The sequence below is a fragment of the Hymenobacter setariae genome (assembly GCF_007713685.1).
GTDB classification, from domain to species: Bacteria; Bacteroidota; Bacteroidia; order Cytophagales; family Hymenobacteraceae; genus Hymenobacter; species Hymenobacter setariae.
On record NZ_VMRJ01000001.1, the window covers coordinates 1,282,525 to 1,339,188 of the forward strand.

Below are 56,664 nucleotides of genomic sequence, written 5' to 3' on the forward strand. Positions count from 1 at the left end.
GCCTACCGTAGAAGAAGGCATCGACCGTATTTTTCTGCACTCTATCGAGCGCGACCTCACGGATAAAGAATAGCTTTTTTAAGCTGTTAGCTATTGGCTGTTAGCTGTTGGCCCTCACCTAGAGGGCTGGCGCCTGGCAGTCAGTAGCTTTTTTTATTTTACTTACTTTGGCTGTTGGTACTCCTGAAAAAGCTAATAGCCAACAGCTAACAGCCTGAGGATGCAGTTTGAGCTTCAAATTCTGGGGAGTGCCTCCGCCACCCCCATGACCGGGCGCCACCCCACGGCCCAACTGCTGGCCGTGGGCGAGGGTCGCTACCTCATTGACTGCGGCGAGGGCACCCAGTGGCGGCTGCTAGAGCACCGGCGGCGCTTGAGCTCGCTGCGCGTCATTTTTATCTCGCACCTGCACGGCGACCACTACTTTGGGCTGTTTGGCCTGCTGGGCACGCTTCACCTACAAGGCCGCCAAGAGCCGCTGCTGATAGTGGGCCCGCCCGGCCTCGATTTGGTGCTGACCACGCAGGCCATGCATTCAGGCGTTCAGTACGGGTTCAATCTCACGTTTGTGCCCGTCGATACCGAGGCACATGCCTTGGTGTATGAAGATGCGCTAGTGCGCGTATCGACGCTGCCCATGCGCCACCGCGTGCCATGCTGCGGCTACTTGTTTGAAGAGCAGCCGCGCCGCGACCGGCTAGTGAAGGAGAGCCTGCCGCCGGGCCTTAGCCCCGCCGAACTGGCCCAACTGGCCCAGGGCCACGACCTACCCGCCAACCCTGCCACAGGCCGCCCGGCGCTGGCCCATGCGGCCGTGTCGACGCCCGCCGCGCCACCTAGGCGCTATGCCTTCTGCTCCGACACGCTCTACACCCCCGCGTTGGCCGAGCTGGTGCGTGGTGCTGACTTACTCTACCACGAGGCCACCTTCTTGGAAGAGCTGCGCGAGCGCGCCGCCCAAACGCACCACAGCACTGCGGCCCAGGCCGCCGAGCTGGCTTGCGCCGCCGGGGTAGGCTTACTGCTCATCGGCCATTTTTCGTCGCGATACAAGCAGTTGACGGCGCATTTGGCCGAGGCGCAGGCCATTTTCCCAAATACAGAACTGGCTACCGAGGGCTTGGTAGTAGCTGTTTAAGAGTCCTAGGGTGCTTCGCCCCGCTGGAAAAGTATCAATGCCTACCTCCACCTACGCCCACAAAAAACAGCAACTCTACCTGGTGCTCAGCGGCATCTTCTTAGTGAATGCGTTGCTGGCCGAGATTATCGGCGTCAAAATCTTCTCGGTCGAGAAAACTTTTGGCCTCACGGGCAGCCTGTCGGCAGGCGTGCTGGTGTGGCCAGTGGTGTTCATTGGCACCGATGTTATCAACGAGTACTTTGGGCGCAAGGGCGTGCTGCGCATTACCTTCCTCACGGTAGGCCTCATTCTATACGCCTTCCTGGTTATCCTGGGTACTACTAAGCTGGTGCCCGCCGACTTTTGGCTCGACCTCAACAAGACCGACGGCCAGGGCCGGCCCTTCAATATCGAGTTTGCCTATCAGAGCATCTTTCGGCAGGGTCTAGGTATCATCGTGGGGTCGCTCACGGCTTTTGTCATTGGGCAGGTGCTCGATGCCAGTGTATTTCAGGCGTTTCGGCGCATCACGGGTAGCCGCTTTATCTGGCTGCGGGCTACGGGCTCTACGCTCATTTCGCAGCTAGTCGACAGCTTTGTGGTGCTGTACGTGGCGTTTTATCTGTTCGGCAACTGGCCGCTGGCCCAAGTGCTCAGCGTGGCCACCTTCAACTACTGGTACAAAGTGGCTGCTGCCGTGCTGCTGACGCCACTGCTGTACCTAGCACATTACCTCATTGACCGCTACCTAGGCCCCGCCGAAACAACCGAGCTGCAAGAAGAGGCACTGGTCGATAAGAGCGTGTAATTACTACTTTCTATTAAGCAAGAAGCTTGTGCGTTTATTTTTACTTACAGGGTTATTATGCTGCGCATTATCAGCTCAGGCACAGTATAATACTGGGCTATTTGGCTCTACTGCAGAGGAAGGCTCTTATATTTTAGTCGATAATATAAGGGTGCGCTACACGGGTAAATTAAAAATTTTCACGAAGGAGCTAGTAGTTAAAGAGAAAGGGAAAACTATCCATTGGCATCCTGATGAAGTGCATAGTATTCGCATTGGCGAGCGTCGCTATACTACAGCGCGAGGCTTTCGAACCAAAAGCGGTTTCGGGAGCCGAGTAGAGGAGAACAATGTATTTGTTGAACTGCTTGATAGCGGCAAGATTTCACTGATGCGCTATGACTACAGCGTTGGGGCGCCTGGGTCATCTAGTCAGCTTACTGCCTACTTGCTAAAGGAAGCTGACCAGGATACCGCTGTCACTATTCCAGTGAGCGTGTATACCGGGAAAGGCAAGCGTTTCCGAGACGCACTTGCTCCCTATGTTATGAAGCGTCCCGATTTGGTTAAGCTACTCGAAGACGGCAGCATTAGCATCGAGTCATTGCCCGCTCTCATTCATGCCCTGAATACTAATTCTCCTTTTATCCGACCAACGAGACCTGGCTCTACGCTTTCGGAGTAGACCATTGCAAGGATTGCTACAAGTAGGCTGGCAGCCCCTTGCGTATCTACAACCAAGGCACGCGCCTCAAGCTTTATGCGCGCTTCTCTTTTTTTCGCTTTTTTCTTCAGTGCTAGGTTAGCTGCCCAGGCGCAGGTGAGCCTGAACCTGCGTGGCCCCGAAGGCGCAGAGGGCAGCTATGTGCTGTTTAACGACCCGCAGGTGCGCCACCCAGGTCTGCTCAAAGTATCGGCTAGGCAACTATTGGTGAAAGACCCCAACGGGCAGAAATTCACGTTGCGCCCTGGCGAGGTAACCAGCCTGCGCATAGGGCAGCAGCGCTACACCACGGCCCAGGGCTTTGAGGTGCGCAATGGCTTATTTAACCACCTAGAGGAGGACAAAGTATTTGTGGAGCTGCTCGACAGTGGGCGGGTATCGCTGCTGCGCTACACCTCACGCATCCGTACCGGGCAGCTTGGCACGGCCAGCGACTTCACCGCCTACCTAGTGCGCGAGGGCGCCCAGCCTACCGCCACTACGCTTTACACCGACAAAGGCAGCTACCTCAAAAACTACCAGGAGCTCAATGCAGCGCTGCGCCCCTACGCCGCCGACCGGCCCGATTTATTGAAGCTGCTCGATGCCAACCGCGTGGGCCCAACCCAGCTCACCCGCTTTTTTCACGCACTCAATACCCACGCTGCTTTCTAACTTCGTGGCTTACTCGCAGCGGCCGGAGCGCGCGAGCCGGGGCTAGGCCCGCGGCGCAGCCACCCGGCCGGTTGCCCATACCAGGTTCCATGTCCCGCATTCTTACCGGCATCCAGAGCACCGGCCGCCCCCACCTAGGCAACTTGCTCGGTGCGATTTTGCCCGCTATCGAGCTGTCGAAAAACTCGGCCAACGACTCGCTGTACTTCATCGCTGACCTGCACTCGCTCACCACGGTGCGCGACCCTGCGCTGCTGCGCCAAAACACTTACGCCGTGGCAGCCGCCTGGCTGGCCTGCGGCTTCGACACGGAAAACAACTTGTTTTACCGGCAGTCCGACGTGCCGCAGGTAACGGAGCTGACGTGGTATCTGTCGTGCTTCACGCCCTACCCCATGCTGGCCAATGCACACAGCTTCAAGGATAAGTCGGACCGGCTGTCGGACGTAAATGCGGGCCTCTTCACTTACCCCGTGCTGATGGCGGCCGACATCCTGCTCTACGATGCCGAAGTGGTGCCCGTAGGCAAAGACCAGGTGCAACACATCGAAATAGCCCGCGACATTGCCGCCGCCTTCAACAACCGCTACGGCGAAACGCTGGTGCTACCACAGGCGAAGGTCGATGAGCAGATAATGACCATTCCGGGCATCGACGGGCAGAAGATGAGCAAGAGCTACGGCAACATCATCGACATTTTTGCCCCCGAGAAGGAGCTGCTCAAGACCGTTAAAAGCATCATTTCGGACAGCACGCCTCTAGAAGAACCTAAGGACCACACCAAGGACATCACCTTCAAGCTGTACGCGCTGCTAGCCTCGCCCGAGCAAACGGCCGCTATGCGCGCCAACTACGAGGCTGGCGGCTACGGCTACGGCCACGCCAAAAAAGAACTGTACGAGCTTATTCTGAACCGCTTCGGCGAGGAACGGCGGCTATTTAATTACTATATGGAAAACCTGCCCGAGCTTGATGCCCGCCTAGCCGAAGGTGCTCGCAAGGCCCAGGCCTACGGCGCTGGCGTGCTAGCCAAGGTGCGCGAGAAAGTTGGGTACGGTGCATAGCTAATAGTGCTTAGTGCATAGTTATTAGTACTTAGGTAAATGGAAGACCTAGGAACTAACAACTATGCACTAACAACTAAGCACTACCCTAATACCGCTGCTCGTGCGAGAAGCTGAAGCCGACTTTGCTAGCGCGACTCACTTGCTGGTTTTCGAGCTTTTGCTTGACGGTAATCTTCTGAATATCATCCATGGGCGGCGCGATGAGGTCGTTGTTGACGGCCGCAATCATGGCGCTCTCCACGAAGAGGCGCATGGCATCGGCCGTCACGGGGTTCGAGCTCATGTCGTGGTCAGGCAGTTCGAGCTCCTGCACACCCTCCAGAAAATAATGGCTGTCGATGTTGACCAGCAGGCGGCCCACCAGGTAGCCGGGGTCGTTCATGCGCTGGTATTTGATACTATCGGCCATGAAGTTGTAGGCCATAATGTGTCCAAAAAAGCGCCGCCGAAAATCGGCCTCCACGTAGGGCGTAGTCATGGGCCCGAAGTTGTCGGGAAAAGTGACAATGTTGGAGTGCATCACGAACACCAGTAAATCGCCGGAAAAGCGGATGTGAAACTCCATGCCATTGACCGGATAGTACTCGATGCGAACGCTAGGGTCGAGAGTGGTCGTGATTTTGTGAGTCAGCTCCAGACACAGCTCTTGTGAGGCTTGACGCAGCACATCAAAGGCTGCCTGCGTGGCCCGGAAAATGGCCTGCTTGGCGCTGGATTTGCCGCTTAGGCCCTGGGCGATGAGGTCGAGGCGGTCGGCGGGCGGCGTGTCGTCTTCGGTAGGAGCCGGCGCGGGAGCGGCTTTTTTGCGCGGCTTGCGGCTGGCCTTAGCGGCAGCCGGCGAGGCAGGGGTAGCGGATGAGGCGGTAGTAGCCATAAGCAAACGGTATAAAGAATAACTGGATAGTAATGGTAGCGCAACTTACGCACCAGAACGGTTTTATCCTATTTCTCTTTATCGCATTTTCACTCCTAGGCAAGCCACCTAGGGCACCTACCCCCTTCCGCTAGCGCGGGAAATACACAAAAAACGTAGAACCACGACCCAGCTGGCTCTCTACTTCGATGCGGCCGCCGGCGTTCTCAACTATCTTCTTTACCATATAGAGGCCGATGCCCGAGCCCTCGACGTGGGTGTGGTAGCGCTGAAACATGGTGAACAACTCGTGGTCGCGCGCGAGGTCGAGACCTAGGCCATTGTCCTGCACCTCTAGCACCAGGTGGTGCCCCTGGGTTCGACTGAGTAGGCGCACCTGCGGCACGCGGTCGGGGTGGCGGTACTTAAGGGCGTTGCTGAGCAGGTTGTACACCACCGAGCGCAGATTTTTTTCGGAGAATGTGAGCGTTATAAAGGCAGGTACCTCAATCATCAGCTGCGCATTCGTTTCCTTGATGAGGGGCGCTAAGTCAAGCCGCACGTTTTGAATAACCTCGGCCAAGCGCACCGAGGCAGCACCTTGGCCATGTTCCTTTTGCAGCTTCGACACCTCGGTAAGGTGCTCGATGGTACGCTTAAAGCGGTCTACCGAATCTTGCATCAACCCCAGGATGTAGGCTACTTCGCTGGTTTGGCCGGCTGGCAACTCACTTTGCAGGGCTTGCAGCAGCCCCTCAATATTCGTAATAGGCGCTTTAAGGTCGTGCGAAGCTGTATAGATAAAATTGTCTAGGTCGACGTTGGTGCGCGTGAGTTGGAGGTTGGTAGCGCCCAGCTCTTCATTGGCCGATTGCAGCTCCTCGTTCATTACGGCTAGCTCCTCGTTGAACTCCTGCTCGCGCTGGCGCGCACGCAGCTGGGCGCTGACATTGGTCAACACCAGAATGAGTCCCGCTACTTCACTCTGCTCGTTGCGCAGGGGGTAGATGCTAAGGTTGACGTAGCTGGTTTCGAGTTGGCCAAAGCGCCAAAGACGAGTTTCTACTTCTTGGGCTACGTAGGGCTGCCCACTGCGGCGCACTTCGGCCAGCAAGCCCTCGAAGCCTTGTTGGCGCAGCTCGGGCAGAACTTCAAAGAAAGGCTTATGAAGCAAGTCTTCGGCGGACCGCCCCCACATGTCGATAATGAACGGGTTGGCAACTTGTATCTGGTAATCTGGCCCTTGCAAAATACTAATCGCTACGGGCGCCTGCTCAAACACGGCGCGCAGCTGCTGGTAGGCCACGCGCTGCCGCCGCGTGAGCACCCGCTCGGTTACCTCAAACGCAAACAGAAAAACACCCTCGGGCACAGTGGTGCCGTAGGCCTCGTAAGTAAAATCGAGATACGCCAGCCGCTCGCCGCCCTCCTCGGTGGACAAGAGTAGCGGCCGCTCGCTACCCACGGAGGTTTTGCCGGTGGTGTACACCTGATGCAGCAAGCTACCTAGGCCCTGGTCATAGGCATTTGGCAGGGCCGCTGCAAAGGCGCGGCCGAGCAGCGGCACGCCACCAAAAAACTGCTGGAACGCCGGGTTGGCGTAAGTAATAATGTGCTGCGGACCGTGCAGCAACGCGATAAGGGCGGGAGTCTTGGCAAACACTTGGGCCAAGCGCTCGCGCTCGGTAGCCAGCTGCCGCTCGGCTTCGGTCAGCTCGGTGTTGGTTTGCAGCAGTTCTTCATTGGCCGCGTGCAGCTCTTCGTTGGTGGCACTGAGTTCTTCGTTGAGTGCCTGCACCCGCTCGCGGTCTAGCACCTGCGCCGTTACGTCGGTAGCAATATCGAGTACCCCGAGCAGGTTGCCCGCCGCGTCGTAAAGGGGCTGATATACGAAGTTGAAGAAGCGCGTGGTGAGTTGCCCGTGCCGGCGCAGCTGCGCTGGTACTGTATCGCCCACAAACGGCTCGCCCGTGCGGGCCACATCGGCAATGAGCTCGACAAAACCCTGGCCCCGCAGCTCGGGCACGGCTTCTAGCAAGGGGCGCTGCAGCATCTGCTCGGCCGGGTACCCCCACATGGCGCACAGCTGCTCGTTGGCCATAGCCACTATCTGGTCGGGTCCCTGAAACAAGCCAATGGCCACCGGCGCCTGAGCCAGTAGAGCTTGCAGCAGATTGCGCTCGCGCTCGGCGGCTAGGCGGGCCTGCTGCTCGCGGGCCTGGCTTAGGCGCAGGGCATCTTCTACTGCGGGGCGTGCTTCGTCGGTGGCCGTCGCAGTGAAGTTGACCAGTAGTTCCTCACCTACCCGCTGGGCCGCCACCTGGCACTGGCGGTCGTAGCCGCCCGTGTGGTAGACTACTTCAAAATGTGTTATCTGCCCGGTGCTAAATGCAGCTTGGTGAAACGCTAACCCACCGTTTTCGAGGCTGCGTGGAAAGTGCTGCCGATAGGTGGTGCCCGCCGGACGGGCCGGTAGCTGCAACAGCAACTGCGCCGCCGGATTGAGATATATAAACTCAAAGTCTACCAACTCCCCATTAGCTGCCTGCACCGGTTTATAAAGCACTACGCTTACCGGTGATAGCTCCAATACGGCTTGGAGTAAATCGGCAGGAGCGGCAAAATCAACAGCTGGTGGGGCCGGAGTGGCAGACATAGCAGAAGTGGGTAGAGCGTTGCTAAGTTAGGGCTTTAGCCTGACCGCACTAGTAACATTTCATTAAGGCCTGTAGCCTATGGCTTACTACGCAAGTATTTACAGCATTCGAGCCAGCCTACCATACTCGGCTATCCTCGCCTTCTAGCGCCTGCTTGAGGCCATTGACAGCGCAGATAAAAGAGGAGTGCACGAAAGTCTGCGGGAAGTTGCCCAGCATCTGCTCACCGTCGTCGAGGCCAGCTTCTTCTGCAAAGAACCCTAGGTCGTTTTGGTAGCGCAATACGGCCTCGATAATGCTGCGCGCCCGGCCCAGGTCGCCAGCCACGGTGTAGTAATGGGCCATCCAGCAGGTGCCGGCCAAAAAGGCGCCCTCCTTGTGCGAGTCAAACTCTTCGAGCCGGCGCCAGTACAGGTTTTCGCGGCACCAGTGCTGCTCCAACTCCCTGATGGTAGCCAGCATCTCGGGGCTATCGGGCGCGCAGTAGGTCCAGAGCGAGAATTGCGCGGCCGTAATGTCCACCTCCTGCGAACCTGCATATACTGCAAATGCCCCAGTGCGCGTGAGGCAGTGCTCGGCCACAAACTGCCGGATGGCAGCCCCAGCCGCTTGCCAGCGCTGCGCCTGCTCGGGCGTGTCGGCGTAGGCCGCCATAAACTCGAGGCCGCGGGCGGCGAGCACTTTCGATGAAGTATAAGCCTTGGTAGTGCCTTCCTCCCAGATGCCGTTATCGTCGTGCTGCCAGTTTTCGGCTAGGAAGTCGGCCACCTTTACCACGGTTTCCCACTGCTCTTTGCGGCCAAAGCGGTCGTAAAGCAGCTTGGCCGTTAGCAGCACGTTGGCGTCGGCATCGAGCTGGAGCTGGTCGTAGGCAGTGTTGCCAATCTGCACCGGCTGGCTGCCCTGGTAGCCGGCCAGGGCCAGTTTGCGAGCGCCGGTAATCAGCGTTTTATCGACGGCATAAAATGGCGATAGGCACGTTTGGTGATTTTCGCGCAAAGCGCTAGCCACGAAGCCTAGGAAGCTCTCTTCTGGCTTGCCGACCTCATCGAGCTGCAGTAAGGCGCTGACGATGAGCCCCACGTCGCGCATCCACACGTAGCGGTAGTCGTAGTTGCGAGCGCCGCCCAGCACCTCGGGCAGCGAGGTAGTAGCAGCCGCCACAATGCCGCCCGTGGCTGCATAGGTGAGTTGCTGCACGGCTCGCATCGAATCCTGCACCTGCCGCTCGTAGGGGCCTTCGTAGTGCAGCAGGCTGGCCACCTTGCGCCAGGCTGCTAGCGTGTGGTCGAGCGCCTGGTCTAGGCGCTCGGCGCTGAGGTTGGGCACGGCGTCTGCCGTATCGGTAAGTACGGCCCAGCCTGCTTCCCCGGCCGGCACGGTTATTTGCCAGGTATCGGCTACGGCGCGGGCGGGGTGCGAGGTACGTAGCCACAGCCCTAGGTCAGGAAAATGCACCGTGGTGCCCTCGGCCGACACCTCGCCTAGAGTAGCTTGCAGCCCATAGTCGGGCCGCAGGCGCAACGTGTGCGTGAGGGCCTCGCTGGCGGGCGAAAAGGTGCGGCACAGGCCCGTGAAGTCATCTTCTAGCGGTAGCCAGTCGGTGAGGGTAAAGGGCTGGCCGGCCACCGTGTACTCGCTCACCAGCACGCTGCTGCGCTCTAGGTAGGCGCGGCGCACAAACTGCTTGCTGGGTGCCTCTACGGCCCAGTAGCCGCCCTGCTCGGCATCGAGCAGCAGCGCCAACACAGCCGCGCTGTCAAAACGCTCGGGGCAATACCAGCACAGCGTGCCCTGCTGGTCGAGCAAAGCACACGTGCGGCGGTCGCTGACCACGGCCAACTCCTGGATGCGGGGCTGGCGCGGCATTAGGCTCCCTGCGCTACCATGCGCATAAAGCCGCCATCCATGACATAGGTCGAGCCCGTGACGTAGTCCGAGTCGGCCGAGGCCAAGAACAGGGCCAGCTTGGCAATTTCGGCGGGCTGGCCAGCGCGCTTCATCGGGATTTTCTCTTCGCCCTGCTTGCGGTATGCCGGGTCGTCGAGGGCTTTTTGGTTCATAGGTGTGAGTATCATGCCCGGCGCCAAGTTATTGACGTTAATGCCGTCTTCGGCCAGTTCCAGGGCCAGCGTGCGCGTGAGGTTGCGCAGGCCACCCTTAGCGGCGCAATAGTCGGCAGTGCCCGGCGACACTACCTCTTCGTGAATCGAGGTCACGTTGATAATCTTGCCTTTGCCACCCTGCTGCTTGCGATGCTGGGCAAACAGCCGCGCCAGATAAAACGGCCCAAACAAGTCGGTGCGGATGGTGTGCTCAAACTCGGCGGGCGTCATCTCGACTACGGGCTTGTGGGCACCACTCACGCCGGCATTATTAACCAAGATATCGACTGTCCCAAATTCAAGCACTGCCCGCTTGAAAAGCTGTTCGGCTTGCTGGGCATCGCTCACGTCGGCCTGCACTACTAGGGCACGCTGGCCAGCGGCCTCTACGGCCTGCCGAGTGGTTTCGGCCCCCTGCTGGTCGGTGTGATACACGATAACCACATTAGCCCCTTCTTGGGCAAACTGGATGGCGGTGGCTTGCCCGATACCCGAATCGGACCCCGTTACGAGGGCTGTTTTAGCTGTCAGCTTCGACATAGGATGTTGCATGAATACCATAGCTGCGCCCACCTAGGCGCAACCCACTGGGGGCTGGCCAGGCTAGGCGACTTGCTGGGTGCTCCAGCAGCTAGGTGTTGGCAAACGCTACGGCGCGCAGAAAGTTGGCCCTAGGGCCCGGCACTCGGCCTTAGTCGGCCACGGGCGGCGACACTGCTCGGGCCTGCTGAATGGCCGCCTCTAGCGTATCGTGCCGCGTGAGGCCGAGCGCCGAATCGGTGGCCAGCTGCACTAGGGCCGCTAGCAGTTGCCCGGCAATAGATTCTTCATTGGCATCGGCCTCGACGAAGCGCAGGTGGCGTAGCCCAGCCGCGTGCGCCCGCGGGTGCCAGTCGTGGGCCATCCAGTGATGGGCGCCGGGGTGCAGGGTGCTCAGCTGGCGCAAGTCTACTATCCAGTGGGCCACGGCCTCGGGGTGGCGGTGGCCAGTGTACATCTGCAGGCCATGGTTGAGCAGCAGTTGGTATTGGTCGAGGCTAACATTGCCTTGTAGGCGCATCATGAGGCCAGGAATTTCGGGCGCCCACAGCGCCGAACCAGCAGTAGTCGTGAAAAGACGAGATTGCAGCATAACAAAAAGTAATGAATGAATTGCGCGCGCTTGGCAGCTACTGCCTAGGTCTTGCCTGGTGAGGCCAGGGCAGCCAAGCGCCTACGCAGAGCACCTAGGGCTGGCCAGCCGCTCGCAAAAGCCAGCAAAGAGTGCTCCAAAGGCCACTTCACGCCTCGGCCACTCGCCAAGTACGCGGTGCGCATCTTCATAACACGTGCTGTTACAAGTTGTTCGAGGGCGGCCGGGCGCCCCACTGGGCGCGGAAGCTGGCTACCGGTACCAGGGCAGCCGCTAGCCAGCGGCACTTAGGGCCCGCCTCACCAACCCTTTCACTCGCAACGCGCCCAAGCCTGCTAGGGCTGGGCTTTTGTGAGTATACCGTTGGCTAAATGCCCAGCTTTACCTAGTTCTCAGCCGTTCTGCTTACTTTCGTTATTTACTCATGTAATTATTGGCTTACTAGCAAGATAACTCTACTTATTGCCTAGTTTATTCTTGTTATTATTTTATTATTTACCCTTTACTTGCTAGATGCCACTGCCAGCTGCCGCTGCCTGCGCTAAGCCAGCCGACACTTTTTGTTTTGTAATCATCAGTACGTGTCCGCACGCCTGGGGCGGCAGCGAAGAGCTGTGGCGCGGCGCAGCCTTGCACCTGGTGCAAGCAGGCCATGCAGTGCATCTTTTTAAAACCCACGTGCAAGCGGAGCACCCGCGCATAGCGGAGCTGCGAGCAGCTGGCTGCACCATCACTGACCTGCTAGCCCCACCGCCTGTGCGCCTGCGGCTTCACCATCGGGCCCTGCCGGCCCGGTGGCGGCCCCAACCCCTAGAGGCCGAGCAGCTGCTGGGCCAGGCCCTGTACCAATTGCAGCCGCACCTCACTCTTATTTCGCAGGGCAGCAACCTCGATGGCATTGCCCTGGCGCAGCTGTGTGCGCGGCTACACCACCCCTACGCGCTGGTGGCGCAAAAGGCGGCCGAGATATTCTTGGTATATGACGAAGGGCGGCAAGCGGCGCAGCAGGCCTATCAGGCAGCCCAGCACTGCTTTTTTGTGTCGCGCCACAACCTCGCGCTTACGCAGTGCCAGCTTGCGCTAGCGCTACCTAGGGCCAGTGTGGTGTTCAACCCGGTCAACGTACCCTATGGGGGCGAGTTGCCCGCGCCGCCTGTAGCAGGCGTGTGGCAGCTGGCCTGTGTGGCCCGGCTCGATGTGCTAGACAAGGGCCAAGACCTACTCTTGCACGTGTTGGCGCGGCCACACTGGCGGGAGCAGCCGCTACACCTCACTTTTTTTGGGGCGGGGCCTCAGCGGCAGGCCTTGGTAGAGCTGGCCGACTTCCTAGGCATCGGTGCCCAAGTAAGCTTTGCCGGGCAGGTGGCCGACGTGCCTGGCATCTGGCGCACGCACCACGCGCTAGTGCTACCCTCACGCTACGAAGGGCTGCCACTGGCCCTAGTCGAGGCCATGCTGTGCGGCCGCCCGGCTATTGCCACGCCAGCTGGCGGCATAGCCGAGCTATTAGTCGATAATGTGACTGGCTTTTTGGCCACCGCACCTACCATCGACGCGCTCGACGAAGCCCTGACGCGCGCCTGGGCCCGCCGCGCCGACTGGCCGCAGTTGGGCGCGCAAGCGGCCCGCCATGCCTGGGCCACCGTGCCGCCCGACCCCGCCGCCGACTTCAGCCAGCAACTACTACAGCTGGCTTACTCACTTGCTACGCCTTCCCAGAACCACGCTCTATGAATCAAGAAGTTGTATCTATCATCATGCCCACCTACAACCGGGCGCACTTGCTGGTGAAGGCCATTAGCAGCGTGCTGGCCCAAACCTACGAGCAGTGGCAGCTGATTATTATTGATGATGGCTCGGCCGATGACACGCGGGCGCAGGTGCGGCCTTTTTGCGAAGCCTACCCCACCAAGATAGAGTACTACTACCAGCCCAACCGGGGGCAGGCCGCGGCCCGCAATGCTGGCCTGCGCCATTGCCGCGGCACCTACATTGCCTCGCTCGACTCGGATGATGAGTGGCACGCCGACTTCTTGGCAGCCAGCGTGGGGCAGCTCGCCGCTCGCAACCTCGACCTGGTTTTTCTCAACTGGGTGGGCACTTATGACACCCAAGGCTTTGCTCATTTCTACGACCGACCCGCGCAGCGCCGGGCCTACTGCACCACCCTAGCCGACGACTGGTGGCTGCTGACGCCCGCCCAGGTGCGCCAGCTAGCCATCGAAACGTGCCCCTCCCCCTCGTCGGCGCTCGTGATACGGCGCTCGGCCCTGGCCGGAACCTGGAACGAGCAAATGCGCATTGCCGACGACTGGTGTCTGCTGCTCGATACAGTGCTAAGTCGGCCGTGCCAAGCTGCCTTTACCCTCAAGCCGCACTGGCTCAAGCACGTGCACGACACCAATATCTACGACGGCCGGTTTGACACCGCCCTCATCCGGGATATTGGGCTGCACGACGAGCCCCTCATGCTAGAGCGCTTTCAGCATCAGCTGCGACCCGCCGAAAAGCGCGTGTTTCGGGCGCGCATCGCCGAGCATCATTTCAACTTTCTCTGCCTCAACTGGGCCAACCGGCCGGGCTTGGTGAACACGCTGCAGCATGCTGCCACAGCTATGCGCCTGGCGCCCTGGAACACCACGAAGGCAATCGTTGAACGAGGCATGCTGCAGCTGCAGAAATATCTGCACAAGCCTAGCCCTGGCTTGCCAGCGACCTCATAACCGACCAGCCGACAGCTTACGCCCCAGCACCAGCAGATATACCCGGCCTTCTTGCGCAAACTGCCAAGCGTAGCTGCTAAACAAAAGCAGGTGCAGCCCCAGCACTACCCCATCGGTGGGGTAGCGCCCGCACTGGGAAGCCAGCAAGGCCAGTGGATAGAAGAACTGATAATAATCGCTCAGCACAATGCGGCGGTGCGAGTGCAGTACGGTGGGCCGGTGCCCATACACGTGCAGCCGGCACCACTCGAGCCCCGCATACACGAGCAGCAGCCCAAGCGCCCACGCATTGTAATTGATTGCCAACACCAACCCGAATGCTATTACCTCTACCGGAAACACTACCAGATGGCCTAGGCGCTGGGCAAAGCGCACCCCGCGCCGGCACACAAACGTGTCGAGCTGCGCCTGCGCATCGGCCTCCGCATCGCTCAATTGGTGCCACAAAATGTTGTGTATGCCGCACGCCAGCGCCCAAGCACCTATGGCTAGCCACCAAAGCGTCGGCACGGCTTGCCCCGTCCATTGGCCCACTGCCGCCACGGTAAGCAACTGCGGAAAGACGTGCGCCCCGCTGGCATCGGCCAGCACGCCCGCAAAGCCGCGCTCCTTGAGCCGCGCGGGGGGCAGCGAGTAGAGCGAGTACACCACCCAGGCCCCTAGGTACAGCAGCCCACTCGTGGGGCTGAGCTGCCAGAAATAACGCCCAAATCCTATGCCCCCCAGCACGCAGCTCCCCAGCACCAAGCCAATAAACCCAGGCGACCGCCCCGCCAGCCGGTTGGCTTTGCCTGCTGCCGCATCGGCGCGCAGGTCCGTCCAGTCATTGAGTACACTTACGTAAATGGCGCCCACCAACAGCGCCAGCAGCAACAGCCCTAGGTGCCCCAGCAACGGCAGCAGCGGGCGCTGCCCCAGGCTAGCAGTAGCATAAAACGTGGCTAGCACGGGCGCAAATTTTCCAACCCACCACTCATTTGTGCGGGCCACGGCCAGCAGCCCAGGCGGACGCTCGGGCTCTACCGCTGCCCTTTCCACAATTAATTGACTCATACCTTTTGGTGCAAACTAGTGTACTGCTTACCTAAAGGTATTGGCTACTTTCCAAATGAAAGAAACTATTTACACGCCGTACTCACCGCTGCAGGCGCCTCGCGCCTTTGGCCGAGAGATTTTGCACGACCTGCGGCTGGTGCACCATATTGGCTGGCAGCTGTTTCGGCGCAACCTGCGGGTGCAGATACGCCAAAACCTACTGGGCTATTTCTGGATGCTCTTGCCGCCTATCCTCACGGGCCTCACCTGGACATACCTAGGCAAGAATCACATCATTCAGGGCTACGACGCTACGGCGGGCCCCTACCCGGCCTACGTACTGGCCGGCTTATTTATCTGGCAGGGCTTTGTGGAAGCCCTCAACTGCCCGCTGCAGCAGTTGCAGAGTGCCCGCGGCACTATTGCCAAGGTCAAAGTACCGCACGAGGCATTCATCGTGGCGGGTATGGGCATGGTGCTGTTCAACCAAGCCATTCGCATGCTCATTTTGGCGGCGGTGCTGGTATGGTTTCATATTCCGTGGCACGCCAGCCTGCTGCTGGTGCCGGTGGGCTTGGGCCTACTGCTAGTGCTGGGCTTGGCCCTAGGGTGGCTGCTGACGCCCGTGAGTTTGCTATACGCCGATATTTCTAGCGCGGTGTCGATGGCGTTAGGCTTTTGGTTTTTGATTACGCCCATCGTGTACACACCTCCTAAGGCGGCGGCTTGGCTTACGGTGCTCAACCCCGTGACGCCGTTGCTCACCACTACCCGCAACTGGGTGCTGACCGGAGAAATGGCCCCCGCGGCGGGCTTTGGGCTGGTGGCCGTGATGGCCGTGGGGCTGCTGGGCGCTAGCTGGCTGGTGTACCGCCTGGCGCGGCCGCACCTCATTGCTCGCCTCTAGTCGGCCCCGTCTGCCTTTTTGATTTAAGCTTTCTTATTGCCTTATGCCCGCTACCGCTACGTCCGAACCAGTAGTTCAAGTTCGCAACCTATCCAAGAAGTTTTGCGGCCACCTGCGCACCTCACTGTGGTATGGCTTGCGCGACATTGCGGCCGAAACTTGGCCCCGCCGCCATCGGCCTGCTGCGGGCCTGCGCCGGGCCGAGTTTTGGAGCTTGCAAGACGTGTCGTTTGAGCTGCACCGCGGCGAGGCGCTGGCCATCATCGGCGCCAACGGGGCCGGCAAAAGCACCTTGCTCAAGCTGCTCAACGGCCTCATCAAACCCGATACAGGCTCTATCCGCCTGCTGGGGCAAGTGGGGGCGCTCATCGAGCTAGGCGTGGGGCTCGACCCAGTGCTCACGGGCCGCGAAAATGTGTTTGTGCGGGCCGCGCTCATGGGCTTTTCGCGGGCGGGCATCGCGCCGCTGCTACCCGCCATCATCGAGTTTACGGGCCTAGGTGAGGCCATCGACATGCCGGTGCAGTTCTACAGCTCGGGCATGGTGTCGCGCCTAGCCTACGCGGTAGCGGCGCACCTGCACCCCGATATTTTGCTCGTGGATGAGGTGCTGGCGGTGGGCGACTTTGACTTTCAGCGAAAGTGCATCAACCACATGATGAGCTACCTAGCTGCGGGTGGCTCGCTCATTCTGGTGTCGCACCAGCCGCACCACATCCAGTCGATATGCCGGCGGGGCGTGGTGCTCGACAAAGGCCGCATCACGTTTTCGGGTACCGCTACGGAAGCACTCGACTACTATTTTTCGCAGCAGCTGGCGGCCCTGGCAGCAGCCGACTCGGCCACGGGCGCCGGAGCGACGCTGAGCGAGGCCCGGCCAGTGGCCATTGAGGGCGTGGCGCTAGCTGGCCAAGTTGCGGGCACCGCAGTGCAGGTTGGCGATGAGGTAGAGCTCACGCTCACTTACCAGTCGTTTCGGGCGCGCGAAAATGCAGGCTGGGCCTTCTTTATCCATACCAGTGATGGGCACGTGTGCATTACGGGAGCCTACTCCCCGCAGCCTACGATGCTGCTTGCGGGCCAGCATACCCTCAGCTGCCGCCTACCAAACCTACCCCTCACGGCGGGCGACTACTTGGTTAAAACCGTAATTTTTGAGTTTGAGTCCTTGCAGCCGCTGGCGTTGTGGGGCTGGGAAAACTCGCCTACTCGGCTGCAAATAGTTGATACCGCCAGCCTAGCCACCAATGCGCAAAAGATGGTGCAGCAACTTATCACGGTACCCGTAACATGGCCTTAGTAAGCCCAGCTGCCCTCGACGACGCCCTAGAGCGGGGCGTAGCCTACCTGCACCAGCACCAGTATCCCAACGGTGAGTTTTGCGCATACTGCGCCCCCGATGCGCCCATGCAGGAGTGGTGCCTGCCCGATAGCTCTATTTTTCCGACGGCACTGATTGGGCATTGCCTGCTCTTCTTAGCTGAGCATCCGGCTATAGACGAGGCCTTAGGCAAGGCCGCCGCTTTCTTGCAGTACCAAGTGAGCCGAGGTGGTCTCTGGAGCCACTTTACCGTACTGCACCGCCTACGCTACTTGTGCCTACCCGACGCTGATGACACGGCCTGCGTATCGGATTTTTTGCGCGCGCGCGGCTTCGACTGGCCCTACCCTGCCAACGTGCCACTGCTGCTGGCTAACCGTGACCGGCGCGGCCTGTTTTACAGCTGGTTTTCGCTGCGGCTGCGCTGGCAAACCAATCGCACGTATTGGCGCATTACCCTCTCCGAGCTACGCCGACCTGTGCAGAGTATCGCGTTCTGGCGAGGGGTCGAGGCCAGTCGCAACGATGTGGATGGAGTAGTAAATGCTAACGTCTTATACTACCTAGGCGACATTCCCGAAACGCAGCCTATCATCGCTTGGCTGCTGCGCATTATTGCCGAAGGCCGCGAGGCCGACTGCGACCTGTGGTACCGCGACGCGCATTTTGTATACTATTTCATTTCGCGCAATTACTTCCGCGGCATCACCCAGTTAGCGCCAGCTCGCCAGCCCGTTATCGACCGCATTGTGGCCACGGCCAAGCCCGATGGCCGCTTAGGCGAGACTATAGTTGACACTGCCTGGGCCGTGTGCACGCTCCTAAACTGGCGCGCCACGCCGCCCGAGCTAGGGCCAGCCGTCGATTTTTTATTGCGCGCGCAGGAGGCCCCCGGCCACTGGCCGCGCTGGCTGGTGTACTACGGCGGCCCCAAGCGAGTACTGGGCTGGGGCTCGGAAGAAATTACTACTGCTTTTTGCCTAGAGGCGCTGGCGCGCTACCGGGCCCTACAAGCCTAGCTGGCGCCAGTGCCACAGCACCTTGGCGTAAAACTTCAGCACGTGGTAATAGGTAGCGGGGTGCTGGCTGAGGCGTAGCGCTTGCGCCAGCACCCCGTGGGCCGCAGGCCAGCTTTTGGTGTGGGCGAGTGCCTGGTAGGCCTCGCCTATGCCTAGCTGCGCGCTACGCCTGCGGGCGCGCTGCCCTATTTTTTGGCGCTGGCCTGCGGGCAAATGCTGCTCGATGCGGGCAATGACGTGTGCCCAGTCGGACAGTAGCTGGCCCTGTTGGGCTTTTTTCCAGGACACGGAGCCCGAGTGGCCCCGGTATTCAGCCAGCATTTCGGGGCTGTAGGCCACGGGATAGTGGCGGGCTATGCGCACCCACATTTCCCAGTCTTCGCCGCACGTGGTACCATAGAAACTTCCTAGGTGCTCGTAGACCTCGCGCCGCACGGCCATCCCTGCATACTGAATGTACTGGGCCTCGGCAATACGTGGCAGCCAATCGGGCAAAATACCGGCTACTGGCTGCACGGGCCCAAACTCCTGCACCTTGCGGCCATGCTCATCAATGGAAGCATAATGCGTGAATGCGGCACCAGCTGCCGGGTGCTGCGCAAAGAGCTGGCCTAGGTGCTCGTAAAAGCCCGGCCGCACGCGGTCGTCGCCATGCAACAGGTGCACCAGACGGCCGCGGGCCCGATTGAGGCAGGTTTCAAAATTGCGCAGGCTGCCCACATTGGTAGGCTGCCGGTAGTACTGCACCCGGCCTGCACCAAGGGAGGCCACTACGGCGGCTACGTCTTCATCGGTGCTGGCATCGTCAACCACTTCAATTTGCATGTGGGCGGCGCCTAGGTCCTGCGCCAGCACGCTCCGCAACGTCTCCCGCAGAAAAGGGGTGCAGTTGTAGGTTGGTATCATCACCGACCATTGCGGGCGCTCGGCCGCGGGGGGCAGGGCCGCAATGACGGGGGCAGTTTGCGGAATGCGAAGAGTGGCGGACGAAGAAAGCGCCATAAGGCTTTTACCGGAGCAAGCCAGCTTAGTCAGCAAGCCTTAACCGCCAGTGTTTGGGGGGTAAACTTACGAATAATAAGGCCACTGCTAGCTAGAGGCAAATGCCGCCGCAGCCCTAGGCAGGGCATAATCACGCGGGGCACTCATGAACGATATAACTTTTAAATAACGCGACTTCTCGCAACGCAGGGAGTCTTGGAGTTTATGCGCTACCATGCACCAGCCGCTCGCCCGTGTATGCTAGTCACTACTCAGAACGTGTTTACACCTTGCAAGAAGGCGTTTAATTCTTTTTACCAAGTACTGCCGACTGTGGCATGGCCGGGCCGCGTACTTTGTTGCTCTGTCTTTTCGTTTTCATTTGTTCATGGCATCCACCCGGCTGCGGCACGCCTTCCTAGTACTTCTCTTAGCCTTATTCGGAGGTGGAGTGGCCCCGCGCCCTGCCGCTGCCCAGTGCAAGCTTCGGCTCGATTTTTCGAACCCAAGCTCGGGGTGGACAATAGTGGCGCGCGATGAGTTTGACGACTCGGCGGGCACGGGGCGGCCCAACCCTAAGTTCTGGCAGGTGCGCCCTGGCGGCACGGACCAGTACGCCGGCTGGGGCAGTGAGTGGTACGATACCAGCGACTCGTCGCTGGTGACGGTGTCGGGCGGGGCGGCCCACCTGCGGGCCACTCGCTGGCGCGATGCGCAGGGCAACCCACTGAGTGTACAGAAAGGCACCTACAGCAACGGCGCACCACGCTACGTGCGCTACCGCTCGGGGATGCTGCGCTCAGTAGGACCTTTTGTGCTGCCCTCCTACGGCGCCTACGAAGCCCGCCTCAAGCTACCCGCCAATGGGGAAGATGCCTGGCCCACGTTCTGGCTCTGGGCCCACCAGGGCACCGAAATAGACATGCTCGACGGCGCCCGCATCGATAACTGGCCCTACGCCTACCCTAGCAACCCTGGCCTACTCACCAATGTGATTGACTGGCACCACCCCAGCAGCACGCAGCAGTATCCTAACTGCGGGCGCCTTTCCAAGCTATGGTCGGACCCCTGGTGGAGCCAAGCCACCCTACTCAGCCGGCAGTACAATACCTACACCATGGTGTGGACGCCCGCCAAAATCACGTTTTTCTTCAACGGCCGCGAAATCCAAACCGTGCCGCGCTCAGCTATCCAAAGCGTGCAGCAATGGAGCGAGCTATTCATCAACCTGCAAACCACTTCGTGGACTAACGCTACGGCTGATTTTCAGCTGGATGTAGACTACGTGCGCCTACTGCGCCCGACCTGCATGGTCAACGGCACCTGCCCCGACGACTATGTCATGGACGCGAGCAGCTACAAGTCTTCGTACGAAGCCTTGAACCACGACATCTCGCAGCCGGTACCCAATTGGGAACCTAGCTCGGACCGCGACCCAGAAGCCACCACTACCTGGGCTAAAGTGAGCGCCGAGCCCGGTTCTATTGCCGTAGGCAAGACCCTACCCGGACAAGCCAGCACCCAAGTTTTTTACCGCGGCACTAACGACCGGCTTTATTTGGCCCACAATGCCCGCGGCAATGACTGGACCGTGACGGCGCTACCTTATACCAGCGGCTACGACGTGGCGGGCGACGTAGCCTATATCCCCTGCCTTCAGCTGGCCATGTACAAGGGGGCCGATGGGCGCCTACAAGGCTACTACCTCGATGCCCTAGGTGGCTGGCAGCACACGTGGCTCACGGGGGCGGCCGGGCAGGGCAATGAGCTAGTCGATGGCCAGGCGGGGGCAGTCACCATCTTAGCCGATGAGGGCATTGTCGCATACCGCAGCCAGCACGCAACAATTCTAGTTTTTACAATAGACCCAAGCTGCTACTCTAGCAGCGCGACCGCTGCATACGCCCCCACCACCCCCCTCCGCATTCCCAATGGTAGCGCTACCGACGTAGCCGGCGACCTTGTATACGACCAGCGCACGCGCAGCATTTTTTACCGCGGCCAAGACAACCAGCTACAAGCGTACTGGTGGGACGGCCAGGCCTATACTCATGCCCGAGTCGACAGTGCCCAGCCGATGGCTGCCAAGCCCACCGCGCTCGTTGCTACGGCAACCGGTATTTTTTATGTAAGCCAGGATGATAACATCTGCTGCGTAACTCGCAACAAGCGCACGGGGCACTTTGCCACTGCGGTGCTACCGATGGCCCCTTACACCTATGGCGACACGGGCTACCCCATGGCTTACAAGGTAAAAGGCTCGCTGGCCAGCACCCCCGACGGCACTCACCTTCTGTACCAGGGCTACGATGGCCGCCTGCAAATGCTGTACCTCGACGGTATCCAATGGCAACACGCCTGGCTAGACGACTACTGGAACACAAACGAGTTTTGCTCGTTCAGCACCAAACAGGGCAGCGGACTTGCTTCGGTGACAACTGATAGCCGCCGCACCTTCTACTGCGACGCCTACAACCACTTGCGCTACTTTGGCTGGGAGCCTTGCGAAGTAACCGAGTGCGGCAACATGCACGCCAATCTACACTAGCCCAGCATACTAGCCACAACCGTCTAGGTCAGCGGCCACCGCCACAAAAGCGAGGGCCTAGCTTAACACTGCCATTTTAGTACCAGCGAAGCTGGCGCTCCAAGACAGCTGGGCAAACACCTTGTGAGGTAGCAGCAAAGCTCCATAAAGCAGGCTAGGAGACTGAGACACGTTTGCGCGCCAATACGCTTTGATTTCTTCTATCTCTTCCGGCGTGAAATCAGGCATGGATAAGTGTGCCGTCAAGAGCTTGTCCCAGCCCCATCGTGATAGCATATAGCCCGCCTGCAGCAGAAAAGCCTGCAGCTCTGTAGGCATTCGGGGGCCGGTATAGTACTCAATGGCAAGGTAAAGCCCCGATGGGTGCACAAGAACCCGCCCAACAGCGTTTTCGAAATGCAAGTGTGAGCCAGGTGCAGAAGTATAATTATTCACAGAAGCAGCTAAAATCAAATATATAGTTAAGAGCAAGACAACAAATATATTTAACTACTGCCTATAGTTGTGCTAACTGCATAGCGATTAATTTATTTATTGCATTCTACTTATTCTACTGGTTGGCAAACTGTGCATTGTTATACCTCTCCATTGCCTGCGGCTGCCGAGCCTACCTAGGGTTATCATCCATACAACACTCGCCGCTGGTCACCTAGCCTTTCCGATAATTTATCTAGACAAGCCATCACGTACTCTGAGTATTTGGCAGCGCACCAATGTGGAATAATAGATAGATGAAGGGCCACAAAAAAGGCCCCGTGCTGAGCGGGGCCTTTTACCTATACTGCTTGCCAGTGGTATTACACTTGCTCGATATCCATTTGCTTGATTAAGCCGGCATCGATGGTGTAGAGGTGTTTCACCGGGCCGTCAAACACTACTTTTCCCTGCAAGTCTTTGACTACTTGCTGCACGGCTACCTCTAGTTGGCCGTTTTCGCGTTGTGCAAAGCCAGTGGGCTCTACGTGGGGGTCTAGCTCCTGCCACTGCCGCAGCCAGTAGTCTCGCACTTGCTCGTGGCCTACGGCATAATCGCCCTCCCACGCGCGCGACCACCGCACCTGCGGGTCAAACGTAGCGAGGATGGTAGGAATATCGCGGGCATTGAAAGCGGCGTATATTTTCCGAATCAGGTCTTGCTGTTGGTCCATAAGAAAGGAAAGACTGCGTGAACGTACTGTAGCCTACTAGGCTTGTGCGGTGAAGTTATGCGGCGCCTACCTATTCGCTCATGAGGCAGGCCTGCCCCTAGAGCACCTAGGGGACTTACCGCCAACCGATTGCTTAGGCGCATAGGCGCGCAGCAAAAACAAAGAGCCGCAACAGCGCACGAAGCGCTTGCTTCCTTAACCGCGCTTGTAGGTTATTGGCCCTTCACGAAGACCAGCGTAGTCCGCACATCACTTGCTGCTGCCTCTGCGCTGAAGGTACTCTGCAGGCGATAGCCTTGCTGGTACAACGTCGCAAAGATTTTTTGATAGCCTTGCCCCGACTTGTCTAAGCGCTCGCCAAATGCTCCGTTTTCGAAACCGAGCTGCTCGCTTTTCCCATCAGGCCGGGTAATACTCACATTAACACGCCGAACCCCTTCCGTAATTCGCACTACTAGCACCTCTGGCCCTCCTGTCTGCGCCTCAGCTGGCCTAGAAGCCAATGCCAGCAGGCACGCCCCTAGAAATAAGAGTTTTTTCATGACCGAAGATAACCTTACCTTTTCCGACCAAGTGGCCCTAGGTCATTCAGCGGCTTCTTCACTACTTACGAGGTATTCGAGGCTTGCGCAGGTAATAAAAAGTACTGCGGAGAATAGAACTTCGCTTCTGCTAGTGAGCCATTGAGCCTTGCTTTTCTAATAGTTAGCAAAGGCATACAGTTTCTTCGCGCGCCAGAGGTAAATGCTGACTTGATAAGCAAGGGCTACTCTAATCTATAACAAGCTCTGCTGTTTTCCACACATAGCTTGCATCAGGCAAGCGTTTACAATTTTTCTGAAATGCCTGAATGACAGGCCCCCTCGTTTTATCTTCCTTAGAGCAGCCAATGATGCCACGACCTAGGAGAGCAATGACGACGGTATTAGGCTCCTTGTATTCTAAATACCGCCCGATGACTTGCAGTTCAGCAATGCTGGTCGTGATACGCGCACCATCACTATCGATATTTAGAGGCTTAATAAAGCGAATGACTTTGTCTTGATAGGTGATGTCGTGAAACAGGTAGCGCATCCTTGGTAAAATTTGTATGCAGCCACAAATTACAACAGAATCCCCACAGATTTATACTAGAAAATCTACTATGCACTATTTTGCCACGACTAACACGCTCTATTTGTCTCACTTACCGCTAAGTTTCGCATGCCGTCTTCTGGCAGCAGCATTCACCTAGTTCAATGTTAAGAACTGTATATGATGGCGCTCTACTATCTTCCTAATGACCGTGAGCTTACCATAGAACTGGCCACTTAGCACCCCACATCAGCTATAAAAACCTCATCTAAAGCAGATGAGCCGTTCCAAACTATAAAAACAACCTTAGCCCGAAGACTACACAAGCATAGGGATAAACTCAACAGCAAGCCCCGACCTCACCAGCCGGGGCTCTTTACTTATTAGGCTACCTGCAACTCTTCTTCGCGGTAGCAGTCCCAGTAGCCATCAGCTAGCCGATATACAGGCACGCGGCGCAGTAGTCCCGTCACTGGGTGAGGTTCTTTTAAATACCCACGCCAAACCACAGTGTGCGGCAGCGCCTGCGTGAGGGGCAGCACGGCCCGACCTACTTCAAAGGCAAATAAGGTTGAGGCAGCCTGCATTACCACTGGCTCGGGCTCAATTAGCGCGGGCACCTGAGGCACTTCTTCATAGTCAGGGTCGGCCAGCTCCGCCTCGTCGCTTCCTTGCGCGATGTCATCGTAGTCAGGGTCGGCTGGTGTCTCGTATTCTATATCAGCTACTTCATGGTAGTAAGTCGGCAATGCATCGTCATATTCTACATCGGCCGTGTCGTAGTCCGGCTCAAAGTCGGGGTCAGGTTTTCGGTCGGGCTTTGGCATAAGCTTACAGGCTAAATCTTCTACTAAGCTAACTAGTACTAGCGCCACTGGCAAAATCTGGTGTCGCATTACGCCCGCTACGCAACGTCGTCATCCACTACTTTTTGCGCTCTATGCCTTTTAATACAATGCCGCTAACTCGTTAGTACCTGCTGGCCCTTCCTTTTACTCCTGCTGCATTATTTCTCGTCCAAGCCCTCAGCCAACCATTCACCAACTTCTCTACTCTTGGTAGTTCTGCACCTAGTATTACTACTCTATTACAGCTTGTTAGAACTATACCGCTACCTACTCAGAACCTGGCGCACCCAATAGCAAGAAGCGTCCGTTGGCAAGTTATTTCGGCAGCAGGTGGCTTAATGCAACCCTTCTAAGGAGTACTGCCTCATCAGACTACTTATTCCTTTTCTCTCTGATGAAACGACTATTCTTCTTACTCAGCAGTTACTGGCTGCTGGCCAGCACTGCGCAGGCGCAGGTAGGCCTACGTACTGGGGGTGGACTAACTAGCATCGCCAAGAGTTCTGACGACGGTAGAAACGTCACTACTACACAGCGAAAGCTAGGCTACCAAGCAGGCATCTTCTACCAAATATCCCTTAGCCAGTATTTGTCGCTCGTGCCCGAAATAGCGTTTAGCCGCGAGCACTTTGCTGTGGATAACAACTACTATTTCGGAGAAGGCGACGTTTTCAGTTCTTACATCCAATCGCTGTCTTACCTAAATCTACCCATCTTGCTCCGGGCGAGTCTCGGGGCATTCTATCTCGAAGTCGGGCCACAAGCCAGTTTATTGGTTGGGGGACGTGCTACTGGCACTCAAACCATCAGCGGAGGCTTTGTAGCGGGTTCCTATTCGACGCCTATTGATGCTGCGGCAACTACCAGTTACCATCGCTTCGATGCAGGTCCCTGCGTAGGTGTGGGGATAAAACTACCCGCCGGCCTGGGCCTAGGAGTACGGGCTTATTGGGGGCTTACGAAGCTAACAAAGGAGCAAACGTCCGTACCGTTTGGTCAGTCATACATTGCATTTCAACATCGACAAACGCTGCAAGCCTCGCTGACTTATCAATTGCCGACCCGCCAGTAGTGTCGGACGTGCGGTCAGCGCCGCAGGGGCGTATTCGGGGCAGCGCGGCGACGCCTATCGACTATAACCAATTAGCTCGCTTGTTTACTGAGGTCAGCATTTATACCAAGATACAAGAAACTATGGCCTCCATTGACCGCCCAAAATACACTCAGCAGCTAGGTAACAGCTAGATAGCTCTTTATCCGCTATCATATTACCACCGTCAGTATAGGGGGTTAGTACAGTAGGTGGTCAACTGATATTCTGGATTAATGCTTTTTCTAAAGGAAACTCGCTTTTCGACGACTGGCAAACTAGGGAGGTTTACTTAGAAGATGGCGGCGAAGCCTACTTCAATATGTATATCAATCTTGATGCACAGCAGTGCTTTGACTTCTTCCACAATTTAATTGGTGGCTAAAAGTTGAAGCGAATTATCTCTTAGGAACTGTGCAACGTCTTTTAGTAGCTTGGTGATATGAAACACTTGCTACTGCTAAGCGGGCTATTACTGACAAGATTTACTAGCTGCTCCTCTACTGAGACCGCTTCACATACAGCGGACCCGAGCCAGTCAGTAGCCGGACATACATCAATACCGCCAGCGTCAGTTGTCCCTCATCTCCCAGCTACTAAGCAAGACACGGCCGCATTGCTAAGTCAAGCGCTGTGGCCAGATTCGCGTGGATACCAATTAGAGTCCTTCAAAAAGGGCGATATCAATCAAGACCAGCGCCCTGATTTTATTGCAGTATTTCGAACGCTGACCCCAACCGACACCCTAGACGGAGAGGCGAGTTATTCCCGCCGGGTCGCGCTGATTCTAAATCGGGGGTGGCCGTCCGTGGCCTTAGCGGCTTACAATGATACTGTTGTAGAATGCACCGCCTGTGGGGGCGCTGGTGTAGGAGACCCGCATCAAGGAATTACTATCAAGGGTGGATACTTTTCGCTGGAGGGCCTGTATGGTGCCTGCCGAAAGACCTATGTTGTCACCACCTTTCGCTACTCGAAAGCGGAGCACAACTGGTTTTTGCACAAGATTGGCCAGGACGATGATGACTGCAATAATACGGAGGCTCCCCCGCGCCATCAAGAGCAGACGACACGCGATTTTGGACATGTCAGTTTTGAGGCATTTGAGGGTGGTGCACCTCCTCAAACACTATAGACAACAACAAGCAAGCCCCGACTAACCTAGGCCGAGGGCTTTTCGAGGACTGATTTTTTGTGCACTTAGTCTCAAAATGGGTCGCATTGCACCCATCACAGTCCAACTCACTTAGTCACGACTCGCCTCTACTACTTATTTTAGTAGTATGGCAACCCAAAAACTCCGCTACTCGCGCACCGATGCCGAGCAAACGCAAGCCTGGGACGCAGGCGAAGAATATCCCGACCTACCAGCTGAGCTGAATTATGCTGATGAAGCTGCCGACGTGTGCCAGCACTGCGGCGAGCCGCTAGGCTGGCATGAGCAAGCGTGCGAAGAGCCGATTGCTAAGCCTACGTCAGAGCCTACAATACCCTCCCCGCAAGCCTCAGGTGGCTTCACCTTTGCCCTAGGTAGTTTAGCCCTGCCTATTACGCAGGAAAGCCCGCATCCAGTAGTATGGCGTGGCCACCTGAAAGAGCGCCATCCCGCTACGGGCCTAGTTCAGCGAGTGCCGGTGTACCGGCTCGATGATGGGTATTGGGACTGCTACCGCGAAGAGGAACTACGGGTGGCGTAGAAAAGCAAAAGAGCCCCGACCGGTTGGTCGGGGCTCTTTTGCAGTACTTGTTGGTTGGTCCGCTACTCAACCAGCAGGCGTAAGGCTTGGCCGCTGGTGCGCACGACATATACGCCTGGCACCAGTGCGCTCAAGTCGAGCCGTACCGGTTGCGTCGGCAACGCGGTCGTTGTGAGCGTACGGCCGGGTGCGTCTATCACCCGTACAGTTTTGGGGGCTGACCGGCAAAATCTCTTCGTCACCGTATACATAGGCAGCGTTAACGCTTTTACCCTTTGCTTTCTATTTCTATGCAGCGCTCCATTTCCCTTTTACCCCTAGCGACTCTGCTGCTAGGTGGCCTAGTACTCAGCAGCTGCGGCGGCAGTGAATCTAGCACGAGCAACGTGCAAGGCAGCGAATCGGCTACTAGCCAGACCAGCAGCATGGATGACTCATCTAGCGCAGGTGGCGCGGGCGCGACAAGCACGCCCGCCGGGGGTACGAGTAGTCCTAATTCGAGCGGCACTGAGACTGGCACTAGCATGAACGGCGGCGGTAGCGGCAGTAGTGGCACATCTAACACTGGCGCCACGATTGGCAACAGTCACTAGGGCATTGCGGAGCCGCCCGTACTGAGTGGCTCCAAGCCATCGTACTACGATAGCAATCCCAATAGCCGAGCGTGTGATAATGGCACTAACCCGCACCCTGGCGGAGCGCCACCTATTCTGTAGGTGTATACGTACTGCGCCTGCGAGCGGGCGATAAGACCCTAACGAAGCGCGTAGTACAGTAACTCACCTTCATTTCTTGCTCATCTGACAAAAAGCCCCGACCTAGTCGGGGCTTTTGTGTAAGCTATATCCAATTCAAGCCACTCACAGGCGCACACCATCGGCCTGGCTGAGGCGGGAGTCGTGCAATCTTCGTTGCTCCCCGGCGGAAGTAGAATCACTTTCGGGGGATGGTAGTAGGTTCAGCTGGTGAAAAAGCAGCATTAACAGGGTCACTAATAAGACTGTCTGTAATATGCGCGCCCACTTGATAAGCCAGCCATGAGAGATTGTAGTATCAGTTGAAGGCTCTTTCATATCTCAACTTGTCCACTGTTGCAGCCAGTACCACTGCTACAAAAAAGTAAGCTAACCAATAATGGTAATGCTCTTTCATCTACGAACCACGCGCTATCTTCAGATTGCTGACTACAGAAAAAACCCAGAATCTCAGCAGAAAAATGTTTTCTATTTATCAGACTGTACTGCTCAGCGCTGCTGTGCAGTACTAAGTAGTGGAACCTTATCAGGCCCGCTTCTTATAAAGCAGAAATGCTGCCTAATTCGGGCGGGGTTTCTGCTTTACAGCCCTGACCTCTTGTAGCCACTAGTGAGGCCAACGTAGGTGCGGGTTTCGGTAGCGGTTGCAGGGGTATGATTGGATGGGCAAGTACAAAACTGGATAGTCAATTTTTTAACCGTCCCCCAAGGAATCCCCAAAAAAGCAAAAAGCTCGTCTCCGGCCTGGAAACGAGCTTTTTGCTTTGCAGAGAAGGAGGGATTCGAACCCCCGGACCTGTTACAGTCTTCGGTTTTCAAGACCGACGCAATCGACCACTCTGCCACTTCTCTAGACATGAAATGATAAAACGGTAAATCGGCGAAGCGTGGAAGCTACTTCACCAACTCACTACTTTACCATTTCGCAGAGAGGGGGGGATTCGAACCCCCGATACCGTTGCCGGTATAACGGATTTCGAATCCGTCGCATTCGACCACTCTGCCACCTCTCTAGGGTCCCAAACGAGTGGTTGGGGTTGCAAAAGTAGAAAACAACGCATTAGGAACAAGGAGCCAACACTGCCTAAATCTAAAAATTAGCACCTAGCAGCTTGTTCAACGCTCATTGTCAAGGACTAATTTTTTTCAAGCGGCCAGTGGTCGCGTCCATACTCACATTGACTTCGAAGCCAATGATGAGCGTCATGCACACAAACTCGAGCCACACCATGAAGCCTACCAGCGCCCCGATAGAGCCGTAGAACGTGTTGTAGGAGTTGAAAATGCGCACGTAGAGCGTGAACAGAAACGACACCAGGAAGATGAGCAGCGTGGCCACCAATGCCCCCACCGACACAAACGGCCACTTATCGTGCACCGGCGGCACGAAGTAATAAATGACGCAGGTGGTGGTGAGAAACAACCCAATGAGCGAGCCATAGCGCAGTGCTAGAGTCATAAATTCGGACGAGCGCTCGGGCACAATTTCGTAGAACACTAGCGCATCGATGATGAAGGTGCCGAAGAAAATGCCCGCAATGGCCACTACCAGCAGCAAGGCCAGCACAAAGGTGAGGCCGGTGGCAATGAAGCGCTTGTGCAGATAACCCCGGTGCTTGAACCACGGATACTTTTTCTCAAACGCATCGAGTAGAGCCATAATGCCGTTGCTGCTCAGCACCAGGGCCGACACAAACCCGAACGACAGTAAGCCGCCGTGCGGAATGCGCACAATGTCCTCGATGGTGGTAGCCGTGGCGGCGTACAGCTCGTGGGGCATGATGTCGGCCAAGAACTGAAGAATGTCCACATCGAGGCTCGGCACCGGGATGTAAGGGATGAGCGTAAACAGGAAGATGATGGTCGGAAACAGGGCCAGCGTCAGGTTGAAGGCCATGTAGGCGGCGCGCTTTTCTAAGGAGTCGAGCCGCAACTCGTGCAGTACGCGCTCGCCTACATCGTAGACCGAGATGCGGCCGCCGCGCAGGTGCTTGCGCTTGCCCCAGGCCATGAGGTTGCGGTAAGCGCGGTGGCGGCGCACATCGGGCACGAAGGCGCGGCGGCGAGTGGGAGGAGCGAGCAAACCGAGATGGAGTTAGAATTAGTTAAGAAACGAGCAAGCGGATTTTCCATGCAGTGCTAGCTGCCGAAGGCGGCCGGTGCGGGTGCCTCGCCGGGAGTAGCCCGGCCGGGCCCTAGGGGGCCTAACACCTCGGCTTCAGAAAAATAGGGCGTCAGCTTTTCACGCACGCTGTCCGGAATGGGCACGGGGCGACCGTTGGTGGTGCTCACAAACACCATGAGCGTGTAGCCTTCGGTGAGCAGGTCGTTGGCTTCGTTGCGGATTTCATATTCAAATTTCACCCGTGAGCCTTCGGCCAGTTCTTTTAGCATGACCCGAATGGTAAGCAGGTCGTCGTAGCGCGCGGGGCGGCGAAAACGCGTGTGCAGCTCGCCCACCGGCATACCCACGCCCTGGGCTTCTAGGTCTTTGTAACGAATGCCGAGCTGGCGAAACGACTCGGTGCGGGCTACTTCGAAGTAGGCGGCATAATTGCCGTGGTAGACATAGCCCATTTGGTCGGTTTCGGCGTAGCGAACGCGAAGTTGAATGTCGGCAGCGTACATAGCGGAGGTAAAAAGTAAGCAAAAGCCAAGGGAATTGGCTCGGCAAGAATAACACGGCTAGCGCCAAATAGTGCAGCCTGGCACCACCCGCGCCTACCTAGAACACAAAGAAACCCCTCCGCCCGGTCAGGCGAAGGGGTTTCGTGGTAGCCAGTTACGCTGCCGCTTACTCGCGTACCAGCCGGCGCACTAGGCTGCCGCTAGCCCCCGAAATCCGCAGGGTATATACTCCCACCGCCAACGCACCGAGCCGTAGCTCGCCGCCCGCAGCACCTAGGGGCTGGCGGGCCACCTCCTGCCCCAGCGCATTGAGCACCTGGGCAGTGGCGGCACCAAAGCCAGCTGGCAACACCACTTGCACTAGGCCAGTGCTTGGGTTGGGATATGCCTGCCAGGCAGCAGCAGTAGCCGGCGAGGTGGCCAGTGGCCGCGGCGGCACGTAGGCAGCTACGGCCGCATCGGCGGCAGCTTGCAGCTCGGCAAGCGTGGGGGCGGCCAGCACGGCAAAAGCTACCGTGACCGAATCGCCGGGCGCCAAGCGAGGTACTTGCGTGCTCATCACCTGCGACACATCGGCCCCAACCGAGTCGATACCGGCTGACCGGTGGGCGCGGCCAAAACCGTCGCTAAGGGCAAGGTATTTTTCGGCGGGGCTGAAGCCATCGCCTAGATACACCGGGGTGCCTGCGGCGGCACCGTTATTGATGGCGTACACACCCTTAGGCTCACGGCCTAGCACCTGCACTCCCGCATAGAGGCGGGTGGCTCGTGGGTCGTAGGTATACCCTAGGTGCCGCACCGAGTCGTAGCGGGCCAGGTTGCGGCCGCCATCGCCTGGCAGGTCCCAGTCGGTAAATAAGCCCGCGTAGAGTGGCTTGAGGGTATCGGCCGTTATATTTTTGAGTGAATACTCCAGCACGATAAAATTGCGGCGGGCGGCGGGCACCCCCCAAGCTAAGCCACGCTGGCGCACCTGCACGCCTACTGAGCGCGGCGCCGCAGCCGTGGGCAGCGAGTCGCGGAAGGTGCTATAGGCTTCTTGGTCGGCGCGAGGGCCGGCCAGCACCCGACGAATGGGTACCTCGGTGTAAAAAGATTCGCGCATGGTGCTAGGCGCGGCACGCAGGCGGTCGGACACCCGAGTTGGTGAAGTGGCCAATAGCAGGCCGCCCTCGCTGAGCAGCGGGCCCACAGTGCGATAGCTCACACCAAGGCCATTTTGGTCGTAGCCGCCATCGTAGGCCAAGCTGCCGCGGCTGCTGAGGCTGGCTACGAGGTCACCAGCATCGAGCTGCACAAAGTCAGGGTTGAGGCGCACGTCCAGGTATTGGTCGGTTTGGTAGCCGCCCGCAGCCGTGAGGCGGTAACGCAGCGTGGCGGTAGTGTTCAGCGGCACGTCGGTAGCTACGGTCAGCTGAAACGGCTGGTCGGCATTGGTGCGCTGGGCCAGAGGCGTGAGGTTGCCTACTGCAAAGCTTGCTTGCTGCACCGTGAGGTAGGGCGACAGCGAGGTTACCGTAACCGTGAGACCCGTCATGGGTTGCAGCAGGTTACGGACTAATACAGTCAGCTGCACCTTTTCGCCGGGGGCGTAGCCGGCGGGCTGGGCAGGAGCCAAGGTGCTAGTTACCACCCGTGCCTCCTGGTACCCTAGGGTCGCTACGGCCCGCGCCATGTTGAGGCGACCGGTACCGAGCTTGCCGCGGTAGGGCGCGTTGGCTGGCAGGCTGTATATGGCCGTATCGGCCGATTGGCGCAGCTGCGCGCCTACCTGCTCGGCCCGCAACTGCGGAAAGCGCGAGCGCACCAGCGCTGCTGCCCCCGCCACTTGCGGCGACGATAGCGAAGTGCCCGATTCGTAGCCGTAATCGATATCGGCATAGTAGCCCTTCGACGTCCAAATGTTGTTGCCCGGCGCACTCAAGTCGATGCGATAGCCGTAGGTGGCAAAGCCGGCCCTGCCATCGCCTTCGTCAGTAGCCGACACGGCCAGCACGTGCTCGTAAGAGGCTGGGTAAAAGCGCAAGTCGCCGTTGGTATTACCAGATGCAGCTACCAGTACCGCATCCTTGTTGACGGCGGCGTAGGTGCACACATCTTGTTCGAAGCGCGAGTAGCCCCCTTGGCCGCCCCACGACATGTTAATGACCTTGCAGCCGTGGTCGGCCGCGTACACAATGGCCTCATAACCCGCAAACGAGCCGGTTTTGGTACCCGGAAATACCTGCACCGGTAAAAACTTGCAGTTGAAGGCCACGCCCGCCATCCCGATGGTGTTGTCGGTTTGGCCCGCCATGATACCGGCTACCAGCGAGCCGTGGTTGGCGCCGTCTTCGTTCGAGCTAGGGTCGTTGTTGCCATTGGCCATATCCCACCCCCGAAAATTATCTACGTAGCCATCGAGGTCATCATCTACGCCATTGATGGGGTCGGCGTAGTTGAGCTTGATTTTATTCTTCAAGTCGGTGTGGCTCGGGCGGATGCCCGTGTCGGTGAGGCCGATAACCACGGTGGTATCACCTTTGGTAAAGTCCCAGGCCTGGTAGGCACTGATGCGCTTCAGGTAATACTGCCGGCCATTCACCGAGTCGGCGTACAGGTCATTGGGCTGGTAGAGCGGCTCGCGGATATAAAGCGGCTCGACGTACTCGACGGCCCCGGTGCCTATCAGCATGGCCCGTGCCTTGGCAAGCGTAGCCGTAGCTGGCACCTCCAGCTGGTAGATGCGGCGCAGGTCTACACTACCTGGCAGCTCGGAGTTGGGGGCCGTGGCCCGCGGAAATTTCTGACTCAGGCCCGTGGCGCCTAGGGTGCGAAGCGCTGCTGCTACAGCCGTCGGGCTAGCGGTAGGCTTTAGCTTTAATACCAGACGACCCGGAATAGTAGGGGGCCCCGCCAAAACGGCCAACCGAGTTACTGCTAATAGGATGATAGTAAGAATATATTTCATAAGCCTTTCATAGTTAGACACAGCTGCTGTAAAGATATGGATAATGCTACTGCTTACCGGATGCGCTAGGCACACCTAGGCAGCTTACTATCTCGCTCCTACCCGGTGCTCGATTGGCTTACTGATACTTACTAATACTTGGCTGGTACAGCCTCCCTCCTACTCGGCCGGCCACTGCCTAGGTAGGCCGGCCTCGCGGGCCAGCGGCGCGGCACCCGAAGCATAGAGGCCGCCTAGCACTGCATTGGCTGCTTCGGCCAGCTCTAGGTGGTAGTCGGCGTGCAGCTTGTTGGCTTGTTTGAGGGCTTCTTGCGTGCGGCGCACGAGGTGCTGGAGCAGCGGCTGCGTGGGGCCGTGCAGCCGCGCTACCACCTCGGGCTGGTGCTGAAACACATTGGCCAACAGCCGCAAGCTCAGTTCGACCTCCCCAAAAGCATCGTCGGTGATACGGGCGTGATAAGCTAAGCGCGCTTGCAACTGCCGCAGAATAACCAGCAGGTCATTAGGGGTTTGGTGATAGCCGCGCACGGGGTCATCTACCTGCTGGCGCAGGGCGGCGCGGCGGTTGTCTACGCCGTCGGGGCCCTCGAGCAGGCGGTGGGCCAGTTGCTCGGTCAGCACGGCATCTTGGGCCACGAGGCGGGCTAGTAGTTGGTCTTTTTCTTTCTGAGGTAGGTCGAAGAGGGCGCGGCGCAGGTCGGGAGGTAAGGCGGGCATGGTAAGAGTGGGCTACTATCTTCTATCAGGCTCATCTGGCAGCCAATTGTTAACATTAATTCTAGCCTTTGCCTTCCAAAAACTGCTTCAAATACGGGGCAGTCTTGCTCTTTTTTACCTCGGCTACCTTCACTGGCGAGCCGGCGGCTACCACTTGGCCGCCCTCGTCGCCCGCGCCGGGGCCGATGTCAATAACCCAATCGCTGGTCGCTACCACGTGCATGTCGTGCTCTACTACTACAATGGTATTCCCAGCCTCTACCAGGCTGTGGAGCTGCCGCAGTAGCTTCTCTACATCGGAAGGGTGCAGGCCGGTGGTGGGCTCATCGAGCACGTAGAGCGAGTGGCCCCTAGGGGGGCGCTGAAGCTCGGCTGCGAGCTTGATACGCTGGGCTTCGCCGCCGCTGAGCTCGGTGGCGGGCTGCCCTAGGCGCAGGTAGCCCAGGCCTACTTCGCGCAGCACCGTGAGGGCGCGTTGCACAGTGGGTTCCTCGGAGAAGAACTCCCAGGCGGCGTCCACGGTCAATCCCAGTACGTCGGCGATATTTTTATTGTGATAGGTAATCTCTAGAGTCTTGGCGTTGTAGCGGGTGCCGTGGCACACGGGGCAGGGCGTGTACACGCTGGGTAAGAACAGTAGCTCAACCATCACGGAGCCTTCGCCCTGGCAGTTTTCGCAGCGGCCTTTGGCCACATTGAAGGAGAAGCGGCCCGCGTCGTAGCGGCGCTTGCGCGCTTCGGGCGTGGCCGCGAACAGCTTGCGCACATGGTCAAACAGGCCTGTGTACGTGGCCATATTGGAGCGCGGCGTGCGGCCGATAGGCTGCTGGTCAACGCGTACCAGGCGGGTTATTTTATCGATGCCCTCGGTAATGCGGCCTTCGGTGGCGGCTTCGTCAGCACGCTCCAAGGCGTCGCCTTCGGGCTCTTCGGGCGCGATTTCCTGCCCTAGGTGCTTCGCTACTAGCTCCACCAGCACTTGGCTGACCAGAGTCGACTTGCCCGAGCCCGATACTCCCGTGACGCTCGTGAAGACACCTAGGGGAAAATCAGCGTCGAGCTGCTGTAGGTTGTGCCGCGTGATGCCGCGCAGCCGCAGCCAGCCACTGGGCTCGCGGGGCGGGCGCGGCACCACAGGCGCTTGGTCAAACAGATACCGGCGCGTCTGCGAGTCGGCTACGTCGGCCAAGCCAGCCAGCGGGCCGCTGTAGAGTATCCGGCCGCCCTGCTCGCCCGCGCCCGGCCCCACGTCCACGACCCAGTCGGCCTGCTTGATTACTTCTAGCTCGTGCTCGACTACGAATAGCGAATTACCAGCACGCTGCAAGCCACCTAGGGCCTTCAGCAGCGCCGCCGTATCGACGGGGTGCAGGCCTGCCGAGGGCTCATCGAGCACGTACACCACCCCGAATAAATTGGAGCGTACCTGCGTGGCCAGCCGCAGCCGTTGCAGTTCGCCGGGCGAGAGCGTGGGCGTGCTGCGCTCCAGGGTGAGGTAGCCGAGCCCTAGGTCGAGCAGCACGCTCAGGCGGCCGCACAGGTCATCGGCAATGCGCTGCGTCACAATGACTTTTTCGGGAAACTGCGCGTCGTACTCGGCGCCGCGGTCTACCTTGCTATCGGCGTAGGGCCGCAGCAAGGCCGCCAACGCCTTCAGCGGCAGCCGCGACAAATCGGCAATGTCGAGCCCCGCAAACGTGACACTCAGCGACTCGGGCCGCAGCCGCTTGCCGTGGCAGAGCGGGCACTCGGTGCTGAGCATAAATTGCAGAGCGCGCTTCTTCATTTGGGCGCTCTGGGTATTGGCGAACGAGTGAAACACGTGCCGCCGGGCGCTGGTGAAGGTGCCCATGTAGTTGGGCTCTTCCTTGCGCTGTAGGGCGCGGCGCGTTTCCTCGGGCGAGTAGCCAGGGTACACGGGCACCACCGGCTGCTCCTCGGTAAAGAGTATCCAGTCGCGCTCTTTTTGGGGCAGGTCACGCCAGGGTTTGTCCACGTCATAGCCCATACTCACCAAGATGTCGCGCTGGTTTTGGCCGCCCCAGGCGGTGGGCCACGCCGCAATGGCCCGCTCCCGGATGGTGAGCGAATCGTCGGGCACCATTGAGCGCTCGGTCACCTCGTACACGCGCCCTAGGCCGTGGCAAGTGGGGCAAGCGCCCTCGGGCGTGTTGGGCGAAAAGCCTTCGGCGTAAATAATACCTTGCCCCTTCGGATAATCGCCGGCCCGCGAGTACAGCATTCGCAAAAGGTTGGAAAGCGTGGTGACGCTGCCCACCGACGAGCGCGTGGTGCCCCCACCGCGCTGCTGCTGCAAGGCCACGGCCGGCGGCAGGCCATCGATTACATCAACTTCGGGCACTTCTAACTGGTGAAACAGCCGCCGCGCATACGGCGACACCGACTCTAGGTAGCGCCGCTGGGCCTCGGCGTAGAGCGTGCCAAACGCCAACGACGACTTGCCCGACCCCGATACCCCCGTAAACACCACCAGCGCATCGCGCGGAATGTCCACGTCTACATTCTGTAAATTGTGCTCGCGGGCACCGCGCACTTGTACAAAGCCGGGGCGGTTAGTTGATGATTCTGCCATTCTAAAGAAGCGTAAGGCTTGTCAGAACGGGGCGAGCGGGCAGCGGGTTAGCAGATTAGGTGGCACGAGCAGATTAAGCTATAATGACTAGCATCTTACATACATAAAAAAGCGCCTGTAGCCAAAGTGGCCGCAGGCGCTTTTTTAGTAAGTTATTGCTTCTTTATGCTACTCTTCCGGGTCGCTCTCAGCAGTCAGGTTTTTGCCTTGGTGCTGCATTTCGGGCAGCGTAAAATTGGCGTCGCGCGGGTGGATGAGCTGGTCGGGCAGATTGAGGTCACTGTCGGGAGCCGAGCCCACGGGAGGCTGCTCGTCCGAGCGTAGTGAGTCGTCCATCATATCAGCCATGCGCTGGCCGCTGGCATTGTTGTCGTCGGTGACTTGGCCGTAGGTCTCGCGGTCGAGAAAGCTATCCGATTCCTTTTCGGTTTCGGTTTGCGGCGTCACGTTTTGGGTTTCGGCGCTGGCCGCACCAGAAGCGGTGGCGGCGGCGCGGTCGTTGTTATCGGGCTCGTTAGGCTGAGGCGAAGTCATGAGAGAAGTTACTTAGTCGTTAGAATGTTCTTTGTCGTTGCTTTCTTCCCAGCTGGCCTCGCGGTGGCCGCCGGCGTAGCGCTCATCATCGCTCGACCAGGCAGCGCGCTGCTCGTCAGTTTCTTTATTCTGAGCAGCTTTTACCTCGCCAGGAGCTTGATTTTGCTCGATATGGCCCTGCTGGTGGTCGGGGCTAGCAGCGTCGGCGCTGGTGCCATAGTCCTCAGTAACGGGCTGGCCGGGCTTGCGAAATTCACTGAACTCGTCAGGGTTATCGTTGCTGCCGTCATTTTTATGTTGGGTAGGCACAGCTGGCTCGGTTTCGTTGGCTTTGCCAAAATTGCCGTAGCGTGGCGTGCCAGCTTCGGCTTGGTCAGCGGTGGTGTCTACTTGTAGGTGGGCCTGCTCGGCGCGACGCTGCTGGTCTTCGGGCAGGTCGTTTTTATCGTTGGTGGTCGGGCCGTCGGGGCTAGGGAAGGTGCTCATGATGGGAGGGAAAGAAAAGCTAGCAGAAAACTATATCGGGCCAGGCCCGTCTTGTGCTTACTCCGGTTTGCCGTTTGTGGTTTCGGCCCTCACTGGTGCCGGTAGCCCACCTAGGGCCTCGGTCCACTTTCTTTTTCCCTTATGTCTATTCAGCACCACCCCGACGAGCAAGCCTTCACCGCTGGCTCGGCTAGCGAACCCGCCGAGCTAGCTTACTCGCTGCCCGCCCCTGGCGTCATCGACTTCACCCACACATTCGTGCCCGAAGAAGCGCGTGGCCAAGGCCAAGCCGATGAGTTGGCTCGCGCTGGCCTTGCCTACGCCCGCCAGCAGCACCTCAAAGTGCGCACTAGCTGCGAGTTTATGCAAGCCTTCGTGCAGCGTCATCAGCAAGAATACCAAGATATTCTAGCGTAAACATGCTTTGTCCTTGCAGAGAGGCCCGGCGAAATAATTGCACTAGAACAGATTTTCTAAATGCGATTGCTTCGTCGGGCCTTCTTGCAAAAGCAACCTTTCTCTTATCTAATCACTCAATTATCGCTGCTCGAAACGTAGCCGCAGCTCGCCAGCAGGCCGTAGCGTCACGAGCGGGTTCATGCCGGGCGGGGTCTCGGCCGTGGGCAGCACCCGGTAGCGGCGCAGCGTTTGAATAAGCACAAGCTGAAGCTCAGTGAGGGCAAAATGGCTACCCACGCACAACCTAGGGCCGCCGCCGAAAGGCAAGTAGCCGTAGGTGGGGAGTGCCGGCTGAGCATCGGCCGCAAAGCGCTCGGGGCGAAAGGCTTCGGCATCGGGCCACAGGCCCGCGTGGTGGTGCACGCCGTACACATAGAGCGAGAAAACACTACCCTTAGGAATGGCCACGCCCTGAAACTCGTCGTCTTCGGTGGCTACGCGGTCGATTATCCAGGCAGGCGGGTAGAGGCGCATGGCCTCCTGCACCACTTGCAGTGCATAGGACAGGCGCGGCAAGCCAGCAAACTCTACTTCTTGGCCATTGGGCAGCTCGCGGTTTATTTCTTCTGCTAATCGGTCCTGCACCTCGGGATGGCGGGCCAGTAGGAAGAAGGCCCAAGCCAGGGCATTGGCCGAGGTTTCGTGGCCCGCTACCAGCAAGATGTTGAGCTCATCAATCAGCTGATGCTCGGTCATGGGCTCGCCGGTGTCTTCGTAGCGGGCGTCGAGCAGCATTTGCAACAGGTCGTCAGGCGGGGCAGCATCGGCCGGAGCGGCGGCCTGGGCGGTGCGGTGCCGCGCTATGGCCGCGCGCACCAGCTCGCGCAGGCGCCGGGCCAGGTCGTCGTGCTGTCGGTAGCGCCCGCGCAGGTGCTGCACGGGCCGCAAGTAGGGCTGCCGAATGGTAGTGACGTAAAACAGCTGAATGGCCGTGAGCCAGTCGCTGAGTTGCATTAGCTCCTCATCGCTTAGGCTATCACCAAACACCGACCGCGCCACGATGCGAAACGCCACCCGCGTCATGGCGGCGTGGGCTTCGACCTCCACAGGGCCCTGGGCGGCACCTAGGGCCGCGAGCTCGGCCACCCACTCATCGGCCGCAGCCCGCATAAGGCGCGTGAGGCCCGCCAACCGCTGCCGATGAAAGCCCGGCTGAATAAGCCGGCGCTGGCGCAGCCAGTCGGCACCCTCGTTGGTGAGCAAGCCCTTGCCTAGGTAGCGCAGCAGGCCGTGCGTAAGGTCCGACTTGTGGTAGCGGCGGTGGTTCTTCTGCAAAATATGTTGCACCAAGGCCGGGTCGCGCGTCACGATGGAGGGCTTAACGCCGCCTAGGTACAAGTGCACAGTGTCGCCGTAGGCCGCCAGCACCTTATTAAGGTTGCCCACTGGGTCGCGGGCCATGCGTAAAGACTGGCGCAGCGTAAGCCAGCGCGGCACCTGCGGCCAGGTGGAGGAAGTGGTGACGGGAGTAGGCATAGTAGTAAGAGCTGATGTTAGGTAGTCATAAGAACCAGTAGATACAACTGTTGTCATTGCGAGCACAGCAAAGCAATCTTTGCTGGCGCCGCCTCACTTACGTCAGCTAACGCGAAGGAAAGATTGCTTCGCTGTGCTCGCAATGACAAGCGTTCTCTGGGGCTTGCGTGGTCAACCTGAACACTAACATTAGACTCATTTACTCCGGTAGCACCAGTTCCCTAGGTAGCTCAAACTTCAATTCGCGGCTCTTGCTGCGGCCGTGCAGCTGGGTCAGAAACTCGTCTAGCTCGGGCTTGTATTCTAGCCACAAGTCTTCGTGCAGGCTCTTCAGAATGAGCTGGGTGAGGCGGGCGGCCAGTCGGGCCGTGCCCACAAAAAACCCTTGGTACACGCTGTCGAACTGCCCGGTGTAGTTCTCAAAAATCAGCCGCAGTGTGTACATACTGAGGTCGATTTCGAGCTGCTTATTTTTGGTGATGCGCCGAGCACGGGCCGCTTCCTGCAACGACAGGCGCAGGGCTTTTACGAGGCTGCGGTTGAGCAAGCGCCCGGTCACGGCCACATTAAAGAGTTCGTGGATGCGGTCGGCGCTGGTTTCGTGCACGCTTTCGAGCGTCACGTCGGGCAAGAGCTCAAAGCTGAAGGTGTCGTAGAGCTCGGCATCGCGGCGCACGGCGCGCAGCACCAGCGCCTCCTTCTCCTTGTCGGAAAGGCGACCTAGGGCTTTTTTAAAGTCGGACGAGGGAACTGGCATAAGCCGCGAAGCTAAGCCCGGCGCTGAACACCACGCGCGCGGGCCGGTTTAATAGAGCAACACCCAGGCAGTACTACTGCTTGTTCCACACTTCATTAAACCCACATTTTCCTTTCCATGAGCACCCCCACGTCCACCTACGCCAAAACCTTCACCATTGGCGGCGACCTCACCGTCAACCGCCTCGGCTACGGCGCCATGCGCATCACCGGCCCCGGCATCTGGGGCCCACCCCAAGACCACGACGAAAGCATCCGCGTGCTCAAGCGCGCCGTGGAGCTAGGTATCGACTTCATCGACACTGCCGATAGCTACGGCCCCAATGTATCGGAAGAGCTGATTGCCGAAGCGCTGCACCCCTACCCTGCCGGCTTAGTGGTAGCCACTAAAGGCGGCCTGCTGCGCACCGGTCCCAATCAGTGGCCCGTCGATGCCAGCCCCAAGCATCTCGAAGAAGCGCTACACGGCAGCCTCAAGCGCCTAAAAGTCGAGCAGATTGACCTCTACCAGCTGCACCGCATCGACGACAAGGTGCCCGCCGAAGACACCTTCCGCTTTCTGCAAAAAGCGCAGCAAGAGGGCCTCGTGAAGCACATCGGGCTATCAGAAGTAGATGTCGACCAGATTAAAAAAGCGCAAGAATTCTTCCCAGTGGTATCGGTGCAGAACATGTACTCGGTCGATAACCGCAAGTGGGAGCCCGTGCTCGACTACACTCGCGAGCAAAACATGGCATTCATTCCGTGGTACCCCTTAGCTGGCGGCAATGCCGAGGCCCTGAAAGCGCTCGACCAAATCTCCCAAAAGCACGGCGCCACCCCGCAGCAAATTGCCTTGAGCTGGCTGCTGCACCACTCGCCCAACATCCTGCTCATTCCCGGCACGTCGAAGGTCAACCACCTAGAAGAAAACGTAAAAACGGCCGACATCGCCCTGTCAGAAGAAGATATGGCCACGCTGGACAAGGTAGGCAAGTAGCCTTTTTTGAGTAACCCCACCCCCGTCCCCTCCCCTCCGGGAGAGGGGAGCCGACTGCAAGCAGACGTGAGCGAACGTCATTTAGTCGTCAGGCTCCCCTCTCCCGGAGGGGAGGGGACGGGGGTGGGGTCTTACGAGCACTACGCGAACAATTAAAATCAACCTACTATGAAATACAACCTCTTAGGCAACACGGGTCTGAAAGTATCGGAGCTCTGCCTGGGCACCATGACCTTCGGCACCACGGGCGGCCGCTTCGGTGCCATCAGTGGCGTAGACCAGGCTGGGGCCGACGCCCTCACCAAGCGCGCCCTCGATGCGGGCATTAACTTCATCGACACAGCCAATGTGTACAGCGAAGGCCACTCAGAAGAAATAACCGGCCAGGCCCTGCACAACCTCGGCATCAATCGCTACGACGTGGTGCTGGCGACCAAGGTGCGCGGCAAAATGGGCGACGGCCCCAACGATGCCGGCCTCACGCGCAAGCACATTATCGCCCAGGCCGAAGCCAGCCTCAAGCGCCTAGGTACCGACTACATCGACCTGTACCAGACGCACAGCTTCGACCCTCTCACGCCGTGGGAGGAAACCCTGCGCGCCCTCGACGACCTCGTGCGCAGCGGCAAGGTGCGCTATATCGGGGCCAGCAACGTGGCCGCCTGGCAGCTGATGAAGGCCCTAGGTGTGTCGCACTATCAGCACCTCGAAAAGTACGTGTCGCTGCAAGCCTACTACACCATTGCGGGCCGCGAGCTAGAGCGCGAGCTGGTGCCCCTGCTGCTCGACCAAAAGGTGGGCCTCATGGTGTGGAGCCCGCTGGCTGGCGGCTTCCTCAGCGGCAAATACACCCGCGAAAACCAGCAGGCCGAAGGCCGCCGCGGGGGCAACAACTTCGACTTTCCGCCCGTCAACAAAGACTTGGCTTTTGATATCATCGACAAGCTACGGCCAATGGCCGAAGCCAAGGGCAGCACCGTGGCCGCCTTGTCGCTGGCGTGGCTGCTGCACCAGAAAGTGGTGAGCACCGTCATTATTGGAGCCAAGAAAATGGAGCAGCTCCAAGACAATTTAAAAGCCGTTGACGTGCAGTTCACTCCCGAAGAATTGCAGCAGCTCGACGAGGTCAGCAAGCTCGCCCCCGAATACCCGGGCTGGATGCTGGAGTTTACGAAAGGCGACCGCCAAGCGTAGTAGCCGGACCTAGCGCCTCCCGACCCACGGGCTTATTCTCGCATGGGAATAAGCCCGTAGGTCGGGAGGCTTTTTGGTGGGGTATCTAGGAACCGAAACCACGGGTTTTGGGGTTATAATCTGATGCCAATCCTCTATCGGCGGCCCTGGCTGTCGTATTTTTGCCTTATGGCTTTTCCCGCTACTCGCCCGCAGATTGATTATGACGAAGATGTACTCACGCTCGAAGAAGAGCAGGAGCTACGCACGCTCATTGTGTACAACGACGACGTGAACACCTTCGAGCACGTCATCCAGACGCTTATCGACGTGTGCGAGCACGAGCCCGAGCAAGCCGAGCAGTGCACACTGCTCATCCACTACAAAGGCAAGTGCGCGGTTAAGAACGGCACTTTTGAGGAGCTGGCGCCCCGCTGCTCGGCCATTCACGACCGGGGTATATCGGCGGACATTGTTTGATTTTATGATATTTATTGCATGGTACGTGAGTCCTGACCAGCTCTAATCACGCACTACATATAAAGTACTATTCATAAACCTGATTGCGTTGACTAATGGTCAACTATTTGCTATCTAACCGCGGCTGGTACTACCGCCCGGTGGATTGCTTGCGAATGCGGCTTAGGACTTCACGCGATATGCTTGGGTAGCAATCAGGCACAGCAGAATGCGCTGATGAAAAATCAGGACAAAATTTCACAAACGCCTAGCAGTTGCCTCGGTGGAGCCGCTACTGGCTACGCACAGCCGATTAATTTGTGCCTCCAGATGGTTGTCGAGCACATAAAAGGTGGGGGTGTCGCGCTTCAACTGCTCCCAGTCGTCGCGGGTCCGGGCCTAGAGCAGCACCTAAGAGTCTTTTAACGTATCAATGATATCCTGCACCAGCAGACTAGTGCGAAAGCTCTCGGCGTTAATAATTCGACAGTAAAGGGCAACACGTGCTCCTGGCCGGTACCATCGGTACAGTAGAGACGCAGGCAGTCCTATATAACAAACGTAATGGCGTGGCTCACCTCCCCGGCGCGCAGTAGCACTTGCCGCCGCTTCAGGTGCTTATGGATGGCCGCGGCTTCGAAGTACGCTATTTCCGCGTCGGTAAAAGTACCTTTAGCAGTCAGGTAATTTCGGAATACGTCAACTATGGCGAGGCCCGTTGTGGAATAAGGCGTAAGGCACCGACCGAGTGCGACACCTTTCGTTAGAGAGAATAGAGAAACGCCTGACTGAGTATAGGTTTGGTGAGCAGACTGGTAGCAGCTAGCAGGCGGCGACACTTGTTACACCTCTTTAATGACAAATGTCTCCATTTTGCCCTCACTGCCAGCCACGCACCGGGACACCGCTTGACAACTAATGAGTCAAACATCATCCTAAAAATCTACAAAGAGCACGCCTTGCAGAAACTTGACTAGTCGGAGGCCATTATCCATCCCAACGTAAAGGCAAATAGCCCGGTAAGCCGGGACGTAGTCAGGCTCACAGTCCTTCAGCAATTCGATAATGTTTTTGATACGGCTTTCCAGCCCCGCGCTGACCTCCTTGACCACTACGTTGTGGGCGAACAGGGCCTAGTCATGATTAAACGACCCTGGACGCACGAAGACAAGCGCTTCCACGGCATTCCTAACCGGTAAATACGGTACATCCGTAGAGAGCTTTCTGTTTCGGATTGAGAACAACTTGGTTAGGCATTGGAATGTAGCCGACCACTCGCTTGACCTCGCCAACTACCTGTATGACCAGGGTATGAAGCTACCGTGGGTCGTTATGCCGCTGGTCCTAATTGTGGGTTAAGTTACAGCCTCCAAGTGGGCGCAAGCCGGCTATAAGCGGTACAAAAGGCCAGTACAACAGCTATAGCGGCCGTCACTTTAGCGGGGCGTTCCTGTTGCCGCCAGCTGGGTATTTATGCTATTGGCCTAGGTGCCGCAACTAAGGCAGGGAAATTAGTCCTACTTTTCTAATACCCCCTGCGGTAAAAACGATGATAGCTACTTGTTCATCTCTGCTCTCAAAATGAGGTTATGTACTATGATAACAAGCAATCATAGTACATAACCTGGAAAAAGAAGGACTTTTTCAGAAGCTTAAGAAGAAATAGGTTGTTGATTCTCCAAGCCGCTCAGTGGCTATTAGCAGAAATGCTCGTCTATTACAACTATTGCGCAACCCCACAAATTTCTGCGCGCGATGGTAGGCTGGGCTATTTTATATAGTAATATCGACGTGCTATCAGCTCGCAGTCGTTACCTACCCCCGTGTATGCCCGCTTATCTTACTGCTTCTGCTACCCGCTCCGCCCGGTTTTGGGCGGCTCGCCGTCATGTGCTCCAAACGATTGCTAGCATTGGAGGAGCGTTCGTCGTGGTACTGGTGGCACTCATGCTTTTACTGTGGGTACCTACGCGGGCCCTACTTCCACTAGTTTTCATTGGTTTGCCTATTGGCTGGGCACTGGGTATTCTAGAGGTTGTCGTGTTTCCGGCGCTAGTGCAGCGGCTGCCGCTGCGCGGGGCTATCTTTTTACAGGGTATTGGCCACTTGCTGCTGCTACTAGTACTACACGGTAGCCTCAGGCTACTGGCACACCGCCTAGGCCAACGCCAGCTCTGGCCAGAGCCGGCGTTGGCCGCTACGGAGCCCGTTCGACAGTGGCTGCTAGTTCCTATCATCTACGTCTTAGCTGTAGTGGTGACCTCGCTGCTGCGGCAACTGCTCCAGGGTATGAGCCGCGAGCGTTTGCGGGAACTGCTGAACGGCCGTTACCAGCAGCCGGAAGCGGAAAACCGGATTTTCCTTTTTGTCGATTTGAAAGACTCGACGCACCTAGCGGAGACCCTAGGCAATGACCAGTACAGCCGCCTGGTACGCGACTTTTTTCGCGACGTAAGCCCGGCCATTGCGGCGGCCCACGGGGAGGTGTATCAGTACGTGGGCGATGAAGTAGTCGTCACCTGGCCTTCCGCTAGGGGGTTGAAGTTCGCCAACTGCCTGCATTGCTTTTTTGACATGCAGCGCGCCATTGCCGAGCGGCACGAGGCTTACCAGCGGGCCTACGGCGTGGTGCCCTCCTTTAAGGCGGGGGCCCACGGCGGCTTGGTTACTACGGTGCTAGTGGGAACGCAGCACCGGGAGCTAGTCTACCACGGCGATGTACTCAATACCACCGCACGCATTCAGGCCCAGTGCAATGCGTTAGGTAGTCGATTTTTAATTTCCGCCGAGTTGCGCCGGCAGCTGGGCGAGCAGCCCGAATTTCAGTTTACTGCCCTTGGCGGGCAGACGCTGCGTGGAAAAGCGGGCGCCACGGAGCTGCTCGACGTGCAACTCTACCTGCCTATTTTAACTTAACGAAGTGGCCAGACCTGGGCCGCTCTGCCCTGGTAGGTGTTTCGCCCTGGCGAGGATTTGCAAGGCGGTGAGGGTCTGTCCAAACTGCTTTTTGAACGCGTACGAAAAGTGCGACAAGGTTTCAAACCCTAATTCCAGATAAATGTCCGACGGACGTTTATTCTTTTGGGTAACCAGAAAGTGCGCTTGTTCTAAGCGTTGTTTTTGCAACCACTTTTCGGGCGTGGTGCTGAAAATTCTGGCAAAATCACGCTTAAATGTCGACAAGCTCCGGCCCGTTAGCTTCGCAAATTGGGTCAACGGCACATTGTAGGAAAAATGCCGGTGCATGTACGCTTCCAAGTCTAGTTTGTGAGGCTCACTGAAGTCAAACAAAAAGTTTTTCAAGGCCGGGTTGCGCAGTAATAACGCAATGACTTCGGTGGTTTTTGCTTGGGCTAAAATTGGAGTTAGCTTTTCGGGCTGTTCGAAATACGGCAGCAGCGAATTAAAATAGCCGCTCAAGAATGCGTCATTTTCTACGAGCGAAACTGGTTCGCCAGTATAGACGCCGTCGGCTTTTACTTGATGTTGTGCGCTGTATTCTTTCAGCGTTTCTTGCTCTAAGAATACCGTAATCGTGGCAAACGGTTTTTGCCCGTCGGGCTTCTTGACCACTTTCAGCAATTGGTTTCGCTTCACCAAACACAACGAACCGGTCGGATAGGTAATGACGCCATCAGCCATATAATGGTCGGCGCTGCCCGACATGATGATGCCAATGTAGCTTTCATACACGAAGGGGTCGTGGCCAAAAGGGGTTTCGTCGTGGCACGTATACAAGAGAACGTTGCGGGTTTTGTGCGCTTGATACATAGGGGTAGGAAAGCCGCCGAGTTACAGCAGGATAGGATTACCGGGCTGGGTGGGCACTGGCAAATTAGTGTCGCCTAGGGGATGTGGGGTGAGCAAGTGAAAACGGGCTAGCCCTTTCAGCTGCCCTAGTCTCCTACCGATAAAGGGCCCCTATTTCATCTGGCTCATCAGCATTCGGTCGAACAACTTATCCGACAAAATCTTGCGTAGAAACAACATCGGCTTGGCCATGTAGCCGCCGCTGTAGCGGGTTTTCGGGTTTTTAGCCTCCATACTGGTTTTAATCAGCTTGGCTATCACAATCGGCTCGGGCACATTGCCGGCTACTTTTTCAAAGGATTTTTTGAAACCCGTTACCAGCCCGGCGTAGGCGGTCTTGCCCGATACGCGCATCAGGCTATCTACCGCAATGTTGCCCCATTCTGATTTAGTGCCGCCCGGTTGAATCACGACGACATTCACCCCGAAGGGCTGCACTTCCAAGCGCATGGCATCGCTCAGGGCTTCGAGGGCAAATTTGCTGGCGTGGTACCACCCACCTAGGGGCGAGGCGATTTTGCCGCCGACCGACGACACATTGATGATTTTGCCGTAGTGGTTTTCGCGCATTTTCGGCAGTACTAACTGCGCCAAGCGCATGGCTCCAAACACGTTTACTTCCAGCTGGTATTTGGCATCCGACAGCGCCACATCTTCAATGGCCCCGTAGGAACCGAAGCCGGCGTTGTTCACCAAAATGTCAATGCTGCCGGCTTCCTGGAAAATCTGTTCCACGCAGGCCGTAATGCTGTCATCTTGGGTGACGTCCAGCGCCACGGGTTTGATGCCGTAGCTTTTCAGCTCTTGCATCTTTTCTACCCGGCGGGCGGCGCCGTAAACCGTGTAGCCGTTTTGGGCTAAGTAAATAGCGGTGGCCTTCCCAATGCCTGCCGAAGCCCCCGTAACCAGAACTGTCTTTTGCATGATTTCCTGCGATTAGTGTGATGCAAAATTAGATTCGGTCTAAAAGCGTGGGTTTTGTGAAACGTCCAAAGAATTGTCGTGAAACGTCCATCTTGTAAAGGGCCATTGCTTACTGCGGAATGTCATGACCCACCTAGGAAAAGCTTCGCTACTAGGCGTGGGGCGCTGGGCCCTGCTACTTTGGCTACTTGGTGAAGATGCGATAGCTCAAAGCGAGGCGGAAAGTCAGGCCCTTCTCAATTTCCGGACTGATGGGCCTAGGTTCCGTTCCTAGGACAAAGAAGTCCACGTTGTCGGCTTTGTCGTTTTCCTGGAAAACCTCCAGGTTGCGGATAAGCGAGTAGCCTACTTTGGCGCGCAAGGCCAGGCCGGGTTTGAGATTGTACTCGGCAAACACCCCTGGAATGGCGAAGGAATACCGCAGGTACTGATTATCCTGCGCCAGGCGGTAGCTGCTGTTCCCGGCCTGGAGGTCAAACCCAGTATTGAACTTGGCATTGTGCGCATAGTTGATGGTCAGAGTGGTGGGGGCATCGCCGAAGATGCGCACCTTCTTCGACACCTGCCAGTCGAGGCCCACTTGCACGATATACAACGCCCCGTAGTACTGCTGGCGGTACCCTAGGGAGCCCCGCAGCGACAGCGTAGGGTTTACTTTGTAGACGCCTCGCACCAGGCCGCCGAACAGAAAGTCTTCCCCCTTTATGCCTTTGAAGTCGGAACTCAAGGTGGGTAGAAAGAGGACGTCCAGCCGCAGCTTGTCCGACAGGCGGCGGTTATAGCCTATCGTAGGGGTCACCGAATAAAGGTTATTCACTTCAAATCCGGGCCGCGTGCCGTAAAACGAAAACGCTTCGGTTTGCACTCCCAAAATCAGGTACTGCGACTTGTCCTCCTTCAAGAAGTAGGGGATTCCCATATTAAACCGGGTGATGCTAGCGCGGAAATCGTGTTTTTGCCTTTCGTGATTATTGAGGCTAAGCGGCAGCAATTCGGAACTGACATTAACGCCTTCCTGGTAACCTTGGGCGTAGGTGGTGTGGGGGAGGGCTAGGGCCGCCGCAGCTAGGGTGCCGAGCAAATACGAACGCAGGGAAGTGGACATGGGCTTGGTCAAGTAAGAAGGTGACTAAAAATTGAATCCTGCGAGCCAGCGCTTACTGGCCCAGCAATGCCCTAGGCGGGGTAGGCGAGCTGCCTGGCCGCGTTGGTGATTCAAAGGAAGAGTCCCCCTTTTGACCTTTTCTGAAAACTCAGGTGAAGCCGGGCTTGACCGCAGTAAAGCCGGGAAAAAGGCGTAGATACTGCACTTACCAGCGCGCATAGGCGCTCGCCAGCAGGAGGCTAGCTTCCTTTGCACACTAGTTGCCCCAGTGGCTGCGGGGCACCCTCAAAGGCCACGCAGGCCGTTGGCCAGGCGGGGTCTTCGGGGTAGAGGGCGCTTCGTAGGTACGCCCACGTCAGTTGCTGGACCGCCGCGACGCGCGCCGGATTCTCATCCGTCGTCTCTGTTACCAGGTAGCCAGATATGCCGCCCAGCATGTGTTTCCCCTCAAATAAGGTAACCAGGCAGGTCGCGCCGGGGCTCAGCGTGTAGGCATCCGTAAACCAATCGGGTCCGCGCAGGGTCAGCGGCGAGCGGTCGGCGTCGCCCGCCACGACCAGCGTGGGGGTTCTCAACTCGGCATAGCTTTGGTTGAGATGCGGAAAATGCTCGGCCGCGAACGAGCTCAGGTCTGCCCCACCCCGGCCCGCGGCGCTCAGCAGCACTCCCGCCTTGACGCGCGGGTCAAACCAGTCTTCGCGCAAACTGCTGCCATCGGCCCCCAGCACGCGCGCCCCCAGTAGCAGGCCCGCCGTTTGGGCGCCAAACGAGTGACCTGCCACCGCAATGCGGCTCTGGTCAAGCCGGCCGAGCAGGCCCGGCACCGCCTCCTCCAACACGGGCAGCTGGTCGAGGATGCGCTGTACATCTCGCACGCGCGTGCGCCACATCAGCAGCTTGCGAGGGTCGTTCAAATAAGCTTGGATGGCCTCGCCGTGGCTGGCTTTCGCCGCCGGAAGCAGCGTGCGGGAATCCAGGAAAGTGGGTTGAATCACGACGAAGCCGTGCGCCGCCCAAAACTGCGCGAGGGGAGCATAGCCGTCCAGCGAAGAGCCGAAGCCGTGCGCTAGTACAATGATGGGGAGTTGGCTCCCGGAAACCGGCGCGGAAACGCGCACCTGCAGGTCGGTCTCTCGGTCTGGGGCAGCCAGCGTAACTGGACTAACGGAAATAACCGGCACTGGCGCGCTGCTGGCGCCACCTAGGTCGGTGGCAATCGACTTGCTCATCTACTTGTTGCTTAGATACTTTTGGAGTGAAGTAATGGCTGCTTTCGTTTGCGGACCCGCGGTAGCAAGCGGTGGCAGCAGGAGGTGCACAAAGGTGCGCGCGCCCTGTGCTAGCTTTGATACCAGTTACTTAAAGCATACCAGTTACCAGTAGGATACCGTCCCTTATGCACCCTTTAGCGCCTGCTCTCCCCGCCTGCAAAACCACGCATCGCGCCGTTTATGACACGCTCGAAGTAGTGAGCGGCAAATGGAAGCTCGTTATTCTGGCCGTACTGCTGGAGCGCTCATACCGCTTCAAAGAACTGAGCCGCGAAATCGGCATTTCGCCCCGGGTTTTATCGAAGGAATTGCAGGAGCTGGAGCAGCACCAGCTCGTAACGCGCACCGTCTGCGATACCCGGCCCATCACGGTCGAATACGCTGCGACCCCCTACAGCCGGACGCTCCACAGCGTAGTGGCAGCCCTGCGCGATTGGGGCCTGGCCCACCACCAAACCATTGTGGGGCAGCCCCGTCCAGCTACTGGGCCGTTAACTCAGCCAGCTACTAAGCAGTAGACCAACCTGTTGCAGGTTGGAGAAGGAATTGGGCCACGGGTAAACGCCATCCATCGCCCAGGCCACTACCCGGTATTAACCGGGGCAGTACGATAAAGCTCGTTTTAGCTGTGCGCTCATCACCTAGAAAGTAGCTACCTAGGGGCCCTTACTCTAGCCAGCGCTTAAACAGGTGCGCCCGGTCGCGGCTAACCAGCACTTCTTCTGGGCGCGGCGGCAATAGGTCAAGTTTGAGCTTGCCGGCAAAGTAGCTGTAAATCTTGCCAATGGCTTTGAGCGAAGACAAGTACTGGCGATTTAGGCGGAAGAACAAGGCCGGGTCAAGCTGCTTTTCGAGCTGCTCCAGCTTGTTGTCTAAGGTGAATTTGCGCCCGTCGTGGCGCACAAGGTACACGATTTCGTGGAGCGTGTAGAAGTAGGCAATCTCGTCCACGGCTACCGGCAGCAGCTCCTCGCCCACCGTCACCAGCAGCCGGTGCCGGTAGCGCGGCCGGCTCGGGGCCAGCTGCTCCAGCAGCTGTTGCATCTTCAGCAGCTGCGCGTCGGTGTCCTGCACCTTCTCCTGGGGCGTGGCCTGCGTGAGCCAGTACGCGTGTTTTTCCAGTGCCCGCTTGATATCGGCGGCCTGGATGGGCTTCAGCAAATAATCTAGGCTGAGCAGGGCGAAGGATTGCAGCGCATACTCGTCGAAGCTGGTCGTGAAAATGATGGGGCTGCGCACTGCCACCGTATCGAACACCTCAAAGCTCAGGCCATCGTCTAGCTGAATGTCGGCGAAAATGAGCTCAGGAGCGGGGTTGTGCTGCAACCAGTGCACGGCCTCGGCCACGCTCGGCAGCACCGCCGCCACTTCCACGGCCGGGTGCTTGCGCAGCAGGCTTTGCAGGTGCCGAACGGCTAATTCTTCGTCTTCAATGATAATGGTTTTCATTCCGCAGTGGTCAGCAAAGGGAGCAAGACTTCAAACTCGGTGCCCCGGTTTTCAATAAGGAGTGGGCGGTCGGTCAGCAGTTGAAACCGGCTAACGATATTTTGCAGGCCTTGCCGGGTGCTTTTCTCCAGGACCGTTTTCGGGTGCAGGGTGTTCGTCACGCGCAGCTCCTGCCCGGCAGCCCGAATGGTGATGCGCAGCGGCGAGCGACTACTAAGGGCATTGTGCTTGATGGCGTTTTCGACCAGCATCTGCACGGCGACGGGGGGCACGCGCAAGCGCAGCGCTTCCGGCGCTATTTCTTTGATGACTAGTATTTTCTTGCCAAAGCGGATGGCGTTCAAATGCACGTACGCGTCCACGAACGCCATTTCCTCCCCTAGGGCCACCGTCGTGCTTTTCTTGCTCAGCAAGATGTAACGGTACACTTCCGCTAACGCCCCCAGAAACTCCTGGGCCGGCTCGTTGTCGCCGATGAGCCCGGCCATGGTATTGAGGCTGTTAAATAAGAAGTGGGGGTCTACTTGCTGCTTCAGGGCTTCGAGGCGGCTGAGGGCATTCTCGCGCTCCAGCGCCGCCGCCCGCATGAAGTAGTTGCGCCATTCGTGAAAGAAGTACACACTTTCGTACACGTTGGTGATAAGCAAGGTCGTGAACAGGCTGAAGCGCAGGTCGTGCCAATAGGTGGGCACAAAAGCGGCCGCCGGCAACTCGAAGCGGACTTCCAGCCAAGCGTTGAACACCGTTGCCACGACCACAAAAGCAGTGCTCAGCAGCTGGTGTAGCGCTACCCGCCGCACCGTCCGTTTGTAGCCGGGCAACCGCCGCCGCAAAAAGAAGAAGATGGCCGCATTGCCCTGCCAGTACACCACGGTCACTAAGAAGTGGCTCAGCCAATCTTGCCAAAAGGTAAGCGCGGGAGCCTTGCGCATCGTCACGGTCAGCAGTAGGCTCACGGCCACAATGCCTAGCCAGCGCAGCCGGGCTTCCCAGGTTAACCACGAAGAAGCTGAGCTCGTGGCTAGAAGGCTAGCAGCAGAAGACGGAAGGGCAGAGCTCATGGAGATGGAAAGTGGCTAGAGAGGCTATGGAGGATGGCGCGTCAGTAATCGCACCCACAAGCCGGGCACGAAGAACGGACCTACTACTGCTGCCCGGCTCTATACCTCAAAGCAACTGTCTTTCACTAATTCAATAATTAAAAACAAAGGGAAGCCGGGCTAGGGCGCTTTAAAGCCGAGGCAGCCGCAGGTGAAAGGTTGTTTAGGACAAAGGGGGTAGGCAGCGATTCAGTGACAGTAAAGGGGGGTAGGAACAGCGGTTCTCGGTCTAGCTAAGTTTAATCTTCCTTCTTCACGTGCTGTATCCCTCGGGCCGCCCAAGCCGGCTTTGAAGTAGCCTAGGTGTTATGGGCGACGTCAACGCACCAGGTAGAAAAATTCGGCGGCCTTTCGACGAGCCGTTTGCTACGCTTCACGTCGGCTTTGCCCGGCTTGACCTGCTTATTCCGGCACCAGGTTGAGCAGGCGCCGTGCTTTGGGTCACCAACCTGCCGCTGACAGTTGCGCAGACCTCACACGCAGCACTAGGTGCCGGCAGGGAGGTATTACCTACCCAACCCCACTTTTTACCAATTCCCTCTTTATGAAAACCCTTTGGACACTACTTGGGCTACTCGGCGGCTTAGTTTTTCAAGCCGCCGCTGCCGACCTGGCTCCCCTGCACGAGGCTATTACGCTGGCCCGCTACGCTAGCTCCGATGGGCGCGTGCATACGCTGGCCGTGCTGCAAGACGACGGCCAGGCCGTGCGTGGCGTAGACCTAAGCCAGCTGCTAAATCGCTACGACACCTATTCGCTGGACGTGTTACAAGGCTACTCGCACGACGAGTTAGCTCACCGCATTGAAGCGGAAAACACGCGGGTGCAGCGCGCTTACGCCGACCTGCTGCCCGCCGTGTCGGGCAACCACCACCCCGCGCTCGGCATTAATTACGCCGAGCACGGCCGCGAAGCCGGCATGACGGAGCCGTTTCTATTCCCGAAAATGGTGGCGACCAGCGCCGCCGTGCACCAGTTGACTTACCAGCCCGAATGGCTGCTGGACTACGAGGTGGAGCTAGGCGTGGTCTTCGACCGCACCATCACAGCCAGCACTTCGCTGGAGGAGGCCCGCCTGGGATTTCTAGTAATCAACGACTTCACGGACCGCGCCGACCTTATGCGCCACATCGATACGAAGAACCTAGGAAGCGGCGCGGGCTTTTCTGACGCCAAGAGCTTGCCCAACTTTTTCCCGACTGGTCCCTACGTAGTGGTGCCCCGCCAGTGGCGCACCTTCTGGCCCGCCTTGCAGCTGAGCTTGACCGTAAACGGCCAGACGCGTCAGCAGGAAAAGGCCGACAATATGGTGTGGAAGCTCGATAAAATTATTGCGGAAATAGTAGCCACCAACGGTGAAAAGCGTTGGGTGAGCCACCAGCAGTCCGCAGCACTTTTCGACGGCTCGGGCATCCCGAAAGGCGCCGTGCTGCTGACCGGCACTCCCAGCGGCGTGGCCTTCCGGGCGCCAAGCGGCGGCTTTATCGCCTGGGCTATTATTAAGTCTATTGTCACTTTCAGCTGGCTCCGGGGGCAGTCGCCTATCGCCTACATGAAGGAAAGCTTTATCAAGGAGCAACGCCGCCAGCCGACGTACCTCAAGCCGGGGGACGTGGTAGTGACCTCGGTGTCGAAACTCGGTCACATTAAGACTATCATCCAACTAGCACCAGTCACAGCTGCGGCCAGCCAAGTTAAGCGCCACTAGGTCGCGCTGCGCTACCTATTGTCCAAGTATCTGCTTGCGATGATTCACCCCCTAGGCGTGCAATTTCAGTATCAATTCCGCAACTTGGTTGTCAGCTCCCTTAGGTGGTAATTTCGACCAAATTGCCGTCCGGGTCAGCCACCACACTTTCGTAGTAGCCATCGCCAGTGGTACGCGGCTCCCCCAGTACTGGATAGCCAGCAGCACGCAAGTGCTCCGTCAGGCTATCGACGGCAGCGCGGCTGCCTGTAGCAAAGGCTAGGTGCGCGTAGCCCACGGTTGGGACGGCGTCGGCAGCGGAAACCAGTAGATCCGGCCGGTGCATGAGTTCGAGGCGGGCGCCCGAGGCAAAGCACAGAAAATAGGAGGTAAAAGCCTTGGCCGGGTTATAGTAGCGTGCGCCGGCCGTCGCGCCGAAGTAAGCTTCGTAAAAGTGGCGAGCCCGCTCCAAGTCGGCAGTCCACAAGGCAATGTGTTCGATGGTCATAGTTAGTAGTGAAAGCCGTAAATACAGTCAATATCCGCGTCTAGGGCAAGCAGCGGTTTAAAGTCAATTGGGGAGATAGTCTGGGTGTTAGCCACTAACAGAGCAGCTAGAAGCAGAAAAGCCGCCGTAAAAAGCAGCTACTTGCTGCCAAGCCGGCATCCAAAAACCTAGGTCGCTAAATGACCAGCTAAATCGGCGTAAGGACTTGACGCGTTAGCTGGTGATTTTAATGTAATTGCCGTCCGGGTCCGCGATTACGCTTTGGTAGCTGCCTTCGGCGGTGGGGCCCGGCTTGCTGATGATTGGGTAGCCGGCCCGGCGCAGCTGCTCGGTTAAGGCTTGTACAGTGGCTACACTGTCGCTTGCGAAGGCCAGGTGGGCGTACCCAACAACGGGAATGGGGCCTCGGCTTGCTGCCAGCAGCTTCGTCGGCTGTATCAACTCCAGTTGGGCGCCGCTGGCGAAGGAAAGAAAATAGGCGGAAAACTGCTGGTCCGGGTCGCGGTACCACCCAGTTGCTACGGCTCCAAAATAGTCGCCATAAAATTGACGTGCCCGTTCTATGTTCGGGGTCCAAAGGGCAACGTGTTCAAGAGTCATACTAAGTGAGCATGAGGCAAATGGATTGGCCTATAAGATGCTAATTACTTTTTTTTAAACCACTGAATGTATTCCAGGATGTTATGGTCAGGGTCGGCAAAATAGACCCATGTTTCTTCCTGTTCAATGCGCAAAGGACCTTTTACAATCGGAATTTCCTGTACCCGCAACTCGGCAACGGCCTGCTCCAAGTCTCCCACTTCCAGACAATAGTGTGGGCAAAACGGCTTGCGAATGGGAGGCAACACGAACTCGTTAACTAAATCCTGAATCAACTCTAAACGGGCGGTACCTCGCGACAAGAAGGCGTAAGCTTCTTGTTCGGCTTCGTTTATTGCCTGCGTATCCAATGTAAAACCGAGCTTTTCGGTGTAAAAGCGGATGGCCGCCTCCAGGGAACGGACTTGAAAACCACAGTGGTCAGCACTCATAGGATAGTAGAAAAAAAGGCGGAGTTGCCTAGGGGTGAATTGTTGGGCAAAGGTCCCAATACACTCAGCAGGCCACTACGCATAGATTGCCCACTTTCCGTACGTTATTGACTAAGTAGTGTGTTTACGAGGTTCAATTGTGGCAATACCCTACGTTTACTTATGCAGTTAGCCCGTCAATCATTTGCTCAGCCGCTAGATAGCTCAGTGTTCGTCTTTCACCATGATGCGGCCAATCCGTGCCCGGTACTGTGGCATTATCATCCTGAAATTGGGCTCGTATACCTGCCCCAGGGCTCGGGGCGCCGTCACATCGGGAACACC

General features: G+C 57.9%; 53 protein-coding genes and 2 tRNA genes (2 of these 55 cut by a window edge). 23 read left to right on the plus strand and 32 right to left on the minus strand.

What is annotated here, in order from left to right:
* The 6 genes from FNT36_RS05330 to trpS form a co-directional block, all read left to right on the plus strand.
* Positions 1–73 carry the final stretch of an STAS domain-containing protein gene (locus FNT36_RS05330; protein WP_144845077.1) on the plus strand. The gene continues 302 nt to the left of window position 1, outside the view, so only the last 73 of its 375 coding nucleotides appear in the window; the start codon falls outside the window, past its left edge; the stop codon is at positions 71–73.
* A 147-nt stretch (positions 74–220) separates the two neighbouring features.
* Positions 221–1,138, plus strand: coding sequence for a ribonuclease Z (locus tag FNT36_RS05335; protein WP_144845079.1), 918 nt, complete (start codon positions 221–223; stop codon positions 1,136–1,138).
* A gap of 37 nt (positions 1,139–1,175) precedes the next feature.
* Complete coding sequence (locus FNT36_RS05340; protein WP_144845081.1) at positions 1,176–1,928, plus strand: queuosine precursor transporter; 753 nt, start codon at positions 1,176–1,178, stop codon at positions 1,926–1,928.
* Between the two features lie 28 nt (positions 1,929–1,956).
* Positions 1,957–2,592 (plus strand): hypothetical protein, encoded by a 636-nt coding sequence (locus tag FNT36_RS05345; RefSeq protein ID WP_144845083.1) that lies wholly within the window; start codon positions 1,957–1,959, stop codon positions 2,590–2,592.
* A gap of 75 nt (positions 2,593–2,667) precedes the next feature.
* Complete coding sequence (locus FNT36_RS05350) at positions 2,668–3,285, plus strand: hypothetical protein (RefSeq protein WP_144845085.1); 618 nt, start codon at positions 2,668–2,670, stop codon at positions 3,283–3,285.
* Positions 3,286–3,374: 89 nt separating this feature from the next.
* Positions 3,375–4,349 (plus strand): tryptophan--tRNA ligase, encoded by a 975-nt coding sequence (gene trpS, locus FNT36_RS05355; RefSeq protein ID WP_144845087.1) that lies wholly within the window; start codon positions 3,375–3,377, stop codon positions 4,347–4,349.
* Positions 4,350–4,437: 88 nt separating this feature from the next.
* Here trpS and FNT36_RS05360 read toward each other — a convergent pair whose 3' ends face one another.
* The 5 genes from FNT36_RS05360 to FNT36_RS05380 all read right to left on the minus strand — a co-directional run bounded on the left by FNT36_RS05360 (position 4,438) and on the right by FNT36_RS05380 (position 11,099).
* Positions 4,438–5,226 (minus strand): hypothetical protein, encoded by a 789-nt coding sequence (locus tag FNT36_RS05360; RefSeq protein WP_233635693.1) that lies wholly within the window; start codon positions 5,224–5,226, stop codon positions 4,438–4,440.
* Positions 5,227–5,356: 130 nt separating this feature from the next.
* Complete coding sequence (locus FNT36_RS05365; RefSeq protein ID WP_144845089.1) at positions 5,357–7,861, minus strand: PAS domain-containing protein; 2,505 nt, start codon at positions 7,859–7,861, stop codon at positions 5,357–5,359.
* 118 nt (positions 7,862–7,979) lie between these two features.
* A complete protein-coding gene (locus tag FNT36_RS05370; protein WP_144845091.1) occupies positions 7,980–9,731 on the minus strand; it encodes a glycoside hydrolase family 15 protein in 1,752 nt (583 codons plus the stop codon).
* Positions 9,731–10,507 (minus strand): SDR family NAD(P)-dependent oxidoreductase, encoded by a 777-nt coding sequence (locus FNT36_RS05375; RefSeq protein ID WP_144845093.1) that lies wholly within the window; start codon positions 10,505–10,507, stop codon positions 9,731–9,733. The genes FNT36_RS05370 and FNT36_RS05375 overlap by 1 nt, the downstream gene beginning before the upstream one ends.
* Positions 10,508–10,658: 151 nt before the next feature.
* Positions 10,659–11,099: a hypothetical protein gene (locus FNT36_RS05380; RefSeq protein WP_144845095.1), complete on the minus strand. Its 441-nt coding sequence runs from the start codon at positions 11,097–11,099 to the stop codon at positions 10,659–10,661.
* A 513-nt stretch (positions 11,100–11,612) separates the two neighbouring features.
* Between FNT36_RS05380 and FNT36_RS05385 the strand changes: the two genes are divergently transcribed.
* Together FNT36_RS05385 and FNT36_RS05390 are read left to right on the plus strand one after the other, a co-directional pair.
* Positions 11,613–12,833 carry a glycosyltransferase family 4 protein gene (locus FNT36_RS05385; RefSeq protein WP_144845097.1) on the plus strand — a complete coding sequence of 407 codons (1,221 nt, stop codon included), beginning with the start codon at positions 11,613–11,615 and terminating at the stop codon, positions 12,831–12,833.
* Complete coding sequence (locus FNT36_RS05390; RefSeq protein WP_144845099.1) at positions 12,830–13,822, plus strand: glycosyltransferase family 2 protein; 993 nt, start codon at positions 12,830–12,832, stop codon at positions 13,820–13,822. The genes FNT36_RS05385 and FNT36_RS05390 overlap by 4 nt, the downstream gene beginning before the upstream one ends.
* Here the strand turns inward: FNT36_RS05390 and FNT36_RS05395 are convergent.
* Positions 13,817–14,875 (minus strand): UbiA family prenyltransferase, encoded by a 1,059-nt coding sequence (locus tag FNT36_RS05395; protein ID WP_144845101.1) that lies wholly within the window; start codon positions 14,873–14,875, stop codon positions 13,817–13,819. The genes FNT36_RS05390 and FNT36_RS05395 overlap by 6 nt on opposite strands.
* 55 nt (positions 14,876–14,930) lie before the next feature.
* On the opposite strand from FNT36_RS05395, the gene FNT36_RS05400 reads away from it, so the two are divergent.
* From FNT36_RS05400 to FNT36_RS05410, 3 genes are read left to right on the plus strand one after another with little or no spacing between them, the layout of a single operon-like run.
* Entirely contained in the window at positions 14,931–15,764 is an 834-nt protein-coding gene (locus FNT36_RS05400) for an ABC transporter permease (protein ID WP_144845103.1), read from the plus strand.
* Positions 15,765–15,807: 43 nt separating this feature from the next.
* The gene (locus FNT36_RS05405; RefSeq protein WP_144845105.1) at positions 15,808–17,064 is read left to right on the plus strand and encodes an ABC transporter ATP-binding protein; all 1,257 of its coding nucleotides are present in this window, start codon (positions 15,808–15,810) and stop codon (positions 17,062–17,064) included.
* Positions 17,055–18,104 (plus strand): hypothetical protein, encoded by a 1,050-nt coding sequence (locus tag FNT36_RS05410; RefSeq protein WP_144845107.1) that lies wholly within the window; start codon positions 17,055–17,057, stop codon positions 18,102–18,104. The genes FNT36_RS05405 and FNT36_RS05410 overlap by 10 nt, the downstream gene beginning before the upstream one ends.
* Here FNT36_RS05410 and FNT36_RS05415 read toward each other — a convergent pair.
* Positions 18,093–19,106 (minus strand): glycosyltransferase family 2 protein, encoded by a 1,014-nt coding sequence (locus tag FNT36_RS05415; RefSeq protein WP_144845109.1) that lies wholly within the window; start codon positions 19,104–19,106, stop codon positions 18,093–18,095. The two genes, FNT36_RS05410 and FNT36_RS05415, sit on opposite strands and share 12 nt — an antisense overlap.
* Positions 19,107–19,473: 367 nt before the next feature.
* Between FNT36_RS05415 and FNT36_RS05420 the strand changes: the two genes are divergently transcribed.
* Positions 19,474–21,633 carry a family 16 glycosylhydrolase gene (locus FNT36_RS05420; protein WP_144845111.1) on the plus strand — a complete coding sequence of 720 codons (2,160 nt, stop codon included), beginning with the start codon at positions 19,474–19,476 and terminating at the stop codon, positions 21,631–21,633.
* A gap of 57 nt (positions 21,634–21,690) precedes the next feature.
* Here the strand turns inward: FNT36_RS05420 and FNT36_RS05425 are convergent, their stop codons facing one another.
* The 5 genes from FNT36_RS05425 to FNT36_RS05445 form a co-directional block, all read right to left on the minus strand.
* Positions 21,691–22,086 (minus strand): hypothetical protein, encoded by a 396-nt coding sequence (locus FNT36_RS05425; protein WP_144845113.1) that lies wholly within the window; start codon positions 22,084–22,086, stop codon positions 21,691–21,693.
* Between the two features lie 344 nt (positions 22,087–22,430).
* On the minus strand, positions 22,431–22,781 hold the full coding sequence (locus FNT36_RS05430; RefSeq protein ID WP_144845115.1) for a nuclear transport factor 2 family protein: 351 nt from the start codon (positions 22,779–22,781) through the stop codon (positions 22,431–22,433).
* A gap of 212 nt (positions 22,782–22,993) precedes the next feature.
* The gene (locus FNT36_RS05435; protein WP_144845117.1) at positions 22,994–23,323 is read right to left on the minus strand and encodes a hypothetical protein; all 330 of its coding nucleotides are present in this window, start codon (positions 23,321–23,323) and stop codon (positions 22,994–22,996) included.
* A gap of 229 nt (positions 23,324–23,552) precedes the next feature.
* Positions 23,553–23,855, minus strand: a complete 303-nt coding sequence (locus tag FNT36_RS05440) for a hypothetical protein (RefSeq protein WP_144845119.1) — start codon at positions 23,853–23,855, stop codon at positions 23,553–23,555.
* Positions 23,856–24,238: 383 nt separating this feature from the next.
* Complete coding sequence (locus FNT36_RS05445) at positions 24,239–24,682, minus strand: hypothetical protein (RefSeq protein ID WP_144845121.1); 444 nt, start codon at positions 24,680–24,682, stop codon at positions 24,239–24,241.
* Positions 24,683–25,097: 415 nt separating this feature from the next.
* Here FNT36_RS05445 and FNT36_RS05450 point away from each other — a divergent pair, with 415 nt between their 5' ends.
* The 3 genes from FNT36_RS05450 (at position 25,098) to FNT36_RS05460 (ending at position 28,083) form a co-directional block, all read left to right on the plus strand.
* Complete coding sequence (locus FNT36_RS05450) at positions 25,098–25,775, plus strand: porin family protein (RefSeq protein WP_144845123.1); 678 nt, start codon at positions 25,098–25,100, stop codon at positions 25,773–25,775.
* Between the two features lie 1,301 nt (positions 25,776–27,076).
* Complete coding sequence (locus FNT36_RS05455) at positions 27,077–27,490, plus strand: hypothetical protein (RefSeq protein WP_144845125.1); 414 nt, start codon at positions 27,077–27,079, stop codon at positions 27,488–27,490.
* A 290-nt stretch (positions 27,491–27,780) separates the two neighbouring features.
* Positions 27,781–28,083 carry a hypothetical protein gene (locus FNT36_RS05460; protein ID WP_144845127.1) on the plus strand — a complete coding sequence of 101 codons (303 nt, stop codon included), beginning with the start codon at positions 27,781–27,783 and terminating at the stop codon, positions 28,081–28,083.
* A gap of 929 nt (positions 28,084–29,012) precedes the next feature.
* Here FNT36_RS05460 and FNT36_RS05465 read toward each other — a convergent pair.
* The 9 genes from FNT36_RS05465 to FNT36_RS05505 all read right to left on the minus strand — a co-directional run bounded on the left by FNT36_RS05465 (position 29,013) and on the right by FNT36_RS05505 (position 38,153).
* Positions 29,013–29,097 (minus strand) — tRNA-Ser (locus FNT36_RS05465).
* Between the two features lie 74 nt (positions 29,098–29,171).
* A tRNA-Ser gene (locus FNT36_RS05470) sits at positions 29,172–29,258 on the minus strand.
* A gap of 116 nt (positions 29,259–29,374) precedes the next feature.
* Entirely contained in the window at positions 29,375–30,328 is a 954-nt protein-coding gene (locus FNT36_RS05475) for a YihY/virulence factor BrkB family protein (protein ID WP_233635694.1), read from the minus strand.
* A 56-nt stretch (positions 30,329–30,384) separates the two neighbouring features.
* Complete coding sequence (locus FNT36_RS05480; RefSeq protein ID WP_144845128.1) at positions 30,385–30,873, minus strand: acyl-CoA thioesterase; 489 nt, start codon at positions 30,871–30,873, stop codon at positions 30,385–30,387.
* 166 nt (positions 30,874–31,039) lie between these two features.
* Positions 31,040–33,823 carry a S8 family peptidase gene (locus tag FNT36_RS05485; protein WP_144845130.1) on the minus strand — a complete coding sequence of 928 codons (2,784 nt, stop codon included), beginning with the start codon at positions 33,821–33,823 and terminating at the stop codon, positions 31,040–31,042.
* A 159-nt stretch (positions 33,824–33,982) separates the two neighbouring features.
* Positions 33,983–34,540, minus strand: a complete 558-nt coding sequence (locus FNT36_RS05490) for a hypothetical protein (RefSeq protein ID WP_144845132.1) — start codon at positions 34,538–34,540, stop codon at positions 33,983–33,985.
* A gap of 61 nt (positions 34,541–34,601) precedes the next feature.
* On the minus strand, positions 34,602–37,133 hold the full coding sequence (gene uvrA, locus FNT36_RS05495; protein WP_144845134.1) for an excinuclease ABC subunit UvrA: 2,532 nt from the start codon (positions 37,131–37,133) through the stop codon (positions 34,602–34,604).
* Positions 37,134–37,301: 168 nt separating this feature from the next.
* Positions 37,302–37,667: a hypothetical protein gene (locus FNT36_RS05500; RefSeq protein ID WP_144845136.1), complete on the minus strand. Its 366-nt coding sequence runs from the start codon at positions 37,665–37,667 to the stop codon at positions 37,302–37,304.
* 12 nt (positions 37,668–37,679) lie between these two features.
* Positions 37,680–38,153, minus strand: coding sequence for a hypothetical protein (locus FNT36_RS05505; RefSeq protein ID WP_144845138.1), 474 nt, complete (start codon positions 38,151–38,153; stop codon positions 37,680–37,682).
* A gap of 141 nt (positions 38,154–38,294) precedes the next feature.
* On the opposite strand from FNT36_RS05505, the gene FNT36_RS05510 reads away from it, so the two are divergent.
* Positions 38,295–38,570, plus strand: a complete 276-nt coding sequence (locus FNT36_RS05510; RefSeq protein WP_144845141.1) for a GNAT family N-acetyltransferase — start codon at positions 38,295–38,297, stop codon at positions 38,568–38,570.
* Positions 38,571–38,690: 120 nt separating this feature from the next.
* On the opposite strand, the gene FNT36_RS05515 is transcribed toward FNT36_RS05510, so the two are convergent.
* Both FNT36_RS05515 and FNT36_RS05520 read right to left on the minus strand, forming a co-directional pair.
* On the minus strand, positions 38,691–40,088 hold the full coding sequence (locus tag FNT36_RS05515; RefSeq protein ID WP_233635695.1) for a cytochrome P450: 1,398 nt from the start codon (positions 40,086–40,088) through the stop codon (positions 38,691–38,693).
* A gap of 199 nt (positions 40,089–40,287) precedes the next feature.
* A complete protein-coding gene (locus FNT36_RS05520; RefSeq protein ID WP_144845145.1) occupies positions 40,288–40,845 on the minus strand; it encodes a hypothetical protein in 558 nt (185 codons plus the stop codon).
* 117 nt (positions 40,846–40,962) lie between these two features.
* Here FNT36_RS05520 and FNT36_RS05525 point away from each other — a divergent pair, with 117 nt between their 5' ends.
* The 4 genes from FNT36_RS05525 (at position 40,963) to FNT36_RS05540 (ending at position 46,371) form a co-directional block, all read left to right on the plus strand.
* Positions 40,963–41,823 carry an aldo/keto reductase gene (locus FNT36_RS05525; RefSeq protein ID WP_144845147.1) on the plus strand — a complete coding sequence of 287 codons (861 nt, stop codon included), beginning with the start codon at positions 40,963–40,965 and terminating at the stop codon, positions 41,821–41,823.
* 168 nt (positions 41,824–41,991) lie between these two features.
* Positions 41,992–43,017, plus strand: coding sequence for an aldo/keto reductase (locus FNT36_RS05530; protein WP_144845149.1), 1,026 nt, complete (start codon positions 41,992–41,994; stop codon positions 43,015–43,017).
* Between the two features lie 168 nt (positions 43,018–43,185).
* Positions 43,186–43,476 (plus strand): ATP-dependent Clp protease adaptor ClpS, encoded by a 291-nt coding sequence (locus FNT36_RS05535; protein ID WP_144845151.1) that lies wholly within the window; start codon positions 43,186–43,188, stop codon positions 43,474–43,476.
* A 1,806-nt stretch (positions 43,477–45,282) separates the two neighbouring features.
* Complete coding sequence (locus FNT36_RS05540; protein ID WP_233635696.1) at positions 45,283–46,371, plus strand: adenylate/guanylate cyclase domain-containing protein; 1,089 nt, start codon at positions 45,283–45,285, stop codon at positions 46,369–46,371.
* Here the strand turns inward: FNT36_RS05540 and FNT36_RS05545 are convergent.
* The 4 genes from FNT36_RS05545 to FNT36_RS05560 all read right to left on the minus strand — a co-directional run bounded on the left by FNT36_RS05545 (position 46,363) and on the right by FNT36_RS05560 (position 50,523).
* Positions 46,363–47,226: a helix-turn-helix domain-containing protein gene (locus tag FNT36_RS05545; protein WP_144845155.1), complete on the minus strand. Its 864-nt coding sequence runs from the start codon at positions 47,224–47,226 to the stop codon at positions 46,363–46,365. The genes FNT36_RS05540 and FNT36_RS05545 overlap by 9 nt on opposite strands.
* A 150-nt stretch (positions 47,227–47,376) precedes the next feature.
* Positions 47,377–48,189, minus strand: coding sequence for an oxidoreductase (locus FNT36_RS05550; protein WP_144845157.1), 813 nt, complete (start codon positions 48,187–48,189; stop codon positions 47,377–47,379).
* A 184-nt stretch (positions 48,190–48,373) separates the two neighbouring features.
* The gene (locus FNT36_RS05555) at positions 48,374–49,294 is read right to left on the minus strand and encodes a DUF6268 family outer membrane beta-barrel protein (protein WP_144845159.1); all 921 of its coding nucleotides are present in this window, start codon (positions 49,292–49,294) and stop codon (positions 48,374–48,376) included.
* Positions 49,295–49,533: 239 nt separating this feature from the next.
* Positions 49,534–50,523, minus strand: coding sequence for an alpha/beta hydrolase family protein (locus FNT36_RS05560; RefSeq protein ID WP_144845161.1), 990 nt, complete (start codon positions 50,521–50,523; stop codon positions 49,534–49,536).
* Between the two features lie 167 nt (positions 50,524–50,690).
* On the opposite strand from FNT36_RS05560, the gene FNT36_RS05565 reads away from it, so the two are divergent.
* Positions 50,691–51,083, plus strand: a complete 393-nt coding sequence (locus tag FNT36_RS05565; protein WP_144845163.1) for a winged helix-turn-helix transcriptional regulator — start codon at positions 50,691–50,693, stop codon at positions 51,081–51,083.
* A gap of 148 nt (positions 51,084–51,231) precedes the next feature.
* Here the strand turns inward: FNT36_RS05565 and FNT36_RS05570 are convergent, their stop codons facing one another.
* Positions 51,232–52,014, minus strand: coding sequence for a LytR/AlgR family response regulator transcription factor (locus FNT36_RS05570; protein ID WP_144845165.1), 783 nt, complete (start codon positions 52,012–52,014; stop codon positions 51,232–51,234).
* Complete coding sequence (locus FNT36_RS05575) at positions 52,011–53,075, minus strand: sensor histidine kinase (protein ID WP_144845167.1); 1,065 nt, start codon at positions 53,073–53,075, stop codon at positions 52,011–52,013. Before FNT36_RS05575 ends, FNT36_RS05570 begins: the two co-directional genes overlap by 4 nt.
* A gap of 583 nt (positions 53,076–53,658) precedes the next feature.
* On the opposite strand from FNT36_RS05575, the gene FNT36_RS05580 reads away from it, so the two are divergent.
* On the plus strand, positions 53,659–54,822 hold the full coding sequence (locus FNT36_RS05580) for a fumarylacetoacetate hydrolase family protein (protein WP_144845169.1): 1,164 nt from the start codon (positions 53,659–53,661) through the stop codon (positions 54,820–54,822).
* Positions 54,823–54,922: 100 nt separating this feature from the next.
* Here FNT36_RS05580 and FNT36_RS05585 read toward each other — a convergent pair whose 3' ends face one another.
* From FNT36_RS05585 to FNT36_RS05595, 3 genes are all read right to left on the minus strand, one after another.
* The gene (locus FNT36_RS05585) at positions 54,923–55,309 is read right to left on the minus strand and encodes a VOC family protein (protein WP_144845171.1); all 387 of its coding nucleotides are present in this window, start codon (positions 55,307–55,309) and stop codon (positions 54,923–54,925) included.
* Between the two features lie 213 nt (positions 55,310–55,522).
* The gene (locus FNT36_RS05590; RefSeq protein ID WP_144845173.1) at positions 55,523–55,909 is read right to left on the minus strand and encodes a VOC family protein; all 387 of its coding nucleotides are present in this window, start codon (positions 55,907–55,909) and stop codon (positions 55,523–55,525) included.
* Between the two features lie 44 nt (positions 55,910–55,953).
* On the minus strand, positions 55,954–56,340 hold the full coding sequence (locus tag FNT36_RS05595) for a VOC family protein (protein WP_144845175.1): 387 nt from the start codon (positions 56,338–56,340) through the stop codon (positions 55,954–55,956).
* Positions 56,341–56,502: 162 nt separating this feature from the next.
* Here FNT36_RS05595 and FNT36_RS05600 point away from each other — a divergent pair, with 162 nt between their 5' ends.
* A protein-coding gene (locus tag FNT36_RS05600; RefSeq protein WP_144845177.1) for a helix-turn-helix domain-containing protein crosses the window boundary here: on the plus strand, positions 56,503–56,664 show its start. Its footprint extends 708 nt past the window's final position; only the first 162 of its 870 coding nucleotides appear in the window; the start codon lies at positions 56,503–56,505; its stop codon lies off the right edge, out of view.

Coding starts and splice junctions, on each gene's coding strand:
- FNT36_RS05335 (WP_144845079.1), top strand. CDS start 221: ATGCAGTTTGAGCTTCAAATTCTGGGGAGTGCCTCCGCCACCCCCATG.
- FNT36_RS05340 (WP_144845081.1), top strand. CDS start 1,176: ATGCCTACCTCCACCTACGCCCACAAAAAACAGCAACTCTACCTGGTG.
- FNT36_RS05595 (WP_144845175.1), bottom strand. CDS start 56,340: ATGAGTGCTGACCACTGTGGTTTTCAAGTCCGTTCCCTGGAGGCGGCC.
- FNT36_RS05515 (WP_233635695.1), bottom strand. CDS start 40,088: ATGCCTACTCCCGTCACCACTTCCTCCACCTGGCCGCAGGTGCCGCGC.
- FNT36_RS05395 (WP_144845101.1), bottom strand. CDS start 14,875: ATGAGTCAATTAATTGTGGAAAGGGCAGCGGTAGAGCCCGAGCGTCCG.
- FNT36_RS05455 (WP_144845125.1), top strand. CDS start 27,077: ATGGCAACCCAAAAACTCCGCTACTCGCGCACCGATGCCGAGCAAACG.
- FNT36_RS05440 (WP_144845119.1), bottom strand. CDS start 23,855: ATGCGCTACCTGTTTCACGACATCACCTATCAAGACAAAGTCATTCGC.
- FNT36_RS05555 (WP_144845159.1), bottom strand. CDS start 49,294: ATGTCCACTTCCCTGCGTTCGTATTTGCTCGGCACCCTAGCTGCGGCG.
- FNT36_RS05350 (WP_144845085.1), top strand. CDS start 2,668: ATGCGCGCTTCTCTTTTTTTCGCTTTTTTCTTCAGTGCTAGGTTAGCT.
- FNT36_RS05560 (WP_144845161.1), bottom strand. CDS start 50,523: ATGAGCAAGTCGATTGCCACCGACCTAGGTGGCGCCAGCAGCGCGCCA.
- FNT36_RS05585 (WP_144845171.1), bottom strand. CDS start 55,309: ATGACCATCGAACACATTGCCTTGTGGACTGCCGACTTGGAGCGGGCT.
- FNT36_RS05430 (WP_144845115.1), bottom strand. CDS start 22,781: ATGGACCAACAGCAAGACCTGATTCGGAAAATATACGCCGCTTTCAAT.
- FNT36_RS05385 (WP_144845097.1), top strand. CDS start 11,613: ATGCCACTGCCAGCTGCCGCTGCCTGCGCTAAGCCAGCCGACACTTTT.
- FNT36_RS05380 (WP_144845095.1), bottom strand. CDS start 11,099: ATGCTGCAATCTCGTCTTTTCACGACTACTGCTGGTTCGGCGCTGTGG.
- uvrA (WP_144845134.1), bottom strand. CDS start 37,133: ATGGCAGAATCATCAACTAACCGCCCCGGCTTTGTACAAGTGCGCGGT.
- FNT36_RS05370 (WP_144845091.1), bottom strand. CDS start 9,731: ATGCCGCGCCAGCCCCGCATCCAGGAGTTGGCCGTGGTCAGCGACCGC.
- FNT36_RS05590 (WP_144845173.1), bottom strand. CDS start 55,909: ATGACTCTTGAACACGTTGCCCTTTGGACCCCGAACATAGAACGGGCA.
- FNT36_RS05500 (WP_144845136.1), bottom strand. CDS start 37,667: ATGACTTCGCCTCAGCCTAACGAGCCCGATAACAACGACCGCGCCGCC.
- FNT36_RS05540 (WP_233635696.1), top strand. CDS start 45,283: ATGCCCGCTTATCTTACTGCTTCTGCTACCCGCTCCGCCCGGTTTTGG.
- FNT36_RS05480 (WP_144845128.1), bottom strand. CDS start 30,873: ATGTACGCTGCCGACATTCAACTTCGCGTTCGCTACGCCGAAACCGAC.
- trpS (WP_144845087.1), top strand. CDS start 3,375: ATGTCCCGCATTCTTACCGGCATCCAGAGCACCGGCCGCCCCCACCTA.
- FNT36_RS05445 (WP_144845121.1), bottom strand. CDS start 24,682: ATGCCAAAGCCCGACCGAAAACCTGACCCCGACTTTGAGCCGGACTAC.
- FNT36_RS05400 (WP_144845103.1), top strand. CDS start 14,931: ATGAAAGAAACTATTTACACGCCGTACTCACCGCTGCAGGCGCCTCGC.
- FNT36_RS05535 (WP_144845151.1), top strand. CDS start 43,186: ATGGCTTTTCCCGCTACTCGCCCGCAGATTGATTATGACGAAGATGTA.
- FNT36_RS05485 (WP_144845130.1), bottom strand. CDS start 33,823: ATGAAATATATTCTTACTATCATCCTATTAGCAGTAACTCGGTTGGCC.
- FNT36_RS05415 (WP_144845109.1), bottom strand. CDS start 19,106: ATGGCGCTTTCTTCGTCCGCCACTCTTCGCATTCCGCAAACTGCCCCC.
- FNT36_RS05410 (WP_144845107.1), top strand. CDS start 17,055: ATGGCCTTAGTAAGCCCAGCTGCCCTCGACGACGCCCTAGAGCGGGGC.
- FNT36_RS05550 (WP_144845157.1), bottom strand. CDS start 48,189: ATGCAAAAGACAGTTCTGGTTACGGGGGCTTCGGCAGGCATTGGGAAG.
- FNT36_RS05390 (WP_144845099.1), top strand. CDS start 12,830: ATGAATCAAGAAGTTGTATCTATCATCATGCCCACCTACAACCGGGCG.
- FNT36_RS05520 (WP_144845145.1), bottom strand. CDS start 40,845: ATGCCAGTTCCCTCGTCCGACTTTAAAAAAGCCCTAGGTCGCCTTTCC.
- FNT36_RS05405 (WP_144845105.1), top strand. CDS start 15,808: ATGCCCGCTACCGCTACGTCCGAACCAGTAGTTCAAGTTCGCAACCTA.
- FNT36_RS05510 (WP_144845141.1), top strand. CDS start 38,295: ATGTCTATTCAGCACCACCCCGACGAGCAAGCCTTCACCGCTGGCTCG.
- FNT36_RS05505 (WP_144845138.1), bottom strand. CDS start 38,153: ATGAGCACCTTCCCTAGCCCCGACGGCCCGACCACCAACGATAAAAAC.
- FNT36_RS05575 (WP_144845167.1), bottom strand. CDS start 53,075: ATGAGCTCTGCCCTTCCGTCTTCTGCTGCTAGCCTTCTAGCCACGAGC.
- FNT36_RS05450 (WP_144845123.1), top strand. CDS start 25,098: ATGAAACGACTATTCTTCTTACTCAGCAGTTACTGGCTGCTGGCCAGC.
- FNT36_RS05365 (WP_144845089.1), bottom strand. CDS start 7,861: ATGTCTGCCACTCCGGCCCCACCAGCTGTTGATTTTGCCGCTCCTGCC.
- FNT36_RS05460 (WP_144845127.1), top strand. CDS start 27,781: ATGCAGCGCTCCATTTCCCTTTTACCCCTAGCGACTCTGCTGCTAGGT.
- FNT36_RS05525 (WP_144845147.1), top strand. CDS start 40,963: ATGAGCACCCCCACGTCCACCTACGCCAAAACCTTCACCATTGGCGGC.
- FNT36_RS05530 (WP_144845149.1), top strand. CDS start 41,992: ATGAAATACAACCTCTTAGGCAACACGGGTCTGAAAGTATCGGAGCTC.
- FNT36_RS05545 (WP_144845155.1), bottom strand. CDS start 47,226: ATGTATCAAGCGCACAAAACCCGCAACGTTCTCTTGTATACGTGCCAC.
- FNT36_RS05570 (WP_144845165.1), bottom strand. CDS start 52,014: ATGAAAACCATTATCATTGAAGACGAAGAATTAGCCGTTCGGCACCTG.
- FNT36_RS05375 (WP_144845093.1), bottom strand. CDS start 10,507: ATGTCGAAGCTGACAGCTAAAACAGCCCTCGTAACGGGGTCCGATTCG.
- FNT36_RS05420 (WP_144845111.1), top strand. CDS start 19,474: ATGGCATCCACCCGGCTGCGGCACGCCTTCCTAGTACTTCTCTTAGCC.
- FNT36_RS05580 (WP_144845169.1), top strand. CDS start 53,659: ATGAAAACCCTTTGGACACTACTTGGGCTACTCGGCGGCTTAGTTTTT.
- FNT36_RS05435 (WP_144845117.1), bottom strand. CDS start 23,323: ATGAAAAAACTCTTATTTCTAGGGGCGTGCCTGCTGGCATTGGCTTCT.
- FNT36_RS05490 (WP_144845132.1), bottom strand. CDS start 34,540: ATGCCCGCCTTACCTCCCGACCTGCGCCGCGCCCTCTTCGACCTACCT.
- FNT36_RS05565 (WP_144845163.1), top strand. CDS start 50,691: ATGCACCCTTTAGCGCCTGCTCTCCCCGCCTGCAAAACCACGCATCGC.
- FNT36_RS05360 (WP_233635693.1), bottom strand. CDS start 5,226: ATGGCTACTACCGCCTCATCCGCTACCCCTGCCTCGCCGGCTGCCGCT.